At 45.1% G+C, this 57,671-nt stretch carries 52 protein-coding genes, 1 riboswitch and 1 other annotated feature (1 of these 54 running past the window's edge); of the genes, 31 read left to right on the top strand and 21 right to left on the bottom strand.

The window, feature by feature from the left end; all coding sequences use genetic code 11:
• A protein-coding gene (gene bioA, locus L9Q39_RS09075; RefSeq protein ID WP_237484765.1) for an adenosylmethionine--8-amino-7-oxononanoate transaminase crosses the window boundary here: on the bottom strand, positions 1-754 show its 5' portion. Its footprint begins 527 nt before the window's first position; only the first 754 of its 1,281 coding nucleotides appear in the window; its start codon is at positions 752-754; its stop codon lies beyond the left edge, outside the window.
• 123 nt (positions 755-877) lie between these two features.
• On the opposite strand from bioA, the gene bioB reads away from it, so the two are divergent.
• The 4 genes from bioB to bioD are packed head-to-tail and all read left to right on the top strand — an operon-like array spanning position 878 to position 4,542.
• Positions 878-1,930, top strand: a complete 1,053-nt coding sequence (gene bioB / locus L9Q39_RS09070) for a biotin synthase BioB (RefSeq protein WP_237484764.1) — start codon at positions 878-880, stop codon at positions 1,928-1,930.
• The gene (locus L9Q39_RS09065) at positions 1,914-3,068 is read left to right on the top strand and encodes an 8-amino-7-oxononanoate synthase (protein ID WP_237484763.1); all 1,155 of its coding nucleotides are present in this window, start codon (positions 1,914-1,916) and stop codon (positions 3,066-3,068) included. Before bioB ends, L9Q39_RS09065 begins: the two co-directional genes overlap by 17 nt.
• Positions 3,068-3,868: a malonyl-ACP O-methyltransferase BioC gene (gene bioC, locus L9Q39_RS09060; protein WP_237484762.1), complete on the top strand. Its 801-nt coding sequence runs from the start codon at positions 3,068-3,070 to the stop codon at positions 3,866-3,868. Before L9Q39_RS09065 ends, bioC begins: the two co-directional genes overlap by 1 nt.
• Positions 3,865-4,542 (top strand): dethiobiotin synthase, encoded by a 678-nt coding sequence (gene bioD, locus L9Q39_RS09055; protein WP_237484761.1) that lies wholly within the window; start codon positions 3,865-3,867, stop codon positions 4,540-4,542. The genes bioC and bioD overlap by 4 nt, the downstream gene beginning before the upstream one ends.
• A gap of 252 nt (positions 4,543-4,794) precedes the next feature.
• Here the strand turns inward: bioD and L9Q39_RS09050 are convergent, their stop codons facing one another.
• Positions 4,795-4,962, bottom strand: a complete 168-nt coding sequence (locus tag L9Q39_RS09050; protein ID WP_237484760.1) for a hypothetical protein — start codon at positions 4,960-4,962, stop codon at positions 4,795-4,797.
• A gap of 401 nt (positions 4,963-5,363) precedes the next feature.
• Between L9Q39_RS09050 and htpX the strand changes: the two genes are divergently transcribed.
• The 9 genes from htpX (at position 5,364) to L9Q39_RS09005 (ending at position 12,621) form a co-directional block, all read left to right on the top strand.
• Positions 5,364-6,239 carry a protease HtpX gene (gene htpX, locus L9Q39_RS09045; RefSeq protein WP_237484759.1) on the top strand — a complete coding sequence of 292 codons (876 nt, stop codon included), beginning with the start codon at positions 5,364-5,366 and terminating at the stop codon, positions 6,237-6,239.
• 170 nt (positions 6,240-6,409) lie between these two features.
• Complete coding sequence (locus tag L9Q39_RS09040) at positions 6,410-6,829, top strand: nuclear transport factor 2 family protein (protein WP_237484758.1); 420 nt, start codon at positions 6,410-6,412, stop codon at positions 6,827-6,829.
• The gene (locus tag L9Q39_RS09035; protein WP_237484757.1) at positions 6,826-7,566 is read left to right on the top strand and encodes an SDR family NAD(P)-dependent oxidoreductase; all 741 of its coding nucleotides are present in this window, start codon (positions 6,826-6,828) and stop codon (positions 7,564-7,566) included. The genes L9Q39_RS09040 and L9Q39_RS09035 overlap by 4 nt, the downstream gene beginning before the upstream one ends.
• Before the next feature lie 2 nt (positions 7,567-7,568).
• The gene (locus L9Q39_RS09030; RefSeq protein WP_237484756.1) at positions 7,569-8,858 is read left to right on the top strand and encodes an NAD(P)/FAD-dependent oxidoreductase; all 1,290 of its coding nucleotides are present in this window, start codon (positions 7,569-7,571) and stop codon (positions 8,856-8,858) included.
• Between the two features lie 47 nt (positions 8,859-8,905).
• The gene (locus tag L9Q39_RS09025; RefSeq protein WP_237485543.1) at positions 8,906-9,664 is read left to right on the top strand and encodes a DUF1365 domain-containing protein; all 759 of its coding nucleotides are present in this window, start codon (positions 8,906-8,908) and stop codon (positions 9,662-9,664) included.
• A 30-nt stretch (positions 9,665-9,694) separates the two neighbouring features.
• A complete protein-coding gene (locus L9Q39_RS09020) occupies positions 9,695-10,951 on the top strand; it encodes an SAM-dependent methyltransferase (RefSeq protein WP_237484755.1) in 1,257 nt (418 codons plus the stop codon).
• 11 nt (positions 10,952-10,962) lie between these two features.
• Positions 10,963-11,490, top strand: coding sequence for a DUF2878 domain-containing protein (locus L9Q39_RS09015; protein WP_237484754.1), 528 nt, complete (start codon positions 10,963-10,965; stop codon positions 11,488-11,490).
• On the top strand, positions 11,477-12,097 hold the full coding sequence (locus L9Q39_RS09010; RefSeq protein WP_237484753.1) for a chalcone isomerase family protein: 621 nt from the start codon (positions 11,477-11,479) through the stop codon (positions 12,095-12,097). Before L9Q39_RS09015 ends, L9Q39_RS09010 begins: the two co-directional genes overlap by 14 nt.
• Complete coding sequence (locus tag L9Q39_RS09005; protein ID WP_237484752.1) at positions 12,097-12,621, top strand: DUF3833 domain-containing protein; 525 nt, start codon at positions 12,097-12,099, stop codon at positions 12,619-12,621. Before L9Q39_RS09010 ends, L9Q39_RS09005 begins: the two co-directional genes overlap by 1 nt.
• Before the next feature lie 127 nt (positions 12,622-12,748).
• Here the strand turns inward: L9Q39_RS09005 and purB are convergent, their stop codons facing one another.
• The 3 genes from purB to mnmA all read right to left on the bottom strand — a co-directional run bounded on the left by purB (position 12,749) and on the right by mnmA (position 16,015).
• Positions 12,749-14,119, bottom strand: a complete 1,371-nt coding sequence (gene purB / locus L9Q39_RS09000) for an adenylosuccinate lyase (RefSeq protein ID WP_237484751.1) — start codon at positions 14,117-14,119, stop codon at positions 12,749-12,751.
• Positions 14,120-14,273: 154 nt separating this feature from the next.
• The gene (hflD, locus tag L9Q39_RS08995; protein ID WP_237484750.1) at positions 14,274-14,891 is read right to left on the bottom strand and encodes a high frequency lysogenization protein HflD; all 618 of its coding nucleotides are present in this window, start codon (positions 14,889-14,891) and stop codon (positions 14,274-14,276) included.
• 14 nt (positions 14,892-14,905) lie between these two features.
• Entirely contained in the window at positions 14,906-16,015 is a 1,110-nt protein-coding gene (mnmA, locus tag L9Q39_RS08990) for a tRNA 2-thiouridine(34) synthase MnmA (protein WP_237484749.1), read from the bottom strand.
• A gap of 301 nt (positions 16,016-16,316) precedes the next feature.
• Here mnmA and L9Q39_RS08985 point away from each other — a divergent pair, with 301 nt between their 5' ends.
• Complete coding sequence (locus tag L9Q39_RS08985) at positions 16,317-17,621, top strand: inosine/guanosine kinase (RefSeq protein WP_237484748.1); 1,305 nt, start codon at positions 16,317-16,319, stop codon at positions 17,619-17,621.
• Positions 17,622-17,680: 59 nt separating this feature from the next.
• On the opposite strand, the gene L9Q39_RS08980 is transcribed toward L9Q39_RS08985, so the two are convergent.
• Positions 17,681-18,088 carry an H-NS family histone-like protein gene (locus tag L9Q39_RS08980; RefSeq protein ID WP_237484747.1) on the bottom strand — a complete coding sequence of 136 codons (408 nt, stop codon included), beginning with the start codon at positions 18,086-18,088 and terminating at the stop codon, positions 17,681-17,683.
• A gap of 705 nt (positions 18,089-18,793) precedes the next feature.
• A riboswitch (Lysine riboswitch) is annotated at positions 18,794-18,976 on the top strand.
• Positions 18,977-19,090: 114 nt separating this feature from the next.
• On the opposite strand from L9Q39_RS08980, the gene L9Q39_RS08975 reads away from it, so the two are divergent.
• From L9Q39_RS08975 to L9Q39_RS08930, 10 genes are all read left to right on the top strand, one after another.
• The gene (locus tag L9Q39_RS08975; RefSeq protein WP_237484746.1) at positions 19,091-20,686 is read left to right on the top strand and encodes a Na+/H+ antiporter NhaC family protein; all 1,596 of its coding nucleotides are present in this window, start codon (positions 19,091-19,093) and stop codon (positions 20,684-20,686) included.
• Positions 20,687-20,965: 279 nt separating this feature from the next.
• Positions 20,966-21,099 (top strand) — a sequence feature (His leader region).
• Between the two features lie 46 nt (positions 21,100-21,145).
• Positions 21,146-22,042, top strand: a complete 897-nt coding sequence (hisG, locus tag L9Q39_RS08970; protein WP_237484745.1) for an ATP phosphoribosyltransferase — start codon at positions 21,146-21,148, stop codon at positions 22,040-22,042.
• 5 nt (positions 22,043-22,047) lie between these two features.
• Positions 22,048-23,343: a histidinol dehydrogenase gene (hisD, locus tag L9Q39_RS08965; RefSeq protein ID WP_237484744.1), complete on the top strand. Its 1,296-nt coding sequence runs from the start codon at positions 22,048-22,050 to the stop codon at positions 23,341-23,343.
• A complete protein-coding gene (gene hisC, locus L9Q39_RS08960) occupies positions 23,343-24,395 on the top strand; it encodes a histidinol-phosphate transaminase (RefSeq protein ID WP_237484743.1) in 1,053 nt (350 codons plus the stop codon). The genes hisD and hisC overlap by 1 nt, the downstream gene beginning before the upstream one ends.
• A gap of 35 nt (positions 24,396-24,430) precedes the next feature.
• A complete protein-coding gene (gene hisB, locus L9Q39_RS08955) occupies positions 24,431-25,507 on the top strand; it encodes a bifunctional histidinol-phosphatase/imidazoleglycerol-phosphate dehydratase HisB (protein ID WP_237484742.1) in 1,077 nt (358 codons plus the stop codon).
• On the top strand, positions 25,507-26,130 hold the full coding sequence (hisH, locus tag L9Q39_RS08950; RefSeq protein WP_237484741.1) for an imidazole glycerol phosphate synthase subunit HisH: 624 nt from the start codon (positions 25,507-25,509) through the stop codon (positions 26,128-26,130). Before hisB ends, hisH begins: the two co-directional genes overlap by 1 nt.
• A gap of 77 nt (positions 26,131-26,207) precedes the next feature.
• Positions 26,208-26,945 (top strand): 1-(5-phosphoribosyl)-5-[(5-phosphoribosylamino)methylideneamino]imidazole-4-carboxamide isomerase, encoded by a 738-nt coding sequence (hisA, locus tag L9Q39_RS08945; RefSeq protein WP_237484740.1) that lies wholly within the window; start codon positions 26,208-26,210, stop codon positions 26,943-26,945.
• Positions 26,927-27,700: an imidazole glycerol phosphate synthase subunit HisF gene (hisF, locus tag L9Q39_RS08940; protein WP_237484739.1), complete on the top strand. Its 774-nt coding sequence runs from the start codon at positions 26,927-26,929 to the stop codon at positions 27,698-27,700. The genes hisA and hisF overlap by 19 nt, the downstream gene beginning before the upstream one ends.
• Positions 27,697-28,323 (top strand): bifunctional phosphoribosyl-AMP cyclohydrolase/phosphoribosyl-ATP diphosphatase HisIE, encoded by a 627-nt coding sequence (gene hisIE, locus L9Q39_RS08935; protein ID WP_237484738.1) that lies wholly within the window; start codon positions 27,697-27,699, stop codon positions 28,321-28,323. Before hisF ends, hisIE begins: the two co-directional genes overlap by 4 nt.
• 29 nt (positions 28,324-28,352) lie before the next feature.
• Positions 28,353-28,835 carry a peptide-methionine (S)-S-oxide reductase gene (locus tag L9Q39_RS08930; protein ID WP_290369140.1) on the top strand — a complete coding sequence of 161 codons (483 nt, stop codon included), beginning with the start codon at positions 28,353-28,355 and terminating at the stop codon, positions 28,833-28,835.
• A 157-nt stretch (positions 28,836-28,992) separates the two neighbouring features.
• On the opposite strand, the gene L9Q39_RS08925 is transcribed toward L9Q39_RS08930, so the two are convergent.
• The 8 genes from L9Q39_RS08925 to L9Q39_RS08890 form a co-directional block, all read right to left on the bottom strand.
• Positions 28,993-30,525: a SpoVR family protein gene (locus L9Q39_RS08925; protein WP_237484737.1), complete on the bottom strand. Its 1,533-nt coding sequence runs from the start codon at positions 30,523-30,525 to the stop codon at positions 28,993-28,995.
• A gap of 12 nt (positions 30,526-30,537) precedes the next feature.
• The gene (locus L9Q39_RS08920; protein ID WP_237484736.1) at positions 30,538-31,809 is read right to left on the bottom strand and encodes a YeaH/YhbH family protein; all 1,272 of its coding nucleotides are present in this window, start codon (positions 31,807-31,809) and stop codon (positions 30,538-30,540) included.
• 73 nt (positions 31,810-31,882) lie between these two features.
• Positions 31,883-33,817, bottom strand: coding sequence for a PrkA family serine protein kinase (locus tag L9Q39_RS08915; protein WP_237484735.1), 1,935 nt, complete (start codon positions 33,815-33,817; stop codon positions 31,883-31,885).
• Positions 33,818-34,093: 276 nt separating this feature from the next.
• Complete coding sequence (locus tag L9Q39_RS08910; RefSeq protein ID WP_237484734.1) at positions 34,094-34,594, bottom strand: YfbU family protein; 501 nt, start codon at positions 34,592-34,594, stop codon at positions 34,094-34,096.
• Positions 34,595-34,857: 263 nt separating this feature from the next.
• Complete coding sequence (gene pflA, locus L9Q39_RS08905; protein ID WP_237484733.1) at positions 34,858-35,598, bottom strand: pyruvate formate lyase 1-activating protein; 741 nt, start codon at positions 35,596-35,598, stop codon at positions 34,858-34,860.
• A 177-nt stretch (positions 35,599-35,775) separates the two neighbouring features.
• Positions 35,776-36,777, bottom strand: a complete 1,002-nt coding sequence (locus tag L9Q39_RS08900; RefSeq protein ID WP_237484732.1) for a lipid A deacylase LpxR family protein — start codon at positions 36,775-36,777, stop codon at positions 35,776-35,778.
• A gap of 259 nt (positions 36,778-37,036) precedes the next feature.
• Positions 37,037-39,313, bottom strand: a complete 2,277-nt coding sequence (gene pflB / locus L9Q39_RS08895; protein WP_237484731.1) for a formate C-acetyltransferase — start codon at positions 39,311-39,313, stop codon at positions 37,037-37,039.
• Between the two features lie 273 nt (positions 39,314-39,586).
• Positions 39,587-41,134, bottom strand: a complete 1,548-nt coding sequence (locus tag L9Q39_RS08890; RefSeq protein ID WP_237484730.1) for a DUF3360 family protein — start codon at positions 41,132-41,134, stop codon at positions 39,587-39,589.
• A gap of 481 nt (positions 41,135-41,615) precedes the next feature.
• Between L9Q39_RS08890 and L9Q39_RS08885 the strand changes: the two genes are divergently transcribed.
• Positions 41,616-43,088, top strand: coding sequence for a hypothetical protein (locus L9Q39_RS08885; RefSeq protein WP_237484729.1), 1,473 nt, complete (start codon positions 41,616-41,618; stop codon positions 43,086-43,088).
• Between the two features lie 207 nt (positions 43,089-43,295).
• On the opposite strand, the gene L9Q39_RS08880 is transcribed toward L9Q39_RS08885, so the two are convergent.
• Positions 43,296-44,312, bottom strand: a complete 1,017-nt coding sequence (locus L9Q39_RS08880; RefSeq protein WP_237484728.1) for a porin — start codon at positions 44,310-44,312, stop codon at positions 43,296-43,298.
• 319 nt (positions 44,313-44,631) lie between these two features.
• Positions 44,632-45,681, bottom strand: a complete 1,050-nt coding sequence (locus L9Q39_RS08875) for a porin (protein ID WP_237484727.1) — start codon at positions 45,679-45,681, stop codon at positions 44,632-44,634.
• A 599-nt stretch (positions 45,682-46,280) separates the two neighbouring features.
• On the opposite strand from L9Q39_RS08875, the gene L9Q39_RS08870 reads away from it, so the two are divergent.
• From L9Q39_RS08870 to L9Q39_RS08850, 5 genes are all read left to right on the top strand, one after another.
• Positions 46,281-46,496 (top strand): hypothetical protein, encoded by a 216-nt coding sequence (locus tag L9Q39_RS08870; RefSeq protein ID WP_237484726.1) that lies wholly within the window; start codon positions 46,281-46,283, stop codon positions 46,494-46,496.
• Positions 46,497-47,210: 714 nt separating this feature from the next.
• Positions 47,211-47,981 (top strand): ABC transporter ATP-binding protein, encoded by a 771-nt coding sequence (locus L9Q39_RS08865; RefSeq protein WP_237484725.1) that lies wholly within the window; start codon positions 47,211-47,213, stop codon positions 47,979-47,981.
• Positions 47,982-48,241: 260 nt separating this feature from the next.
• A complete protein-coding gene (locus tag L9Q39_RS08860) occupies positions 48,242-49,009 on the top strand; it encodes an ABC transporter substrate-binding protein (protein WP_354004648.1) in 768 nt (255 codons plus the stop codon).
• Positions 49,010-49,148: 139 nt separating this feature from the next.
• A complete protein-coding gene (locus L9Q39_RS08855; protein WP_237484723.1) occupies positions 49,149-49,889 on the top strand; it encodes an ABC transporter permease in 741 nt (246 codons plus the stop codon).
• 2 nt (positions 49,890-49,891) lie between these two features.
• The gene (locus L9Q39_RS08850; protein ID WP_237484722.1) at positions 49,892-50,569 is read left to right on the top strand and encodes an ABC transporter permease; all 678 of its coding nucleotides are present in this window, start codon (positions 49,892-49,894) and stop codon (positions 50,567-50,569) included.
• Between the two features lie 123 nt (positions 50,570-50,692).
• On the opposite strand, the gene xthA is transcribed toward L9Q39_RS08850, so the two are convergent.
• On the bottom strand, positions 50,693-51,499 hold the full coding sequence (gene xthA / locus L9Q39_RS08845; RefSeq protein ID WP_237484721.1) for an exodeoxyribonuclease III: 807 nt from the start codon (positions 51,497-51,499) through the stop codon (positions 50,693-50,695).
• Positions 51,500-51,694: 195 nt separating this feature from the next.
• On the opposite strand from xthA, the gene L9Q39_RS08840 reads away from it, so the two are divergent.
• Positions 51,695-53,812, top strand: a complete 2,118-nt coding sequence (locus L9Q39_RS08840; protein WP_237484720.1) for a methyl-accepting chemotaxis protein — start codon at positions 51,695-51,697, stop codon at positions 53,810-53,812.
• Positions 53,813-53,846: 34 nt separating this feature from the next.
• On the opposite strand, the gene rsmS is transcribed toward L9Q39_RS08840, so the two are convergent.
• From rsmS to dinG, 4 genes are all read right to left on the bottom strand, one after another.
• On the bottom strand, positions 53,847-54,026 hold the full coding sequence (gene rsmS / locus L9Q39_RS08835; RefSeq protein ID WP_237484719.1) for a pleiotropic regulatory protein RsmS: 180 nt from the start codon (positions 54,024-54,026) through the stop codon (positions 53,847-53,849).
• Positions 54,004-54,534 (bottom strand): primosomal replication protein PriC, encoded by a 531-nt coding sequence (gene priC, locus L9Q39_RS08830; RefSeq protein WP_237484718.1) that lies wholly within the window; start codon positions 54,532-54,534, stop codon positions 54,004-54,006. Before priC ends, rsmS begins: the two co-directional genes overlap by 23 nt.
• Positions 54,535-55,308, bottom strand: coding sequence for a sulfite exporter TauE/SafE family protein (locus tag L9Q39_RS08825; protein WP_237484717.1), 774 nt, complete (start codon positions 55,306-55,308; stop codon positions 54,535-54,537).
• 69 nt (positions 55,309-55,377) lie between these two features.
• On the bottom strand, positions 55,378-57,450 hold the full coding sequence (dinG, locus tag L9Q39_RS08820) for an ATP-dependent DNA helicase DinG (RefSeq protein WP_237484716.1): 2,073 nt from the start codon (positions 57,448-57,450) through the stop codon (positions 55,378-55,380).
• Positions 57,451-57,671 lie beyond the last annotated feature (221 nt).

Here is a 57,671-nt window from a genome sequence, read left to right as displayed (position 1 = left end):
CCGTTCGTCCAAAGCCCGTGGCGATTTCATCTAAAATCAGCAGCACGCCATATTGATCGCAGAGAGTGCGAACTTGTTTTAGAAACTCAGAGTGATAGATGCGCATACCGCCCGCACCTTGCACGATAGGCTCTAGGATAACCGCGGCAATCTGCTGGTGATGTTGGCTAAGTTGCTGCTTAAAGCTATCAATCGCACTGGGATCCCATTCATCATGGAAGCCGACATTTGGTGAGTCAGCGAAGATATGTTCCGGCAGAAACCCTTTGTATAACGAATGCATGGAGTTATTGGGGTCGGTGACAGACATGGCGGCGAAGGTATCACCGTGATAGCCGTGGCGAAGGGTCAAGAACTTGGGTCGAGCTTCGCCTTTTGCATGCCAATACTGCAACGCCATTTTTAAACTCACTTCCACCGCGACAGAACCTGAATCGGCAAGAAAGATATGCGCCATATTTGAAGGCGCAAGGTTGAGTAATCGCTTGCAAACCGAGATCGCTGGATCGTGGGTCAAACCGCCAAACATAATATGAGAGACTTTGTTGGTTTGTTCAACCACAGCGCGATTCAAAGCAGGGTGGTTGTAACCATGAATCGTCGACCACCAGGACGACATACCATCGACTAAACATTCTCCACTCTCTAGCTGAATATGAACACCGTGAGCGGACTCTACCGGATAACAAGGCAGTGGGTTGATGGTGGAGGTGTAGGGGTGCCAGATGTGCTGGCGATCAAATTCTAAATCCATGAATAGTACGGTCTGTATAAAAATTAAACAAAGGTAAACTTTGCTGATGTGGTCGGTGTTGACAGTGTATCCTTGGTCTGTAGACTAGCCAAGAATAATTATTAACAAATAAAGGAAGCGTTTGTGGAGATCCGTCATAACTGGACCTTGGAGCAAGTCCAAGCTCTTTTGGATAAACCTTTTATGGACTTAGTGTTTTTAGCTCAGCAAGTCCATAGACAGCACCATCAACCGAATCAAGTTCAAGTCAGCACGTTATTGTCGATCAAAACCGGTGCTTGCCCGGAAGACTGTAAATACTGCCCACAGAGTGCCCGATATAAAACCGATGTTGAGGCAGAGCGCCTAATGGAAGTTGAGCGCGTTCTTGATGCGGCGCAGAAAGCAAAAGATGCAGGTTCTACTCGCTTTTGTATGGGGGCGGCATGGAAAAACCCTAAACAGCGCGATATGCCTCTGTTGACCGATATGATCCAAGGGGTCAAGGAAATGGGGTTAGAAACCTGCATGACTTTGGGGATGCTGACCCCAGATCAAGCCAATAGCTTAGCGGACGCCGGGTTGGACTACTACAACCATAATTTGGATACCTCACCTGAGTTTTACGGCAACATTATTACCACCCGCACCTACCAAGACCGATTAGATACCTTAAGCCATGTGCGTGACGCCGGAATGAAGATCTGCTCCGGTGGCATTATTGGGTTGGGTGAGAGCAGTAATGACCGAGCGGGCTTGTTAATGGAACTAGCGAATCTACCCGTTCATCCGGAAAGTGTTCCTATCAATATGCTGGTCAAAGTGAAGGGAACGCCGCTTGAAGAAGTGGAGGATGTGGATCCTTTCGACTTTATCCGTTTAATCGCTATTGCCCGTATCATGATGCCGGAGTCAGCGGTACGTCTTTCTGCGGGACGCGAGAATATGAATCAGCAGATGCAAACGCTTTGCTTTATGGCGGGGGCTAACTCGGTATTCTACGGTTGTAAACTGTTGACCACGCCAAATCCAGATGAAGACAAAGACTTACAGCTATTCAATAAGCTTGGCATCAACCGCCAGCAAACGTCCCAGAAACCCGATGAAATCACAGAGAATGAGCTACTCGATAAAGTCGTAGAGCGTGTTGCGGCGCGTCCTTCTGAGGGTGATCTGTTTTATGACGCCACAGTTTAATACCCGTATTGAGCAGCAGTTAGCCGAGAGAAAACAGGCTGGACTACTGCGTCAGACACAAGCAATAGAGCAGGGGCATCAGCCGGCGATGCTTGTTGGTGGGCAAGTGTTCACTAACTTTTCCTCTAACGACTACCTTGGATTAGCGAGCAGTGACGAGTTAAAACTCACTTATCAGCAAGCGATCAGTCAGTTTGGCGTCGGCAGTGGCGCTTCCCCTTTGGTGACGGGTTATTCAGCACAGCACCAAAGTTTGTCGGACGCGCTATGTGAATGGTTGGGCTATGAACGAGCGCTATTTTTCTCTTCAGGTTTTGCAGCGAATCAAGCGGCGCTGTTGGCCTTGCTGCAATCCGATGACTTGCTGATTCAAGATAAGTTAAATCACGCCTCTTTGATGGAGGCGGGGCTTCTCTCTCCGGCGCAAATGAAGCGTTATCGTCATAATGATATGCAACATTTTCAGCGCCAAATAGATGCAGAGAAAGCCACCTTAGCGGTGTCTGAAAGTGTATTTAGTATGGATGGCGATATCGCGCCAATCGACCAGTTCCTCGCGATTTGTAAGCAGAATCAGTGGTGTTCCATGGTGGATGATGCTCATGGTATCGGTGTGTTAGGAAAAGATGGATCAGGCTGCAAAAGTTTGAGCCCAGAGACACCGGATCTGTTAGTCGTTACCTTTGGTAAGGCGTTTGGGTTAAATGGCGCGGCAATCTTGTGTCGTCAATCTATGGCCGAGTATTTAACCCAGTTTGCTCGACATTATGTCTATTCCACGGCGTTTTCAGCTTCTCATGCGGTCGCTTTATTGAAAGCGGTGGAGATGATCCAGACGCAAGGTTGGCGCAGAGAAAAACTGTCCGAGCTTGGCGACGGTTTTGCTCACTACTTATCCGGCTTTGATGAGTTTGTGCAAACCAGTACGCCGATTAAACCTTGGATAGTGGGCAGTAGCCAGCAAACATTAAATGTATGCCAGCAACTTAAACAGCAGCAAATTTGGACGACCGCGATAAGAACGCCGACGGTTCCCAAAAATAGCGCTCGTTTAAGAATCACGCTGTCAGCCTCTCATTCGTTAGAGCAGGTTCGCCATTTATGTCGCGCGCTCACCCATGCGATGGAGGTGTGTTGATGTCTGAATTATGGGTACTCGATCAACATCAAGTGGACAAACAAGCGATCGCTCAGGCGTTTGGCCAGGCGGCGCGTGGCTATGATCAGCATGCGGAATTTCAGCGTCAGGTGGCGGATCGCTTATTGGCAAAACTTCCAAGCCAACTCAATGGCTTGAGGGTATTGGATCTTGGTTGTGGCACAGGTTATTGCAGCGACGTGCTTAAACAGCGTGGAGCGAGCGTCGTGTGTGCAGATATCTCGGTTGATATGTTATGTGCGGCAAGAGAGCGCTGTGGTGATGAGGGCATGAGCTATTTTGTCGCGGATGCAGAGCGCTTGCCCTTTTCGAATGATGAGTTTGATCTGGTGGTATCGAGCTTGGCATTGCAGTGGTGTCGGGATCTTTCTCTGGCTCTAAGTGAGATAAAACGCACCACCAAACCCGGTGGCAAGGTGATGTTTTCGACTCTACTTGACGGCTCATTACACGAGTTAAAAGCCTCTTGGAGCAAAATTGACGCATATCAACATGTGAATGACTTTATCTCGCTAAATCAGGTAAACATTGCGTTAGCGCAATCTGGCTGCATAAACCATCAACTAGACTTGCCGACAATGATTATGTGGTACCGAAGGGCGCTCGACCTGATGCGAGATCTAAAAGGTATAGGTGCAAACCATGTGGAAGGGCGTTCCCGTGGATTTACCAGCCGCGATAAATTTAAGCAGTTGGAACACCATTACCGAGAGTTCGCCAATCAAACAGAGCAACTTCCAGCGAGTTACCGTGTGTGTATAGGAACGATTTTACTATGATAAAAACACTATTTATTGCCGGTACGGATACTGAAGTAGGAAAGACGGTTGTTTCAAAAGCGATGCTAAGCGCCGTTGGAGCAAATGGCTATTCCACCATCGGCTATAAACCTGTCGCGGCAGGTTGTGAAAAAACAGACCAAGGCTGGCGCAACTCAGACGCGTTGCATTTGCAGCAAGCGGCTAACGTGGAGTCGGATTACGATCATGTTAATCCTTATGCGCTTTCGTTACCGGCTTCGCCGCATATTGCCGCGCAAGCGGATGGGGTGGACATTGACTTTGATACCCTATCGTCAGTGCTAGAGCAGCACAAGCAGAACGCCGATTTTGTTTTGGTGGAAGGCGCAGGCGGTTGGCATGTTCCGGTATCGAAGCAGGCATCGTTATCTACTTGGGTTAAGAAAGAGCGTCTACCCGTGGTTCTGGTGGTGGGGATTAAGCTTGGTTGTTTAAATCATGCCATTTTAACCGCTGAAGCGATTAAAGCGGACGGCTTGGAGTTAGTCGGTTGGGTCGCAAACCGAATTAACCCCGGTGTAGAACACTATGCCGAGATCATTGCCATGCTAGAGGATAAAATGGGCGCGCCGAAACTAGGGGAAATTCCTTATGTTCCGCATTGCAAGAAGCGAGACAACGGCAAGTTCATTAACGTTGAAGCGCTGTTTTAGCGCCTCAACGCCAAAATTTATTAGGTGCATAGATAATATGAAGTTGCATAGATAATATTAAATTGCCCAGATAAACACCGAGCTTCACACATAACAAAGCCCGCCAATCTTAACAGCAAGATTGGCGGGCTTTTTGTTCCGACCCTAATTTATTTCGAGCCTATTTTGTTCCGAAGCCAGTTTGTTCCGAAGCTAGTTTGTTTCGAAGTCAAACAGAAGCAAGTTCAAAAGAAGCAGGGTCAAAAATTCGGTCTATTTTTCTTCAGACATGCCTAGCATGGCAGCCTGCGTTTCCATTAGGTGTTTATCAATCTCGCTAGTCATTTGAATACCGAGTTGTTGCTTTGCTTCGTCCTCGCTAATGCCTAGGTGACAGCAAAGTAAGTCGATTGCCATTTGGAAATCCTTATTTTCTACCATGATACATCCCTCTCCCCAATGTAGTTTGCAGTAGGAAATGTAGCGTGTGGTGAGCCTTGCCACAATACGACCAAAGTCTAACAAGGCAAAAAAAGTGACTCGTGAATGAAATATTAATGGTTTGTTTCAATTTGCCCCAAGACCTTGTTTTTTTAATCTAAGACTCTATGTATAGTGAGTCATCCTGTTATAAATAGGCAAAAGTCAATTTAACGGGTAAGATATTGAGAAAGTTGGCGTCAGAATATAATGATGACAGCGATCTGTCTGACACACTAGTTTTGGTTGATATCGCTTTGATTAATATAGCGTTGATTAATATCGCTTTAATCGATGTCGCTTGATCAGAACAGCTTGGGTCGACGGGAAAAATTTTTGCTTCCTACTTCGGAGATACACAAATGAAGCGAGTTTTACTCTTTTTAGCCACTAACCTTGCGGTTGTTTTAGTACTGAGCGTGGTACTAAACATCGTTTATGCCGTCACAGGAATGCAACCGGGTAGTCTATCGGGTTTGTTGTTGATGGCCGCTATTTTTGGTTTTGGTGGCTCAATCATCTCTTTGATGATGTCAAAGAGTATGGCGTTACGTTCTGTTGGCGGTATGGTGATTGAAAGCCCTCGCAACGAAACGGAACATTGGCTACTAGAAACCGTGAGTCGCCAAGCTCAACAAGCGGGCATTGGTATGCCTACCGTGGCGATTTATGATTCTCCAGACATCAATGCATTCGCAACGGGTGCCAAACGAAATGATTCTTTAGTTGCCGTTTCAACAGGGTTATTGCACAACATGACGCGCGATGAAGCTGAAGCGGTGCTGGCGCATGAAGTTAGTCATATCTCTAACGGCGATATGGTGACCATGACGTTAATGCAAGGGGTGGTGAACACCTTTGTTATCTTCTTATCTCGTTTTATTGCCAATATCATTGCGTCAAATAGCAATAACAATGAAGAGGGCGGCGGTACGAACATGATGGTCTACTTTGGTGTGTCCATGGTGCTTGAATTAGTCCTCGGTTTCCTAGCGAGCTTTATTACTATGTGGTATAGCCGTCACCGTGAATTCCACGCTGATTCAGGTGCAGCCCAACTGGTTGGCAAGCAGAAAATGATTGCGGCTTTAGAGCGCTTAAAAATGGGTCAAGAGTCTCAGCTTGAAGGTTCTATGATGGCATTTGGTATTACGGGTAAGCGCTCACTCACTGAATTGTTAATGACACACCCTCCTCTAGATAAACGTATTCAAGCGCTGCGCAATAGCCAGTACTAATCGCTATCTCTCTAAAAAGCTTGGCCAATTTGCCAAGCTTTTTTTGATCCTTTCATTTATCGCTGCCGTAACACCTTAACAAAAAGTTATACAAACCAGAATTTGTATAACTCTCACGGTGTACTAAATTGTACATAATATAATCTTGTATAACTTTACCAAGGTTGAACATGGACATAGAAGCAGTAAGTGAAGTTTATCAAAAGCTCAACAAAGACAATTTGCACCTTTTAGAGCAGATTTACCATCAGGATGTGGTGTTTGAGGACTCTGCTCACCGCCTTGAAGGTTGGCAGGCGCTATCCGCCTATTTTGAATCGCTGTATAGCAATGTTATTCAATGTGATTTTGACATCACACACAGTCAACAAAATGGTGATTCAGGCTTTTTAACTTGGAATATGCGGTTGCAGCATCCTAAGTTAAATAGTGGCAAGCAGGTTCTCGTTAATGGTGTGAGTCACATACGTTTTAGTGAACATCGCGTGATTTACCATCGTGACTATTTTGATCTAGGTGAGATGCTCTACGAGAACATCCCGCTGCTTGGCTTTGTCATTAAGAACATTAAGCTGAGGCTAGGGCGATGATCTCTCACTCTACCGTTTTTATCACCGGAGCCACCTCTGGCATAGGCAAACAACTTGCACAAGACTATGCCGCGCAGGGCATAACCGTGTACGCATGTGGTCGTTGTCTACAGCGACTTGCCGAACTTGAAGCAACGTATCCCAGTATCATTCCTCTGAGCTTTGACGTCACCGATATTGAACAGGTGAAACATGCGGTGGCGTCGATGGATAACGTCCCAACATTGTGGGTCATCAATGCTGGCGATTGTGAGTATATCGACGATGGACTTATCGACGCGCAGTTGATACGCCGTGTTATTGAGGTCAACTTTGTCGGTGCCGTTAACGTCACCGAAGCCATTCAGCCGCATCTCAATCAAGATCATCAAGTGGTATTTGTGAGCTCAATCGCGGGTGAACTCGCACTGCCGAGATCCGAGGCTTACGGCGCATCAAAAGCGGCGCTCTCATACTTTGCCCGCACCCTGCAATTGGACTGGCAAAAGCGCGGTATCTCAGTGTCATGTGTCTATCCCGGTTTTGTTAGCACGCCCCTGACAGACAAAAATGATTTTGACATGCCGATGATTGTCTCATCTAACCAAGCGTCGGATGCCATTCGTCAAGGCATTGAGCAGGGGAAAGCGCATATCTATTTTCCCAAGCGCTTCACCGGATTTCTGAGGGTAATGGCTTTACTGCCGTATCGCTGGCAAACCGCCTTGGTCAGCAAGCTTCTAAATAAGGATAACTAACCATGAAAATAGCAATTATAGGGACCGGTATTTCTGGATTAACCTGTGGCCATTATTTGCATAAGCAACACGATGTCACCTTGTATGAAGCGAATGGCTATATTGGGGGTCACACGGCAACGGTGGACGTTGAGTTTCAAGGGCAACAATACGCGGTTGATACCGGTTTTATTGTCTACAACGATAGAACCTATCCCAATTTTATCGCGATGATGAATGAAATTGGGGTGAAAGGCATTGCCACTCAAATGAGCTTCAGCGTAAAAAATAGCGCCAGCAAGCTAGAGTATAACGGCCACACGGTATCGACACTGTTTGCTCAAAAACGCAATTGGTTAAATCCTAAATTTTATCGTTTTATTTTTGAAATTATCCGCTTTAACCGTTTGGCCAAGCAATATGTTCAGCAAGAGGGCATGGATGGCGAGCAGAGCCTAGGCGATTTTTTACAGCAACATCGATTCAATCAGTTCTTTTGTGACAACTATATCCTGCCGATGGGCGCGGCGATTTGGTCATCGACCTTAGCGGATATGCGTGCTTTTCCTATTGGTTTTTTCCTGAGGTTCTTTCTTAACCATGGCTTGCTAGATATTGTCAATCGACCGCAATGGCATGTGATTGAAGGTGGTTCGCGTAGTTATATAGAGCCATTAACTCAAGGCTTTGCTGACCAGATCCGCTTAAATAGCCCGGTGTCAAAAGTCGTCAGGCAAGGAGGCAAGGTGACGATTGAGTCAAATGGGCAAGCCGAAGTCTATGACCAAGTGATTTTTGCCTGTCACAGCGATCAAGCGTTAGCACTTATTGGAGACGTCTCAGAGCAAGAACAAGATATCTTGGGCAAGATGCAATACCAAAATAACCACGTAGTTTTGCACCATGACACACAATTGTTGCCACAGAGAAAGCAAGCTTGGGCGGCATGGAACTACGCCTTGGATGGTAGTGAAGAGGAGCAACGACGTCTGCCGACCCTAACCTACAACATGAATATACTGCAACACATACAAGCGCCTTGTACGTTCTGTGTCTCTCTTAATTCATCCGATACCATTCAAGCGGATAAGATTCTACGTGAATTTAATTACAGCCACCCGGTATTTACCACCGAAAGTATTCATGCTCAATCTCGCCGAGAAGAGTTGTGGGGGCGCAATAACACATGGTTCTGTGGAGCGTATTGGTATAACGGCTTCCACGAGGATGGGGTGAAAAGCGCGTTAGATGTGGTTCGAGGGATAGAGGCAAACGTTAGCGGCAACATGATTGATGTTCAGGGAGCAGCGTAGCGATGTATAGTCAACGAACGCATAGTCAACAGACGCAGAATGAACGGATGCAGAGCCAATTGATGGTGGGCAGCGTTGATCATAGACGCTACACCCCAACTGAGCATCACCTCAACTACCCACTGTTTATGCCTGCGATTGATCTCGACGAGCTAGAGCAATTGACGAATAAAGTATGGGGATTTGGTGAACGCTGGTGGCACTGGGCACGATTTCGTCGTCAAGACTATGTTGGCGGTGAAGGTGGCTTAAAACGGGCAGTACAGAAAAAGGTCGAGGAACTCACCGGTGAGCAGATCACAGGGCGAGTGGTGGCGGTGTGCCATTTGCGTTATTTGGGGATCTACTTTAGTCCAGTTAACTTTTATTACCTCTATGATGATAACGACCAATGGCGCTACCTTCTTGCTGAAGTGAGCAACACCCCTTGGAATGAGAGACACTACTATGCGATTTCGGCTCAGCAGGGTAATAACCATCAGAACTGGACTCACGATAAAGCATTTCATGTTTCTCCCTTTAATCCTCTGTCTCAGCAATACCAATGGCGGCTGAAACCTTTAACGCAACGCGTATTTGTCTATTTAGCCTGTCATCAAGAAGAAAAAGTGTTCGACGCCACGTTAGCGTTGAAGGCTAGGGCATTTACCTCGACAAATTTAGTCAAGCTACTGTTAGCCACGCCAGTGATGGCAGTCAAAGTGGTCGCGGGCATTTATTGGCACGCCTTGAAGCTTTGGCTGAAGAAAGTACCCATTTACGACCACCCGAAATACAAGACTCAAGACAAACCGTTGAGCAAGTAGGGATATTAAAAGCATTAGGGAGATACAAATATGATCAATTCCACATCATTACCAGCACCGACGTCTCTAAACGGTTTGCAAAAAACAGCAAAAGGCATTGCGTACCATTGTTTGTACAAACTGGAAATAGGCTGTTTAACGGTAATTGAAAGCTTTAGTCAAGACGGAAGCAACGGCAAGTCGGTGGGCGAACGCTTTGGTAAGCCGAATGGTGACGAACCGAATGCGGTGATTGAGGTGAAGCATCCGGAGTTTTATCGTCGCTTGTTGCAAGGCGGAAGTATTGCCGCGGGTGAGGCTTATATGGAGGGTTGGTGGGACAGTCCAGATTTGACGTCTTTGATGGAGTTGATGGCACTTAACCTGAATGCCCTCGATTCTATTGAAGAGCGTTCCGGCTTTTTGAAGAAGATCTTGTATAAGCTTGGTCACTGGGTCAATCGCAATACTGAGCAGCAATCAAAGCAGAACATTCACGCTCATTACGATCTAGGTAACGACTTGTATGAGACGTTCCTTGACACAAATATGCTTTATTCCTCGGCGCTGTTTCACTCACAAGTTGAGACGTTAGAGCAAGCTCAGATAAACAAAATGGACCGTCTTTGTCAGCAGCTAAAACTGACTCCAAGTGATCATGTGATGGAAATTGGTACCGGTTGGGGGGGAATGGCGATCTATATGGCGAAGCAGTACGGCTGTCGTGTAACCACCACCACGATTTCGGACGAGCAGTATGACTATGCCAAAGCTGAGGTTGAAAAGCAGGGATTATCACAGCAAATCACCTTGTTAAAACAAGACTATCGCAAACTGGAAGGGCAATTCGATAAATTGGTCTCTATCGAGATGATAGAAGCCGTAGGTAAAAGCTATCTTGTCTCTTATCTTAAAAAGTGCCAATCATTGTTAAAACCCAAGGGCTTGATGGCCATTCAGGCGATTACCATTGCTGACCAGCGATACGATTACTATTCAAACAGTGTCGACTTTATTCAGAAGTACATTTTTCCGGGGGGCTTTTTACCGTCAATCACTGCGTTAACTGGCAACTGTACCCGGCATACGGATTTAATTGTGCGGGATTTATATGATATCGGTCCTGATTACGCGTTGACACTGCAACACTGGCGCAAGCGTTTTGAGTCGGCGTTAGAACAGGTCAAAAGTCTGGGTTATGACGAGCGCTTTATCAGAATGTGGCGTTATTACTTCTGCTATTGCGAGGGCGGCTTTAAGGCAAAAAGCATCAGTACCGTGCATATGACGTTACAACGTACCACCTAAAGGTGATTAAGATGTCTGCGACGAAACAGCTCATTCTTGTCAGCACTTGGTTTCAAGTTTTCTGGTTTTTGGCGGTGCTGGGTCAAGCATCCTTAGCTTGGTTGAGCGTTGTTCTGGCGGTTGTCACGGTTTTAGTCACTTGCCAGCGTTTTCAACTGAGAGTGTCGCTATTGGCGGCAATTGCATTGATGGGCATGGTGATCGATGGTTTAAACCATCAGTTTGGGCTGTTGATATTTGACTTGCCTTTTATTCCCATTTGGCTGGGCGCGTTATGGGTGATGTTCGCTTGGTACGCGCTCTATCTATGCCGTGTGATTAGTCAATATCCCATCGTCATTGTGGCGGTTGCAGGGGGAATCGGTGGCTCTCTTAGTTATATTGCGGGCTATAAACTGTCTGCGGTGGAATTTGGGGTCACTATGACCACCGCCGCTGCCATTTTGTTTGTCGAGTGGTTTTTTATCGTGTTAGCAATCCTATCGCTCTATCGTTTCGTACAAAAACGGAAAGGGAGGATCAGTCATGGCGCGTTATAGTAAATACAGTATCGCTTTCGCATTGTTATTGGGAGTTGGCTTGCAAACGAGTGGCACACAAGCGAGTGACATGCAGACGAGTGACATCCAGACGAGTGACATCCAGACAAGTGAAAGACGAACCTTGCATCGTGAGGGTATGGAGTGGTCGCAGTGGCAAGTTGTCGGTGAGGCGCAGCTATCATGGTTATTTTTTGATATTTATCGCTCACAATTGCTCGCCCCTGATGGGCGATATCGACAGGACGATGATGTCACGCCGCACCCTATTGCCTTGAAAATTACTTATCAAAGAAGTATCAGTCGTCAGCAGTTGCTCGATGCCACTTTGGATCAGTGGCAAGAGATGGGCTTCGATAAAGAAACGCGCCACCGTTGGATAGCGACTCTCTATGATATTTTTCCCGATGTGGACGAAGACCATCAGTTAATTTATGTGACGGATGGTAGTACAGGTACGTTTTATTCACTCGTTCCCAAACAGCCAATGAAAGCGGTCGGTCATATCGAAGATGAAATGCTAAACGATGGGTTTTTATCTATTTGGCTCGGTCGTAACAGCCAATTCCCCGATTTAAGATCGCAATTGATAGGAATGAATCGATAATGAAAAGATTGCACCCGTTCTGGTTGTTGCTACTGACACTCTTTGTTTCAGCTTGCAGTAGCGATATTGATGATTATCAACAGACACAACCGAGCTTTGACCTGTTTGGCTACTTTGAAGGAAAGACACTAGCTTGGGGGATGGTTCAAGACTATACCGACCAACAAACGCGCCGTTTTACGGTGTCGATCATTGGAACGATAGAGGGCGATACACTTGTCCTTGAGGAAGATTTTGTTTTCGATGATGGCGAACTCGACCGAAGAGTATGGGTGATCAGTCGCTTAGACAATGGACGTTATGTTGGTGAAGCGGATGATATCGTGGGGACAGCGGAAGGGATTGAGGTCGGTAATGCTCTGCATTGGAAATATGATTTCAATCTTGAGGTGGACGACTCAAGTCATACGGTCACGTTTGATGATTGGCTGTACAGACAAGATGAAAAGCACCTGTTTAATTTAACCAGTATAAAAAAATGGGGCGTGGAGGTGGGGCGTATTACGCTGTTTTTCCAAAAATGACCCAAATAATGCGGTACAAGATAAATAAGGTTCGAGAAAAATACGGTAAAAAATAAATACGTTGCAAGAAAAAGCCGCTAAGGAGTGACTCCAAAGCGGCTGATATTTTTTAGCAGGCTATAGACAATTACAGCTTGTCAGTCAGTTCAATAGCTTGACCGATGTAGTTCGCTGGTGTCATCAGTTTTAAACGTGCTTTTTCATCTTCTGGTAGCTCAAGACCGTCGATAAAGTTACGCATTGCTTCACCGTCAACACGTTTACCACGAGTTAGCTCTTTTAGCTTCTCGTATGGCTTCTCGATACCGTAGCGACGCATTACCGTTTGCACTGGTTCAGCAAGCACTTCCCAGTTTTTGTCGAGTTCTGCCAGTAACGCATCACGATTCACTTCTAGCTTACTAATGCCTTTTAGCGTTGAAGTATAAGCAATGATGGCGTAGCCACAGCCAACACCAAGGTTACGAAGAACCGTTGAGTCAGTCAGATCACGCTGCCAGCGTGAAACAGGTAATTTTTGCGCAAGGTGAGCAAATACTGCATTCGCTAAACCAAGGTTACCTTCTGAGTTTTCGAAGTCGATTGGGTTAACTTTGTGTGGCATGGTTGAAGAACCGATTTCGCCCTCGATGGTCTTCTGTTTGAAGTGACCCAGTGCGATGTAACCCCATACATCACGATCAAAATCGATAAGAATTGTATTGAAGCGTGCAATCGCATCAAACAGTTCAGCAATATAATCGTGTGGTTCAATCTGAGTCGTGAACGGGTTCCAAGTGACACCTAGCGACTCAGTGATGAAGTCTTCACTGAATTTGTGCCAATCAAGCTCAGGATATGCAGATAGGTGAGCGTTGTAGTTACCCACAGCGCCATTAATCTTACCTAAAATTTCCACCGCTTCGATTTGCTTATATTGACGCTCCATGCGGTAAGCCACGTTCGCCATCTCTTTACCCATTGTGGTTGGAGACGCGGGTTGACCGTGCGTGCGTGAAAGCAGGGGAATATCGCGATACTCTTCAGCCAGTTTGCTGATGGCATCAATGATGTTGCGGATCTCAGGAAGAATAACCGTCTCACGCGCTTCTTTAAGCATAAGAGCATGAGAGGTGTTGTTAATATCTTCAGAAGTACAAGCGAAGTGAATAAATTCATTCACAGCGTGTAGTTCAGGGAACTCTGCCACTTTTTCTTTTAGAAAATACTCAACCGCTTTAACATCATGGTTTGTCGTGCGCTCAATCTCTTTGATTCGTGCCGCATCTTCTTCGTTGAAGTTGGCTGCAAGGTTATCTAAGAATTGATTCGCTTCGGCGCTAAATGCAGGGACTTCTTTGATTGCATCAGTGGCTGCAAGTTTTTGTAGCCAACGAATTTCAACGATAGAGCGGTACTTTAGCAGACCGAATTCACTGAAAATGCTGCGAAGTGCGATTGTCTTACTACCGTAACGGCCGTCTACTGGTGAAACAGCAGTCAATGCTGACAGTTCCATGTTGTTCTCCTGGATTGAGTTTCTAAATTTTGTGAGCTTTATACCAATAACTGTGGCAATTGTCACGAATATTACGCAAACGTTTGCGCTCGATGGTTATTTGGCTAAAGGTTGTCCGAAAAAAAACAGCTCGCAATCGATGCGAGCTGAGGAATTACATTCTTGCTAACAGGATTTTCGCCTGATCGATCATCTTCTTGCGACCGAATATCAAGTGTCGGCGTCCACCGCCCACTTGACGCCATAGAACCGCACTACGAATACCAGAGAGCAAAAGCGCGCGCACTTTTTGCTGAACCCCAGTTTGTTGTAAAACTGCCGGAGTCCCAGTCACTTGGATTCTTGGACCGATTGGGCTAATGACATCGAGATAGATGCTGGCAAGGTTGCTGACCATCTGTTCATCTAACAGCTCATAATGATCAAGTTGACGAGAGACGGTTTGTAAACGGTCACCAAGTTGCGACATGGCGTCGTTGCGGCTGTTGAGTTTACGCTCTAGTGCCAACAGGCTAATCATATAACGAGTAATCTCACTACCTTTCGGCGTGCTGTCGATACCATTAACCAGACACTCAAGACCGATCTTAAGGTCAGCTTCACGACCGAAGACACCCAGAGTGTTTGCTGGGTTTAGGTTAGAAATTGCCTTTAATTGGGTTTCAAACGCGTCTGAATCACAATAACCGTCTCTCGCGACTTGTTGAACAAGAGCCACTGCTTGGCATATTCCAGCAAAAGCGATAGTACGGTCATAAAGTGTGTTAGCCACGTAATTCTCCTCTATTAAATTCTTTGTTCGATGATGCCGCCGCCTAGGCAGACGTCGTCAAGATAGAACACCGCAGATTGTCCCGGTGTTACTGCCACTTGTGGTTCATCAAAGATCACCTTGATGTTGTTATCATCTATGGGAATGATAGTACAAGGAATATCTTGTTGACGGTAACGAGTTTTAACCGAACATTGCAGCGGTTCAGTGATTACGCCACGATCTACCCAGTGAAGTTGCGACGCAACGAGTCCGTTAGATTTTAGCAACGGATGGTCTGCCCCTTGCACGGCGATAAGCACATTGCGTTTTAGGTCTTTTTCCGCCACATACCAAGGGTCTTCATTACCACCGCCGCCTTTTTGGCCGCCAATGTGTAGACCCTTACGTTGACCAAGTGTGTGATACATCAAGCCTTGGTGTTCGCCAATCTCTTTACCTTCAGGGGTTTCGATTTTACCCGGTTGTGCGGGTAAATAGCGAGATAAGAAATCAGTAAATTTGCGTTCACCGATAAAACAGATACCGGTCGAATCTTTTTTCTTGGCGGTGATCAAATCTTGCTCTTCGGCAATACGGCGAACTTCTGGTTTTTCTAAATCGCCGACCGGGAATAGGCTTCGCGCTACTTGATCGTGGCTCAATGTATATAAGAAGTAGCTTTGGTCTTTATTACCGTCTAGACCACGTAACATCTGTGGTTTTTCACCATTTTCTGGGAATGAGCGACGGACATAATGACCCATAGCGATATAGTCTGCCTCGAGAACTTCGTCAGCAAACTCTAAAAACGCCTTAAATTTGATCTCTTTATTACAAAGAATATCGGGGTTTGGTGTGCGACCCGCTTTATATTCAGCAAGAAAATACTCAAACACATTATCCCAGTATTCCGCAGCGAAATTGATGGTATGTAGGTGGATACCTAGCTTATCACAAACTGCTTGAGCGTCAGCGAGGTCTTCTGCGGCCGTGCAGTATTCTTCGTTATCATCTTCTTCCCAGTTCTTCATGAACAGGCCTTCAACTTGGTAGCCTTGCTGCTTCAAAAGATAAGCTGAAACAGAAGAGTCTACGCCGCCGGACATACCGACAATGACTTTCTTTTGGCTGTTATCAGACATAGTTAAATATTCACCTAAATCAATTGGACGCCGATTCTAACAGAAAGCGAATCAGCAATACAGTTGCGCGATACAAATCACGTTTTGTCACGATTTCTTGCTCGATTCGAGCCAAAGGATAAGTGCAAATCCCGTGCTCGAACTCAGTGCTCAGCATACGAAAATGGGTCTTTAACAGCGAAAAAACAAGGTCATTTAAAATAATTATTATGCGTAAACGTTTGCGGCTGTTGCTCAATTTGCTCCCATCATCTATACAGAGTTAGAATCACCCGCAAATTTTTATAGTGAAAGAAAATCAATGAAATTTCCTGGCCAAAGAAAATCAAAGCACTATTTCCCTGTACATGCTCGTGACCCTCTGGTGACACCGGCAACCAATAATAAAAAAATGGCGAAAACTCATATCATCGGCATTGACCAAACTCTAGTCGATATCGAAGCAAAGGTTGATAGTGAGTTCATTGAGAGATTCGGTTTAAGCAAAGGTCACTCATTAGTTATTGATGACGCGACTGCTGAGACGCTTTATAACGAGCTAAAACAAAAAGAATTGATCTCCAATGAGTTTGCGGGTGGAACAGTCGGTAATACGTTACACAATTTCTCGGTGTTAGCGGATGATAAATCGGTATTACTGGGAGTAATGAGTCAGGATATTAAAATCGGTGGTTATGGATATCGTTATCTCTGTAACACTTCGAGCCGCATGGATCTCAATTACTTGCAAGCCGTCGATGGCGCGATAGGTCGTTGTTTTACATTAATAACGGAAGATGGTGAGCGTACTTTTGCTATTAGCGAAGGGCAAATGAACCAACTTCGACCAGAGAGCATTCCGGAAAAAGTATTTAAAAATGCGTCGGCGTTAGTATTAACTTCTTATTTAGTCCGCTGTAAACCGGGTGACCCAATGCCTGAAGCGACGATGCAGGCAATTGAATATGCAAAAAAACACAATGTTCCTGTGGTATTAACATTAGGCACTCGTTTTGTTATTCAAGAAGATCCCGAGTATTGGCAACAGTTTTTAAAGCAGCACGTGACTGTTGTAGCGATGAATGAAGATGAAGCCGAAGCATTAACGGGCGATAGTGATCCATTATCCGCCGCTGACAAAGTATTGCAGTGGGTGGATTTAGTGCTGTGTACCGCAGGTCCCGTTGGACTATTTATGGCAGGTTACACAGAAGATAGTGCTAAACGAGAAACGTCGTTGCCATTACTTCCGGGTAATATTGCCGAGTTCAACCGTTTTGAATTTAGTCGCCCGGCATTAAGAGCAGAGTGTGAAGAACCACTAAAGGTTTATTCACATATTGCGCCTTATATGGGTGGACCGGAAAAAATTAAAAATACCAATGGTGCAGGGGATGCAGCATTGTCGGCACTGTTGCATGATATGGCGGCGAACAAATACCACAGAGGTAATGTGCCTAATTCAAGCAAACATCAACATTCGTTCATTACTTACTCATCATTTTCTCAAGTCTGCAAATATGCCAACCGAGCGAGTTATGAAGTTTTGGTTCAGCATTCCCCTCGTTTATCTCGCGGATTACCAGAGAGAGAAGACAGCCTTGAAGAGGCTTATTGGGAAAGATAAAAATTGCAAAGATAAAAAAAGCGCCGAAAGGCGCTTTTTTTTCACTTGTAAAAGTGAGATTAGATCTCGAACTCTTCTAAAGACTTACCTGCATCAAGCTGAGTTTGAATTGCAGAAGGTGTACGACCTTGACCCGTCCAAGTTTTTTCTTCGCCGTTTGCATCAATATATTTATATTTAGCAGGACGAGGAGCGCGCTTAGATTTACCTTTAGATTTGCTTTCGCCAGCAAGCGCCGCAATAAGGTCTTCAACATCAATACCATCTTTAGCGATCATTTGCGCGTATTCGCTTAATTTAGCTTCGCGTTCTTCTTTAGCTGCACGTTCTTCCGCTTCAGATTCTTGTCTTTCGCTAACAACAATCGTTAACTTCTCAAGAGCTTCTTCTAATTGCTCAAGAGTCAGTTCACGAGAAAAAGCACGAAGGCTACGGATATTTAGTAGAGTTTTAGTTAATTCAGACATGTGAATTCCCATCTTTAATATTAGGTTATTGGTTAATAATAAACTCGAAGTTTAGCTATGACAATATTTATTGCTTAATTATATGCGAATTTCTAATTATTGGTTACAAATTGGAGATCAAAACAGTCTCATTAATGATAACGGTGTTTTATAGGAAGACAATCTTAGTATTAATTAGTTCCAATGATGAGTAATAGCGATTAAAAAATTTTCAACAGAATGTGTTTGCCGTTGCATATACAGTTAAGTGGCAATGAGGATTATCTGAACGAGATGTCATTTCAAAGGAAGTATGCGGCCAACATTGAGCTATTAACATAAATAGGATTAATGGAACGTAGGGTATAAATAGTCGCCATAATCACATGCAACGGTTATAGAGAAATGATTGAAATATTTAGTTACATCTAAATGACCAGCTAATGTCATGGCAGGGTCAGGAATTAGTCAACTTTATTTAATGTACTGACAATTATAAATTAATTTGCATAAGGGAATAGGTGACCGTTTTCTTATTTTTTGCTGATAAACGCATTTTATCTACTTAATTGTTAACGGAAACGATTAAAACTCATCACAACATTCACAAAATTCCATCAATTTTTGTGTTGCAATTGACTTTTCGGTAAGTAGAATAACGCCCACCTAGTGCAAAGGTGAGATTTTTCTATCGTCATTTTGTTTTAATGTAGTGAAAAATCTTGCTTTTGATGTAGAGGTGCGATTGTGAAAAGTCCTTGTCGTTGGGGTGATGCCAATGAACGACAACAAAAGGCTCAGTCGCCGAAGTGAGAATTGTCCATCAAACATTCTTGCTGGGGTTGTATCCGAAAGGAGCAACACTGCCATAGTCTATTATTTGTTAAACTATGGAGCGCTACTGTAGGGTTGGGTGAAGTGTTCACTTCCCTTTCGCTTAGTTCAACATTTGTGTACTGACTTTGATGGTACACATGTCTGCAGTAGATCTCTAACCAACCTGAAAACTGGTTTTTGAAGATCATGAATTTAATCGATTTTGCTACCTCCCCAATGTCATTGCTACCTCCGATCGTAGCTCTTGGCCTTGCTATTATCACTCGCCGCGTTCTGCTTTCTTTGGGCGTGGGTATCCTACTTGGTGCACTTTTACTCCAAGACTTTTCGTTCGCTAACTCAGCTCAGTACATTTTTAATACCGTCTCGGGCGTTATCGTTGAAGATGGCGGTCTAAACATGTGGAATATGAGCATCGTAGGCTTCCTATTATTGCTTGGTATGATGACTGCGCTGTTAACTTTATCTGGCGGCACCAAGGCGTTTGCTGAATGGGCTCAGGCTCGTGTTAAGAGCAAGCGAGGCTCAAAGTTGCTTGCGGCATTCTTAGGCGTATTTATTTTCGTCGACGATTACTTTAATAGCTTGGCAGTCGGTGCGATTTCTCGCCCTGTGACGGATCGCTTTTATGTTTCTCGCGCCAAACTTGCTTATATCTTAGATTCCACCGCAGCACCAATGTGTGTTCTGATGCCTGCTTCGAGTTGGGGCGCCTACATCATGACGATTGTCAGCGGTATCCTAGTGGCGCATGGCATTACTGAGTATTCGGCGATTGGTGCCTACGTGCGTATCATTCCGATGAACTTCTATGCGGTGTTTGCGTTGCTGATGGTGTTTGCGGTTGCGTGGTTCCAACTTGATGTGGGTCCAATGCGTAAGCACGAGCTTCAAGCCAAGAAAGGTCACGGTTTTGATAATGATAAAGAAACCGATACTCAAGAAGCCCATGAATTGAACGAAGAGTTGGATATTAAAGAGAGTGATTTTGGCTCGGTATCCGATCTTATTCTGCCTATTTTGGTTCTGATTGGCGCGATGATTGTTGCTATGCTGTTCACTGGCGGTCAAGCGTTAGCAGCGGATGGCATTGCCTTCAATCTTCTGGGTGCTTTTGAGAACACCGATGTTGGTACTTCCCTCATTTATGGTGGTAGCGCAGGTTTGCTTACCGCTGTTGCGACCGTGGTTAGACAAAAACTGGCATTGAAAGATGTTGCCATGACGATGTGGATTGGTGCGCGTTCAATGTTTGGCGCCATCTTGATTCTGTTCTTTGCTTGGTCAATTGGCTCTGTTATTGGCGATATGAAGACTGGTGCTTACCTATCTTCAACCGTTCAAGGTAACATCGACATTCATTGGCTGCCTGTGATTCTATTCTTGTTGTCGGGCTTTATGGCATTCGCAACCGGCACTTCGTGGGGTACGTTTGGTATCATGCTGCCGATTGCTGGCGATATGGCCGGGGCGACGGATATTGCCATGATGCTACCGATGTTAAGTGCAGTATTAGCGGGTTCGGTATTTGGTGACCACTGTTCGCCGATTTCTGATACCACTATCTTGTCATCGACGGGTGCGCGCTGTAATCATATTGACCACGTTTCGACGCAGTTGCCTTATGCGCTATCGGTCGCGTTGGTGTCTTGTATTGGTTTTATCACGTTAGGTATGACGACTTCAGTTGCTATCTCTTTTGCGGCAACGAGTGCTGCTTTTGTTGTTGTGTGTCTGATACTCAACTCAGTGTCTAAATCACGTATGGTGAAAGAAGCGTAAAGACGTTTCCAAATCTGAAAATGAGCCAATTATTGGCTCATTTTTTTTGCCTTGTTTTTGCTAACAAAAGAGAATGGCAAGCAACGCTTGTCTGATTTGACCCTTGATAAGGGCGGATATTGTGACTGTATACCGGGTACAAAAAGTGCCCTTAGATCGGAACAACAAAAAAATGGTCAAAAGTTGAAATTAGTGGTTGAAAAAGCCATTAACCTTAGTTAGTGTGGAGTTACAAGATTAAAGGAACCAAATAAGTATGCGTAATTTAGGTATGAACATTCATCACCATCATCACCCAGTCTAGACTTTCGGGAGATGAGCGCATACCCGAGAGTCAGTAAAACTCTCGGAGGTTGGATTCTAAATGACCAAATTTGACCCTCGGGAGCCCAAACTCTCGAGGGTTTTTTATTTGTATCTTAATTATTTAAAATCAACCTCTTGCACAGGGATACAGCAATGCAAACACAACGCCTACGAATAGCAATACAGAAAAAAGGCCGCCTAAGTAGAGAGAGCCAAGACCTACTGAAAAAGTGTGGGGTAAAATTTAATGTCATGGGTGAGCAACTTGTCGTTCACTCACTAAATATGCCAATCGATCTACTACTGGTTCGCGATGACGATATCCCGGGCTTGATTATGGATGGTGTAGTCGATCTCGGTTTTATCGGTGAAAATGAACTGGAAGAAGTTCGCCTAGACAGAAAAGCACTCGGTGAGCCAAATGATTTTGTCGCGCTGCGTCGTTTAGATTTTGGTGGCTGCCGTCTCTCTATTGCTATTAACAAAGATGAAACCTACAACGGTCCTCAAGATCTTGCGGGCAAGCGCATTGCTACCACTTACCCGCAATTACTAAAAGCTTATATGGATACCCAAGGGGTCGACTTTAGCACCTGTATGTTAACTGGCTCGGTTGAGGTTGCTCCTCGTGCGGGTCTAGCGGATGCCATTGCGGATCTTGTTTCGACGGGTGCGACACTGGAAGCGAACGGTCTTAAAGAAGCGGAAGTGATCTTCAAATCGAAAGCGACGCTGATTCAAAGAGTCGGTGAGTTTGATGCAGATAAAACCGCCTTGATTGAGAAACTATTGACTCGCATGCAAGGGGTTCAGCAAGCAAAAGAATCGAAATACATCATGTTGCACGCACCCGTGGCTCAACTTGAGCAGATTAAAGCGCTGCTTCCCGGTGCTGAAGACCCAACGGTTTTACCTCTTTCAACCGATAAAGAGCGTGTTGCGATCCACTTGGTTAGTACCGAAAACTTGTTCTGGGAAACCATGGAGCAACTGAAAGAGTTGGGCGCTAGCTCAATACTGGTACTACCGATTGAAAAAATGATGGGGTAAGTAAGATGAGAACCGTAGTTTGGCAATCTTTAAGTCAGTCTCAGCAAGAGTCTATCTTGGAGAGACCTGCTATCGCCGCTGGTGCCAATATTAGCGCTACCGTGGCTGCAGTGATCGATCAAGTAAAAACGGGTGGTGACCAAGCGTTACTCGACTTGACTGAGAAATTTGACCGAGTCCGTCCAGAGTCACTGCGTGTGTCAGATGCGGAAATTGAACAAGCGAGCGCTCGTCTTTCGGATAAGATGAAACAAGCCCTTGAACAAGCTTACGCCAACATTGCTAAGTTTCACAAAGCACAACGTCCGCAGCCACTTCAGGTCGAAACACAGCCGGGCGTTATGTGTGAACAGGTCACACGCCCAATCAATAAAGTGGGTTTATATATTCCCGGTGGCAGTGCGCCGCTGCCATCGACGGTATTGATGCTGGGTGTTCCGGCACAAATCGCCGGCTGTCGTAAAGTGGTACTGTGTTCACCCCCACCGATCGCCGATGAAATTCTGTATGTGGCGAAACTTTGCAATATTGATGAAGTGTATAATGTCGGCGGCGGTCAAGCGGTTGCCGCGATGGCTTACGGTACAGAGACGGTTTCTAAGGTCGATAAAATCTTCGGTCCAGGCAATGCCTATGTAACCGAAGCCAAACGTCAGGTGAGCAATGATTTCCGTGGCGCGGCGATTGATATGCCAGCGGGACCGTCAGAAGTGCTAGTGATTGCCAATGACAGTGCCGACCCAGATTTTATTGCTGCCGACCTATTGAGTCAGGCTGAACACGGTCCAGATTCTCAGGTGGTGTTAGTCACCCCGTCAGCGGTGATTGCAGACCAAGTTATGGATGCGGTTAATCGCCAATTAAAGCAACTATCTCGTGCTGATATTGCTGAGCAAGCTTTAGGCTCAAGCTTGATTATCATTGCAGAGTCTTTAACCCAGTGTATCTCAATCTCAAATTTCTATGGTCCTGAGCACCTGATTGTTCAAACTAAAAATCCAAGAGAACTGCTGCCGCTGCTCGATAACGCAGGGTCTATTTTCTTGGGTGATTGGTCTCCAGAGTCAGCGGGAGATTATGCGTCTGGTACTAACCACGTTCTACCGACTTACGGCTATACGCGTACCTATTCCAGCCTTGGCTTAGCAGACTTTTCTAAGCGTATGACAGTGCAAGAATTATCCGCAGAAGGGCTAAAGAACCTAGCGCCGACTGTCGTCACGATGGCGGAAGCTGAAGGCTTAGATGCCCATAAGCGAGCGGTGACGATTCGTGTCGAGAAGTTGCAAGGAGGCAAATAATGGAAAAGCTAGCTCGTCAACAAGTGCAAGCGTTAACGCCTTATCTGTCCGCTCGCCGTATCGGTGGCTCGGGTGATGTTTGGCTGAATGCGAACGAATCACCGTTCAATAATGAATATCAGCTGACATTGAATAACCTTAACCGCTATAGTGAATGTCAGCCAAAAGCGTTAATTGAAGCGTATTCCGCCTATGCAGGGGTTAAACCAGAGCAGACGCTGACATCACGCGGTGCGGATGAGGGCATTGAGCTTTTAATTCGCGCTTTCTGTGAGGCGGGGCAAGACAGTATTCTTTATTGTCCGCCGACTTATGGTATGTACTCGATCAGTGCTGAAACCATAGGTGTAGAGCGTAAAATTGTCCCGTTGACCTCAGATTGGCAATTAGATCTGCCAAACATCGAAGCCAACTTAGAGTCGGTTAAATTGGTGTTTGTATGCAGCCCAAATAATCCAACGGGTAACTTGGTTAAGCGCGAAGATATTTTAACTCTGCTTGAAATGACCAAAGACAAAGCCATTGTGGTGATGGATGAAGCTTACATTGACTTCTGCCCAGAGGCATCGACGGTGGATTTGTTGGCGCAATACCCCAATCTCGCGATTTTGCGCACCCTGTCTAAAGCCTTCGCTCTTGCTGGACTACGCTGTGGTTTTACCCTTGCCAATGAAGAGTTGATTAACGTACTGCTTAAGGTTATTGCGCCTTATCCGGTTCCTGTACCGGTGACAGAGATTGCCGTCCAAACGCTTTCTGAGCAAGGTTTAGTGCGAGCGAAGCAGCAAGTAGCTGAATTGAATCAGAACCGCGCCTATTTAGCACAAGGATTAGCGGCACTTGAGGGTGTAACGGTTTATCCAGGCTGGGGCAACTATATTCTGGTTCAGTTTATTGATGGTGACCAAGTATTTAAATCAGCATGGGATAACGGCATTATTTTGCGTAATTCTCCGATTGAAAATTGTGTACGCATTAGTGTGGGTAATCAGCAAGAGTGTGAGAAAACCCTCGCCTTTATCCAATCAGCACTAGAAGCCACAGCGGCATAGACGCTTACCATCAGAATATAAAAGGATGTAAAAAAGTGAGCAAGCAACAGAAGATTTTATTTATAGACCGTGATGGTACTTTGATTGTCGAGCCTCCTGTGGATTTTCAGGTTGACCGTTTAGACAAGCTCAAACTTGAGCCTTATGTCATTCCTTGTCTTTTGGCTCTACAAGAAGCGGGTTACCGTTTAGTGATGGTGACCAACCAAGATGGATTGGGCACAGACAGCTACCCACAAGCCGATTTTGACGCGCCACACGATATGATGATGGAGATTTTTCAATCTCAGGGTGTCCAGTTTGATGATGTGCTTATTTGCCCTCACTTCGAGGAAGATAACTGCACCTGCCGTAAACCGAAGCTAGGAATGGTCAAAGACTACTTACAGGGCGGCAAGGTGGACTTTACCTCATCGGTGGTGATTGGTGATCGTGCGACGGACTTGCAACTCGCAGAAAATATGGCGATTCGCGGTATTCAATACCATCCAGAAACCATGGGTTGGCGCGAGATCCTAAAAGACCTCACGGCAGTCAAAGCGCGCAGTGCGGAGGTGATTCGTACCACCAAAGAGACCGATATCCAAGTTTACGTCAATCTAGACCAAACCAGTGGTAACGAGATCGCAACCGGAATGGGCTTTTTTGACCATATGCTGGATCAAATCGCGACGCACGGCGGCTTCCAAATGAAACTCAAAGTGGATGGCGATCTGCACATTGACGATCACCACACCATTGAAGATACCGCATTAGCGCTAGGGCAAGCGCTTAAAGAGGCGCTAGGCGACAAACGTGGCATTGGTCGATTTGGTTTTAGTCTGCCGATGGATGAGTGTCTAGCGCAGTGTGGTCTTGACCTGTCGGGTCGTCCTTACCTTAAGTTTGACGCGGAGTTTTCCCGTGAGCAGGTTGGGGATTTATCGACCGAGATGGTGGTTCACTTCTTCCGCTCGCTGACCGACACCTTGGCGTGTACGCTGCACCTTTCTTCTAACGGCGATAATGATCACCACATCATTGAGAGCTTGTTTAAAGCCTTTGGTCGTACGCTGCGTCAAGCGATTAAAGTGGAAGGAACAGAACTGCCAAGCAGTAAAGGAGTATTGTAATGGCAAATCGTGAGCAAAAGGTGGTGATCATTGACACCGGCTGTGCCAACGTATCCTCAGTCAAGTTTGCGATTCAACGTCTTGGTTACGACGTCACTATTTCCAAACAGCCAGAGGTGGTGCTTGGGGCGGACAAGCTATTTTTACCCGGTGTCGGCACCGCCAGTGAAGCGATGAAAAACCTTGAACAGCGCAATCTGATTGACTTGGTTAAGCAGGTAGAAAAGCCGATGCTAGGCATCTGTTTAGGGATGCAACTGTTGGGCAAACTGTCCCAAGAAAAAGGTCAGAAAGCCAATGAGACGGTGGAGTGCCTTGGACTCTGTAATGGCGAAGTGAAGTTGCTCGAAACCGGTGATTTACCGCTGCCACACATGGGTTGGAATACCGTTGCAGCGCAAGCAAATCACCCGCTGTTTAAAGATATTGAAGCCGGCGAGTATTTCTACTTTGTGCATAGTTTTGCGATGCCAGTGGGCGATTACACCATTGCAGAGTGTGACTACGGTTCGCCATTCAGTGCTGCGATTCAAAGTGGTAACTACTATGGCGTGCAATTTCACCCAGAGCGCTCATCAAAGGCAGGTTCAAAGCTGATTCAAAACTTTTTAGAATTGGTTTAACTTAGAATTGGTTTAACGGTTAACAAGCGATTTATTACAAGCTCGAACATGGCAGTTTGAGTCAAAAGGAAAGTAGTGTGATTATTCCAGCATTAGATTTGATAGAAGGGCAAGTTGTCCGTCTATATCAAGGCGACTATGGTCAGGTAACTGAATATAAGGTTGATCCCGCCCAGCAGTTTAACCTTTATCACCAAGCAGGCGCGAACTGGCTCCACTTAGTGGATCTTACTGGCGCGAAAGATACCAGCGCGAGACAGCTAGACTTGATTGCTAAGCTACTCGCTAGCACCCCCGCGAATATTCAAATCGGTGGCGGTGTGCGCAGTGAGCAGGATGTGGTCGATCTGCTTGAAGCGGGCGCACAGCGTGTGGTTGTGGGTTCAACTGCCGTGAAACAGCCTGAGTTAGTTAAGGGTTGGATGGAAAAATACGGCGCTGAAAAGATTGTTTTAGCCTTGGATATTAATATCGACCCAGCGGGTGTCCGTAAGGTGGCGATTTCAGGTTGGCAAGAAGATTCCGGCGTGACGATTGAAGCATTGATTGATGACTATCTGACGGTTGGACTTAAGCATGTGTTGTGTACCGATATCTCACGCGATGGCACTTTAGCGGGCAGTAACGTTGAGCTATATCGTGATTTATGCCAGCAGTACCCACAAGTTCAGTTCCAATCATCGGGTGGTATCGGCAGCCTTGCAGATATTGAAGCCCTTAAAGGCAGCGGTGTGGCTGGCGTAATTGTGGGTCGCGCGCTGTTAGACGGCAAATTCACCGCAGAGGAGGCATTCCAATGTTGGCAAAGCGAATAATTCCATGTTTGGATGTCCGTGATGGGCAAGTGGTCAAAGGTGTTCAGTTCCGCAATCATGAAATTATCGGTGACATTGTGCCATTGGCTGCTCGTTATGCAGAAGAGGGCGCAGATGAGCTGGTGTTTTACGATATTACCGCTTCCAGTGATGGTCGAGTTGTCGATAAAAGCTGGGTAGCACGCGTAGCGGAAGTGATTGATATCCCTTTCTGTGTCGCTGGTGGCATTAAGTCCGCAGACGATGCGGCGCGTATTTTAGAGTTCGGTGCAGATAAAGTGTCCATCAACTCTCCAGCCTTGGCAAACCCAGAGCTGATCACCGATCTTGCTGATAAGTTTGGTGTGCAGTGTATCGTTGTCGGTATCGACTCCTATTTTGATAAAGAGACCGGTAAGTATCAGGTCTATCAGTTTACCGGCGACGAGGCACGCACGAAAGCGACGCAATGGGAAACACGTGATTGGGTACAAGAGGTCCAAAAACGCGGCGCGGGCGAAATTGTACTGAATATGATGAACCAAGATGGCGTCCGTAACGGCTACGATCTTGAACAACTGAATAGGGTGCGTGAGGTGTGTCATGTACCGCTTATCGCCTCTGGCGGTGCGGGTACTATGGCGCATTTTGCTGACGCATATAAATTGTCTAACGTCGATGGTGCGTTAGCCGCGTCAGTATTCCACAAACAGATCATCAATATTGGTGAACTCAAGCAGTATTTAAAACAACAAGACATAGAGATTCGACTATGAGCGATACAACAGCCGCGTTAATTGAACGCATCGACTGGGAAAAGGTCAGCGGTATGGTGCCAGCTATCATTCAAGACTTCCAATCAAGCCAAGTGCTAATGATGGGTTATATGAATGTAGCGGCGCTGGAAAAAACCTTAGATACCGAGCAGGTGACCTTTTATTCTCGCACTAAGTCTCGCTTATGGACTAAGGGAGAGACATCGGGCAACGTACTGCAACTCAAGAACATCTCTCTGGATTGTGACAACGATACCCTGTTGGTTAAAGTGAACCCTATCGGTCCCACTTGCCATCTGGGGACCACGACCTGTTTTGATGGAGACCCGCAAGAAGAGTCGCAAATGGTGTGGCTTCATCAGCTTGAGCAACTACTTGCCGCTAGAAAGGATGCAGATCCTGAATCTTCTTATACCGCCAGTCTCTATGCCCGTGGCACCAAGCGTATATCGCAGAAAGTGGGCGAAGAGGGGGTTGAAGTTGCGCTTGCGGCAACGTCGGGTGACAAGGCGGAGCTAGTGTGTGAATCGGCAGACCTTATCTATCATCTGTTGGTGTTGCTACAAGACCAAGGGTTGTCGATGGATGATGTTGTGAATAAGTTGAAGGAAAGGCATAAATAGGGTGCTAGGTGCGGTAAGGGGATTTTGTGGTGAGTGAGACGATCTATTTTGCTGGTGGGTGTTTGTGGGGAGTGCAGGAGTTTATGCGCCATCTTCCGGGGGTTGTTGAGACTCAAGCTGGGAGAGCCAATGGCACTAATCCGGATACTGCGGGTGAATACGATGGTTATGCTGAGTGTGTGAAGACAGAGTTTGATCCCAACCAAGTGACGGTTGAGCAGTTAATGGGGTATTTGTTTGAGATAATTGATCCCTATAGCGTCAACAAGCAGGGTCAAGATGTCGGTCTCAAGTATCGCACTGGCGTCTATTCTCGCGACGCAAAGCACTTACAGCAAGCGGCGGCTTTTATTCAATCTCGCCAAGATGCAGACAAAATCGTGGTGGAAGTGTTGCCATTAAGCCATTATGTGCCGAGTGATGATGAGCACCAAGATCGACTGACGCATTTCCCGAATGACTATTGCCATATTCCCATCGATCTATTGACTAAGTATCGGCAGCAAGCTTGATAAAGGGTTCAATAAGGCAACAATCGAAAAAGTTAAGGGGCTCGGTCTATTAAGGGCTCAGTCTATTAAGAGCTCAGTCTATTAAGAGCACGATATATTAAGGGGCACAATATAATGTGCCCCTTTTGTTTGATTTAACGGTTCCAGAAATAATGGATTAAATGCTGGAGTTGTACTGTTCACGCTTTGGACAGGTGCCGAGAATTTCCCGTCTGCCGGTCTCTTTGACTTCTTCCAGAATGACATCAAAGCCCCATAAGCGATAAAGGTGCTTCAATACCTGATCGTAGCCCTTATCTAATGGTATACGGTTATGAGGGACGTGCTGTAACGTCAGTGAGCGGTCACCTCTGACATCGACGTTAAATACTTGGATATTAGGTTCAAGGTTACTGAGGTTATATTGTGCCGCCAGTTTTTCTCTTATCTGTTTATAGCCCAGTTCATCATGAATCGCTGAAACCTCGATAAAATTCTTACGGTCATCATCCATAATGGAGAACAGTTTGAATTCGCGAATGATGGTTGGCGATAGGTATTGGCTAATAAAACTCTCGTCTTTGAAGTTATGCATCGCAAAATGCACCGCTTCCAACCAATCACTGCCGGCTAATTCAGGGAACCACTCTTTATCTTCGTCGGTGGGGTGTTCACAGATGCGCTTGATATCTCTAAACATGGCAAAGCCTAACGCATAAGGGTTAATGCCACTAAAATAGGGGCTATTATAGGCAGGTTGTGCCACGACGCTGGTATGGCTATGCAAGAACTCAAGAATAAACTTATCTGATACCAAACCTTCATCGTAAAGGTGATTGAGAATGGTGTAGTGCCAGAACGTTGCCCAGCCTTCATTCATAACCTGCGTCTGTTTTTGCGGATAGAAGTACTGACTTATCTTACGCACAATACGCACCATCTCTCGCTGCCAAGGCTCAAGTAGGGGGGCATTTTTTTCGATAAAATACAGAATGTTTTCCTGAGGTTCACTGGGAAAACGCACTTTTTGGTCTTCTTCTTTAGTTCGTGCTTTCGGCACGGTGCGCCATAATTCGTTCACTTGCGATTGCAGATAGGCTTCACGCTGTTCTTGTCGCGCCTTTTCTTCGTCTATGGAGATTTTTTCAGGACGCTTATAACGGTCAACGCCATAGTTCATCAGGGCATGACAGGAATCGAGGATCTTCTCGACCTCCTCTTCACCATATTTCTGCTCGCACTCGGCGATGTAGTTTTTGGCGAACAGCAGATAGTCGATAATAGAGTTGGCATCGGTCCAGGTCTGAAACAGATAATTGCCTTTAAAGAAGGAGTTGTGTCCATAGCAAGCATGAGCCATAACAAGGGCTTGCATGGTGATCGAATTCTCTTCCATTAAATAGGCAATACAGGGATCGGAGTTGATCACAATCTCATAGGCAAGCCCCATCTGCCCATGCTTGTACCCTTGTTCTGTTTGAATGAACTTTTTACCAAACGACCAGTGGTTGTAGTTAATCGGCATGCCGATACTGGAATAGGCATCCATCATCTGCTCAGAGGTGATGACCTCAATCTGATTCGGGTAAGTGTCGAGGCGATAATGCTCTGCGACACGTTTTATTTCCTTGTGATAGCGCTCGAGCATATCAAAGGTCCAATCGGGTCCATCAGGTAGTAGGGTGGATTTTGTTGTTGTGTCTACTGTCATCGTCGCGTCTCCCTATGCTGTCTCTTTATGGAACAGCTCCCTAAACACAGGGAATATGTCTTCCACTGAACGTATGTTCTTCATGGCGAAATTTTCAAACTGGCTTTCGATCTTTTCATACTCGTGCCATAAGGTCTGGTGAGTACGGCGAGTGATCTCAATATAGGAGTAGTACTGACACTGTGGCAGCAGTTTATTAACGAGCAAATCTTTACAGCGCGGTGAATCGTCCGCCCAGTTATCGCCATCTGACGCTTGTGCCGCGTAGATGTTCCACTCATTCACAGGGAAGCGTTCATCGACGATTTCTTGCATCAGTTTGAGTGCGCTCGATACGATGGTGCCGCCGGTTTCTTGGGAATAGAAGAACTCATGTTCATCCACTTCTTTGGCTTGGGTATGGTGACGGATAAACACCACCTCAACGTTTTCATAAGTGCGAGTCAAAAATAGGTAGAGCAGCACATAGAAACGTTTAGCGATATCTTTGGTTGCTTGATCCATCGAGCCAGAGACGTCCATCAAACAGAACATCACTGCTTGGCTAGACGGCACAGGACGTTTCTCGTAGTTTTTAAAACGCAGATCGAAAGTATCAATAAAAGGGACGCTGTCGATCTTTTTTCTCAGCTCACTGATCTCTTGCTTCAGCTGTTTCTCTTTAATCGGCTGAGCGGGTTCGTTGTCGAGTATTTGGTCGAGTTGCTCGGTTAATTCGTTCAGCATACGACGCTTACCCGCCGTCATTGCCGTTCGGCGTGCGAGCGACTGCTGCAATGAGCGAACGATGGCAATATTGGAGGGCATGCCTGCGGTCTGATAACCGGCTCTATGGGTCTTCCACTCTTTGATTTTATTAATCTGATTCTTTTTAAGATTCGGCAACGCGAGGTCTTCAAATAAAATATCGAGATATTCATCTTTAGAGATCTGAAAAATAAATTCGTCTTGCCCTTCACCGTCTGGGCTGGCTTCTCCCTCTCCGGAGCCACCACCTTGTCCTCCATTCGGTGGACGCTCAATTTTGTCGCCGCTGATAAACTGGTCGTTGCCAGGGTGGACGCGTTCGCGCACGCCACCTTGTCCTTGGTGGAAGATGGGTTCACTGATGTCTTTGTGTGGAATGGAGACATCTTCACCGCTCTCGGTATTGGTGATGGAGCGATGGTTGACTGCGTCGGTAACGGACTCTTTTATTTTTTGTTTATGGCGGCGAATAAATCGTTGTCTATTCACGGCACTCTTGTTCTTACCATTTAGGCGTCGGTCGATAAACTGTGCCATACGTCACTCCCTGTATCTTTATCAACAAGCAGCACCGGAAACTCCGGTGCTACCCCCACGGAGTTGGGTGTTGTTATGACGACTTTCTCACTCTTAAGTACCATTCCGATAGCAAGCGGACTTGTTTCTCGGTGTAGCCTTTCTCCATCATTCGCGCCACAAAGTCATCATGTTTGCGCTGATCGTCGGAGGACGTTTTCGCATTGAATGAGATAACAGGCAGCAACTCTTCGGTATTCGAGAACATCTTTTTCTCGATCACAGTGCGGAGTTTTTCATAACTGGTCCAGACGGGGTTTGAACCGTTATTATTGGCGCGTGCCCGCAGTACAAAGTTAACGATCTCGTTACGGAAGTCTTTTGGATTACTGATTCCAGCGGTTTTCTCGATTTTTTCCAGCTCTTCATTCAGAGAAGAACGGTCAAATAGCTGTCCAGTTTCTGGGTCACGGTATTCTTGATCTTGGATCCAGAAGTCGGCATAGGTGACATAGCGGTCGAAGATATTTTGACCATACTCAGAATAGGATTCTAGATAGGCAGTTTGAATTTCTTTACCAATAAACTCGACATATCTTGGCACTAGGAAGCCTTTCAAGAATTCGAGATATTTCTCACCCACTTCCTGCGGGAACTGCTCGCGTTCTATCTGCTGCTCGATGACATAGAATAGATGAACGGGGTTAGCGGCGACTTCGGATTGATCGAAGTTGAAGACTCGTGACAAGATCTTGAAAGCAAAACGAGTCGAAAGCCCAGACATGCCTTCGTCAACCCCAGCGTAATCACGGTACTCTTGATAGCTTTTGGCTTTAGGGTCGGTATCTTTCAATGTTTCACCATCGTAGACACGCATCTTAGAAAACAGCGATGAGTTTTCAGGATCTTTCAAGCGTGACAGTACACTGAATTGCGCCAGTAGTTGAAGGGTACTGGGTGAGCAAGGGGCTTTGGATAACTCACTGTGCTCAAGCAGTTTTTTGTAGATTCTGACTTCTTCTGAGACTCGTAAGCAGTACGGTACTTTAACGATGTAAACACGGTCTAAGAACGCTTCGTTATTTTTGTTGTTGCGGAAAGTTTGCCACTCGGACTCGTTTGAGTGCGCTAATATCATACCGTCAAAAGGCAGTGCGGAAAGCCCTTCTGTACCGTTGTAGTTGCCTTCTTGGGTTGCTGTCAGTAGTGGGTGAAGTACCTTGATAGGGGCTTTAAACATCTCGACGAACTCCATCACACCTTGGTTCGCTCGGCATAAAGCACCGGAGTAGCTGTAGGCATCAGGATCGTCTTGTGAGAAGTGTTCAAGCTGACGGATATCGACTTTACCCACCAGTGAAGAGATATCTTGGTTGTTTTCGTCACCGGGTTCGGTCTTGGCGATAGCGACTTGATCAAGAATCGACGGACGTACCTTCACCACCTTAAATTTGGTAATGTCGCCACCAAATTCGTGCAGACGTTTTGCTGCCCACGGTGACATGATTGAGCGCAGGTAACGTTTTTCAATGCCGTACTCGCTCTTCAGTACGTTACCATCTTCAGCCACATCAAATAGACAGAAAGGGTGGTCGTTCACTGGGCTGCGTTCTCCGTTTGCCGATAGTACATAGATCGGCATTTTTTGCATCAGCGCTTTGAGTTTTTCAGCCAGAGAGGACTTACCGCCACCGACGGGACCCAGTAGATAGAGGATCTGTTTACGCTCTTCCAAGCCTTGCGCAGCATGTTTGAGATAGGAGACGATCTGTTCAATCGCTTCCTCCATACCGTAAAAATCTTCAAAGGTTTTATAGCGAGAGATAATACGGTTAGAAAAAATGCGACTTAACTGTGGATCCTGGGCTGTGTCGATGATTTCTGGCTCACCGATAGCCAGCAATAAGCGTTCCGCTGCGTTGGCGTAGGCACTTTTGTCGTCTTTACAAAGCGTCAAAAATTCTTGGATTGATAGTTCTTCATCTTTTGCTGCTTCATAGCGCGATTGGTAATGATCGAAAATACTCATAGCTGACTCCCCTTAAACCTGCAAAGCTGACAATTAACAGATAGATCATGTATTTCCATGTCACTGTTAAGACTAGTAGGCTTTTACTAATTTCGCTTATCAATTATGTGTTTATTTGTAAGTGGTAGCCAAATTACGCCACTTTATTTCTGTGTTCTCACAATTAATACGATAGGTAATCAAACAGGGGATCAGTAGGATATTTAGCAACAAAAACGCCTGTCTTGGTGTTTGACAGGCGTTTATTGTTGAATTTGATAATGCAGAGCGTTTAAATTACGCGTTGAAAATCTGTCTAAATTCAGACGCTGATAGGTGATATTGACGCGGGCAGTTTCTCCATGTCACTAGCATACGGCGGTATTTGTCTAGCATTGGAGTCTGGCTGTTAAAGTGATGATCCGCTTTGTCGAATTGGGTGTACAGACCTTCAGAATCCACCAAGAAACGAACGTAATGGACCCGTTGCGCTTCGGTTGCGATATCAAAACCTAGGAATTGTAGGCGGCGTTGGTCAACGTCTTTGCGATCGGTTTCAGACAGCATTTTGTTAGACTCTTGCATTGCGTGGTACATCTCCATGATGTCGATGATTTCACGACACTCATCTTCTACCAAGCAGCCAAACTCTTTGTTCATTTCGCGCATTTGCAGCTCGTAACCACGCTCTACAATGGTTTGTAGACGTTCGTACTTTGCTGCATTTTCTGGCGTTAGTTTCGCCATCAAATAGTATTGGTTCGAAAGGATAAGACGTTGAGCGTTAGTCATTTCCATGTTTGGTTAGCCTCACTAAATATCAATTATTTTAATTTAAACTTAACTTGTTGCACCAATGACCGTGACTCTAGTAGCAATTTATTGTTTTAGCCTAGAGCGGTTGGGTGGGTGGATTTACAGCGCAGTGCTTACTCACCAAGATGGGCAACAGATTAACAGTTTTTGTATGACAAGTAACTTGATCTCAATACAGATTTGATACAAAAAACGCACATCTCTGTGCGTTTTGTTAATGTTTGCAGTGGTTTAGCATCAAAAGGTTAATATTTAACCGTATCGGTGTATTGCAGCAAGATAGACTTGATGTTTTCCATCACCTCTTTTGACGGTGGATTAACCCCTTCTAATGGGTAGTCAAAGCCCAGCGCTTCCCATTTATGTGCGCCGAGTTTGTGATAGGGCAAGAGTTCCACTTTCTCGATGTTGTCCATATCTTTGATAAATTCGCCCAGCATATGTGCTGCTTCCGGCTCATCGGTATAGCCAGGAACGACGACGTATCGAATCCAGGTTTTTTGACCGATTTTGTGCAGGTAGCGAGCGAAATCAAGCACGCGACGGTTAGAAACGCCGATGAAATCTTGGTGGATTTCATCTTTCATATGTTTTAGATCGAGCATGACCAGATCGGTGGCTTCAAGGACTTCATCAACAACATCCGTGTGTTTACGAATGTAGCCATTGGTGTCCAAACACGTGTGGATGCCTTCGGCTTGTGCGGCGCGGAAGAAGTCACGTACAAACTCAGGTTGCAGCATCGCTTCACCGCCGGAACAAGTCACACCGCCGCCTGATGCGTTCATAAAGTGACGGTAGGATTTTGCTTCGGTGATGAGCTCTTCAACGGTGATCTCTTTGCCGTCATGAGTGTCCCATGTGTCGCGGTTGTGGCAGTATTTGCAACGCATTAAACAGCCTTGCATAAACACAATAAAGCGAATACCAGGACCGTCTACAGTACCGCAGGACTCGAAAGAATGGATGCGACCAGTTATCGACATATGCTTTCTCTTATAGTTTTTAAGTCTGTGCGTATTCTATTACAGAATAGACGATTTAAGTAGTGGCACACGGGCATTTGCAACGGGAAAGCGTGAATTAATACGTCGATCATTGTCAATGATTTCTGCTCTGCGAGATGAACCTTCCTATCGCGAGTTGCGCTAGTGCTTCAAGCGCTAGAAACGGTAAAAAATAGCCATCGAGGCATTGGCAGCGAAGCTGTCTTGGCTCTGTTGGTAATCATTGGTCTTAACGGCAAAAGAGAAACTCCCGCCCCACGATTGGTTATACTTTGCTATCCCCACAACGACAGTGGCTTGCCAAGTTTCCAGCGTAACGGCGGGTAAGTCCTTTGGTCTGTCGCCATCAATGGTGATATCGTTAAATCGCACTCGTGCTTCTAAGCCTGAGAATAGGAACAGACCGGAACTGTTGCCATTCAACATTCTTGCATCAAAGGGCATTTCGTTGTTGATGCTGGCAGAGCCAAAGCTATTGCTGAGATCATTGCCCCAACGCCACAATATACCGGACGCAAGTTCACTACGATAATTGCCTGCGACAATGCGACTGCTGTTACTGATCTCGTGTTGTGCGGTGCGGGTTGCTTGTTCGCTGCGATACAACTTGTAGTCACCCTTGTAGCTGAAAGCAAATACCCACTTATCTTCAATCTGCGTATCCCAGCCTTTTGAGTTGACTGAATCAAATAGCTTATGAAAGTGGATTTGGGTGTTTTCTGCGTAGGAGCGCTCACCCGTTGTTCCGAATAGCATCGAATAACTATGTGCGATTTTAGGCGTTGATTCAGTCAATGAAAAATCAACATAGAGCAGACCGGCATAAGGGCGTTCGTTTTTTAAAGTGGTGGCGGCCCCCAGCGTTTTTGGAGTCCACATTTTTTGTCCGATTTCCACGCCCCATTTAAGAGCATGACTGTTAGGTTCGCTCCAAAACCGGTGGGGGAGCGCAGACCTAATAGGATGATCATTGTCTATGTTTTGCCCATAACGGATAGCAAAGCCGTTGGTGTAGTCTTCATCGGTGCCGGTGACCCAGTCGTTATCCATGTTGATTGAGATGGCGCTTTTAGCGTGGCTTGGCGTCGCTCCCAAGATAGCTAAGCTGGTGAACAAAGTCGTGATGAAGGCTGTTCGATATTTTACGATCCGCTGCATACTTCATACCTCTTTAATACGGCGAGAGACATTGAAAGTATCTCTAATAAAGATTATGGACACGCAAAGTAAGAAAGCGAATATTGTTATCGGAAGGTTAATGAATTTTTACTAATAGCCACTTCGCTTTACCTATCAGACGAAGTTTTAAACAGCTGAGGATAGAATCCAGAAAACAAAAAAGGATGACCGAAGCCATCCTTTTATATCAACCTAGTACCTAGTACCTAGTACCTAGTACCTAACACTATTAAATCTATTATAAAGATTCAGTGAACGTACGTGCGATTACGTCAGCTTGTTGCTCTGCAGTTAGAGAGTTAAAGCGAACAGCGTAACCAGATACACGGATTGTTAGCTGAGGGTATTTCTCAGGGTGCTTAACTGCGTCTTCTAGAGTTTCGCGGTTAAGAACGTTCACGTTTAGGTGTTGACCACCTTCAACGCCAGTTTCATGGTGGAAGTAACCATCCATTAGACCCGCTAGGTTAGCGCGTTGGTTATCTTCTTCTTTACCTAGTGCGTTTGGAACGATAGAGAAAGTATAAGAGATACCATCTTTAGCGTGTGCAAACGGTAGTTTACCTACAGAAGTCAAAGACGCAACTGCACCTTTTTCGTCACGACCGTGCATTGGGTTTGCACCTGGTGCGAATGGAGCGCCAGCGCGACGACCGTCAGGTGTGTTACCTGTCTTCTTACCGTATACCACGTTTGAAGTGATAGTAAGGATAGACTGAGTAGGAACCGCATCACGGTAAGTCTTAAGCTGACGGATCTTGTTCATGAACACTTCAACAAGTTCACAAGCGATGTCATCTACGCGTGCATCGTTGTTACCGAATTTCGGATAGTCACCTTCGATTTCGAAGTCAACGGCAACACCGTCTTCGTCACGAACTGGTTTAACTGTTGCGTACTTGATTGCAGATAGAGAGTCAGCTGCAACAGATAGACCTGCGATACCACAAGCCATTGTACGACGAACGTCACGATCGTGTAGAGCCATTAGCGCAGCTTCATAGCTGTACTTGTCGTGCATGAAGTGGATGCTGTTTAGCGCAGTCACATACTGCTTAGCTAGCCAATCCATGAAGTGATCTAGCTTGCCCCAAACGTCATCGAAGTCTAGAGTTTCATCTAGGATCTTAGGCATTTGTGGACCAACTTGGATCTTCAGTTTCTCATCCACACCACCGTTGATTACATAAAGTAGTGTTTTAGCAAGGTTTGCACGAGCGCCGAAGAATTGCATGTGTTTACCAATGATCATTGGCGATACACAACATGCGATTGCATAGTCATCAGACTCGAAGTCTGGACGCATTAGATCATCGTTTTCGTACTGGATAGAAGAAGTATCGATAGATACTTTTGCACAGAAACGCTTGAAGCCGTCAGGTAGCTGCTCAGACCAAAGTACAGTGATGTTTGGCTCTGGAGAAGGACCCATAGTGTATAGAGAGTTAAGGAAACGGAAGTTAGAACGCGTAACTAGCGTACGTCCGTCAAGACCCATACCACCCATAGATTCTGTTGCCCAGATTGGGTCGCCAGAGAATAGGTCATCGTACTCAGGAGTACGTAGGAAACGAACCATACGTAGCTTCATTACGAAGTGGTCGATCATTTCCTGAGCGTCAACTTCAGTGATCTTACCTGCTGCGATATCACGTTCGATATACACGTCTAGGAAAGTAGAAGTACGACCCAGAGACATAGCGGCGCCGTTTTGAGACTTAACTGCTGCTAGGTAACCGAAGTAAGTCCACTGAATTGCTTCTTGCGCAGTTTCAGCAGGACGAGAAATGTCGTAACCGTAAGACTCTGCCATTTTCTTCATTTGGCCAAGTGCACGGTGTTGCTCTGCAATTTCTTCACGAAGTTGCATTGTCATTTGAAGATCTTCGCCATTCTCAAAACGTGCTTGTAGCGACGTGAATTGAGCAAGCTTGTCCTTCATTAGGAAGTCGATACCGTATAGTGCAACACGACGGTAGTCACCGATGATACGACCACGACCGTATGCATCAGGAAGACCAGTTAGAACACCAGACTTACGGCACGCTAGGATATCAGGCGTGTAGATGTCGAAAACACCAGCATTGTGCGTTTTACGGTATTCTGAGTAGATCTTTTTAACTTGAGGATCAAGTTCACGATCGTACGCTTTGCAAGAACCTTCAACCATACGGATACCACCGTTTGGAATTAGGGCACGCTTAAGAGGAGCGTCAGTCTGTAGACCAACGATAGTCTCTAGATCTTTTTCGATATAGCCAGCATCATGAGAAGTGATGGTAGAAATAACAGAAGTATCGAAATCAACAGGAGCATGAGTAGAGTTCTCTTGCTTGATACCTTCCATTACTTTCGCCCAAAGCTTGTTAGTCGCTTCAGTACCTTCAGAAACTAGGAAAGATTCGTCGCCCTCATAAGGAGCATAGTTTTTCTGGATGAAATCACGAACGTTAACTTCGTTTTGCCACTCACCTGCAGCAAAACCTTCCCACGCTTTAGCAAATTGCTCTGCCATGACATACCTACCTTTTTAGTAGAAAAAACACGCACTGTTCATACGGATGATTAGATGTTGCATCCACTAGAAGCAGTACAATTGAATAAAAATATCAATAACCCATAATTCAATAACATTTATGGCTGGCTATAGATATTGCCACTCTCTAGTTGAATTTCAAGACTACACTAAAAAAAAATTGTAAAACTTAAACTAAATCAACAAAACTTAAAATAAATAATAAAAAAGGGGTAGTGATAAGCTTACCACTACCCAATTTTGTTTGCTTTATTATAGGAAAGCTGGGATGCCGTATTGGCCTTCTAGCATACCTACTGCAAGCATTGCTACCAGACAGATGATAAACACGCCGACTGGGATGATAATCTTATCTACAAAAGATAGACGAGAAGCACGCTCTTTGTCACCAATCAGACCATTATTATCTAGGAACATGGTTAGTGCCCATGCTAGAACAGGGTTTGTTACGATTGAAGCGAAGATACAGATCCCTGCTGCTTGTGAATCTTTGCTGTCTCTCACCATCTGCATACCAGCTTCAAGTAGCGGCAGCGATACACCAACAAGTAGCGCAACACGCATTACTGGTGGCCATACAGCAACATCCATTGGGAAACCAAGGATCGCAACGATGATACAGAGCGAACCAAGCAAAATCGCACCCGCTGGAATTGGACGCTTAGCGATTGCCGCTGGGATCATATAAGTACCCCAAGAAGACGTGATGTTACCACCACCTACTGCTGTACCAACCATTTGACGTACAGAACACATAGTCATCGTGTCATCTACGTCCATAAGCACTTTTTCAGTCTTACGTGGGTAGTTTAGCTCTTGGAAGATACGGTGACCAAGGAAGTCAGGTGACCACATAGCAACAGCAAGAATCGCGAATGGTAAAGAAGCGATGAAGTGTTCAACGTTTGGTAGACCAAGCATCCAACCTTCTTCTGTGCTACCCCACCAGTAAACTGGGTTTAGGTTTGGAATCCCCATTTCTGTTTCGAATTTGATGTCGAAACCAGCACCAAGTACTAACGCCAGCGCGAGACCGGTAAATGCACAAACTGGGATTGCCAACCAACGCATGTTTACTTTTGCAAGGAAAGCGTAGATACCAACAGTCACACCAAGTACAAGAAGACCGACATAACCCATGCTACCCGCAGCAACATCAGCAGACTGTAGACCAACCGCCCAATCTTGAATTGAGCCGATCTGGCTCATCGTTCCCGTCAAGCCAAGGAAGATAAGTAATCCCCCCGCAGTACCTTCCGAGGTAAGGTTGACCAGTTTGGAACCCCCTTTAAGGAAACTTAGGATCAGACCGAAAACACCGATCAAAATTGCAAGGGCAAGAGGGTGAGCACCGGCAAGGGCGATAGTACCGATAAGAGGAATCATCGGACCGTGGTTACCGGCTAAGTTAGCTTTAGGGTTAATAAAGCCAGAAGCAAGAATACAGAAAAGAAGAGCAGGGATAAGCATTTCAACTCGAGCAACCTCGATAGCGAAATCCTTACCTAATTCGACGTGAGGCCAAGCGGCGGTTAGACCTTCTGCCCAAGACATCATTACCGCTGAGTACATCGCGATAATACCAATAGTACCGGCAAGTGCTGGAACTAGATCTTCCAATTCAAAACGGAAATCACGACCCGGTAGGTTTAAACCGTAACGGCGTGGTTTCATGATTTGAAGTTCATGGTCTAGGTATTCAGAACGGCTGGCAAACTCAGATGTTGGACGGTGTAGCTCATTATAGCTCTTAGTCTCGATATCCGAATCAGAGTGCGCTTTGTTAACTGCGTCTGACATAGATTCCTCGTATAAAAATTTTATGGTTGAAGTCGTTTGGCTGATATAACGGTATTTTGCACTTAAAACAAATGTCGACACTAGCACGTAGGTTGCGTGTTTAAGCATAGACAAAAATGAACCCGTTTAGGCGAAATATTCGTGCTATATCATTGGTGGCAAAGAGTCTAGCAAGCTAACGTAATAGCTTGATTGATCTCGATCACTTTACGAAAAAATGTGAAAGAAAACTACATCAGATGTTTGAAATAGCGCACTTCATTAACAAATGTTGTAAATAGCTTTCAGTAATATTTATTTACACCAGTTTGAATTTTGTTACCTACGTCACAGGCAAAGACCGTCAACCCTTCATTCGTCACCAGTGACATAAAACTGGCACAAAGCTTGCGATACCCTGTCTATAGCGCATTAAATATGTTTATTAACGCATTTAAGTGGCAAAGCTTTGCCGCATTGAGAATTCAATTAGGAAAATAGCATGAAAAAAGCAGTAATTTTGCCACTTGTTGCGGCGATTTCTGGGGTGTTAGTCGGCTGTAATAGCAGTAGTGGTGGCAGTAGTGGTGGTTCAACAACGAAGTTTACTCTTAGCTTCGCTACGCCAAACTACGTAACAGACAGTTCAACCAGCTGCACGATTTACAAGCAAAGCAGTGATGCGAATGGCAATGAACAATACTTAACTTACAATTCAGCATCAAACGATGTTGCTAGCCAGTATATCGTCGGTTATATCTCCGATGCAGACGGTGTGCGTCAAGGGGAATATCTTGTTCCATCATCCGCCAGCCTTAGCTTTACCCTAGAATCTATTCCAGAGGATGGCAGCTTTACCTTGCAAGAGTTTAGATATGGAAACAAAGATATTCTAGCGACTACCTTTAGTAAGTCGTTCCTAGAAGATGAGTCACTTCGTAGTGTGACTTTCGGTATGGATAAAGATGCGGGTACTGGTAGCTGCATTGCAGGTAACAATTACCAAGAAGTGAGTTTAACGGATCTTAAATATACCAATGGCACTTCTTCCACTGGTAACTACTTCTTTGTTTCTCAGGTCGATGAGCTTGAAAGCTATAATAGTGAACTTGAATCGACGGCGCCTTTGGCGGCAGTCAGTGGGGAACCCACGGTAATTCTACAATACAACACAGATGGCGATATCAACCAGTTTGGTGTCGGTAGTTGGGGTTCGTCGTCGATCCTTATGGAACAAGCAAGCACTACCACTTTCATTAATAATTACTCAACCAACACTTATAGTCATCTCGATCTGTTGCTGCACAGTGATGGCTACGCTTATACCGCTAATAGTTATGACAATTCAGTCACCCAAACGACAATGCCGAATGATACACGCGGTTCAGAAACTTGGGCTTATTCAGTGGATCTTGATGATGTGAATGGATGGTCATTGCAGTACGGTAACGCATTAGTGTTAGGTGATGATATGGCGATTCGTGTGGATGAATTGTTTGATACGACTAATTTACCGTTAGAAAGCGAACTGCCAACGGTGACCTCTAATGGTGATACTGTTGATATTGCAGTCAATCTTGACGTAGATGATGAATTAGGCTTCCAACGTATCGCGTATAAAACAAGCTATACAGAGGGCGTAAACAGCTATACGGTGACGCATAAACTTTACAGTGACGTTGACAGTAGTGTCACTGTTCCTGTGTTGTACTATGGCAGCACTATTTCAGATAGTGTTGCAGCAAACCTATTACCGTCAACGGCATCATCGTTCAATCGCGCTATTTATATCCAAGAAGACGAAACAACCTTGATTGACGCCAGTGTCTTTATGGCACAATTTGCGCACGGTGATTCCATCGATACCGAGCTTGCGCTGGATATCGACGGTCTACTGGCTAGCCAAATTGAGCAAGATTCTAATGCGATCACTATCAGCGAGCAGCACCATATCCAAGTGCAGCGCTTTGATTAAGCAAAGTGAACTGTTTTGACAACAAAGCCTCTCTACTGAGAGGCTTTGTTGTTTTATAACCTTGCTGTTTTGATGTTTTTTTATATCTACTAATTTGATTTTAATGACTTAATTAAAGTCATTGTCTGAATAAGCTAGGTTAGTAGATATAAAAAAGAGGACCACACAGGTCCTCTTTTACAAATAACAATAACCACTAGCTAGTGATTACCAGTATACGCGGTAACCAACAGCGTACATAGTTTGACTGTCTACAGTCTTTGGTTCAATAGATACACCAGAGTCTTTGTTAGTATAGCCAAGAGTTGTACCGTCACCGTAACCGAATTCAACGTAGATACGAGACCAGTCGTTGAAGTGGTAGTCAGTACCTACATAGATAAGTGTACCGTCGTCTTCACCACCCGTTAGCTTAGCTGCATTGTTCTTAACGTACTCGAAACCAGCATAAGCGGTTGCGTTGTCTTGCCAATCATAAGTTGCCGCAAGAGCAAATGCGTCTTCAGTGACTTTTGTCTTTGAAAGAGCGTTAGAGAAATCCATCTCAGCACGGTAGTAAGTACCTTGTAGGTAAACTTTGTCGAAAGTATAGCCAAGAGACGTAGTATAAGCAGTTGTCTCAAGCTCCGAGACTAAGCCTTGTGCTTGTTCGCCAGCCAAACCTAAAACTACATCGAAGTCACCAAATACAGCAGTACCAAACAATTCAAACAGTTCAGGTTGAGAATTGTCTTCGTCAAGACCGTAAGAAGCATGGAAAGAGTAAGTATCAGCAGTGTAGTCATATTTAACTAGGCTGCTGTGCTTAGAGTCGCTGATTGGAGTATAACGAATTGCTGTACCACCGAAGAAGTATGAAAAATCTGCGCCGTACATGTCTTCTTGAAGTGTCCATTGTTGACCAAGAGAGACTTTACCCCAGTCACCGCCGAAACCAGCATAGTGTAGACGACTAGTTAGTGATTCACCCCACCCGTCGCCTTCGAGACCAAACTCATAAAGACCGTGAACGTAGAAATCTTCGTTTACGTCGTATTGTGCTTTAACACCTGCACGTGAAGAACCAGCGCCAAGAGTGACATCTTTGTCTTCAGCTTTTTCAATTTCCGTACGTAGTTGACCATAAAAATCAACCACACCATCTTTTGTTTTGTAGATCTCTAGTGCTTGTGCATTCGCAACTAGAAGACAAGGTACAATCACTGCTAAAAGTTTTTTGTTCATATAACGCATCCAATTCTTTTTTGATTATGTCGTGTTCCCATAACACGGTCTGCCTGATTTGGCAGACGGATTGGATGCTAACAATGACTGTTTGACAGACCTACAAAATGATAAATATTAAATGTTTCAGCGATCAGGTTTTTTTAGGTTTTTATAGGTAACTTTATGATTGTGAGGTGTTAATTTTAATTATGTGCAAATAGCCGATATTTAGGTGGCGGCAGAGGTAAATGTGTGAGGAGGGAATAAATGAAAGCAATAAAAAAGAGGGTCGCAGTGGGACCCTCTTTTAGAAATGAGATTTACGAGCGTCTGGTGATTACCAGTATACGCGGTAACCTACAGCGTAGAAGCTTTCGCCATCAGCTGTTTCGATGCCAACAGAGTTTTCAGAGTCTTTGTTGGTGTAACCAAGCGTCTCGCCGTCTGCATAACCGTATTCAACATATAGACGTGACCAATCATTTAGGTGGTAGTCCGTACCAACGTAGATGATCGTGCTGTCGAATTCATCAAGAGTCTCAACATCGTACGTTACATATTCGTAACCAGCGTAAGCTGTTGCGTTGTCTGCCCATGCGTAAGTTGCTGCAACACCGAATGCGTTTTCAGAGATATCTAGACCACCTAGGTCAATATCTGAATAGTAGTAAGTACCTTGCAGATACACTTTGTCCATTGTGTAACCAACAGACGCTGTATAAGCCATAGTATCAAGACCAAGCGTGAAACTCTCTACAGAATTGTCATCATCTTCATCGTAATCAGGGTTATCGACTGAAGTGAAACCAGATTCTGATGCTACACCAGCAATGAAGTCAAAGTTACCCGCAGTGGCAGTTGCGAATAGTTCAAATAGTTCTGGAGCCGAGTCGTTTTCATCTAGGCCGTATGATGCAGCGATAGAAAATGCGTCTGCGTCGTAGTTATACTTGATTAAGTTGCTGTGTACACCGCCACTGATTGGAGTGTAACGAATAACAGAACCGCCGTAGAAGTATGACCAATCTGCGCCGTAGAAGTCATCTTGAAGTGTCCATTGTTGACCAAGAGAAACCTTACCCCAGCTACCGCCGAAACCAGCAATATGTAGACGACCAGTTAGTGACTCACCGTACTCGCCACCTGGAGTGCCGAACTCGTACTTACCGTGTACGTAAAGGTCTTCGTTCACATCATACTTAGCAGAAACTCCAGCACGAGAAGAACCCGCGCCTAGAGTTGCGTCAGCGTCTTCTGATTTTTTAAGTTCTGTACGTAGTTGACCGTAAAAATCAACTGAACCTGCATCTGTCTTATAAAGTTCAACTGCTTGAGCAGAAGTTGCGAATAGGGCTGGAATAGCCACCGCTAAAAGTGTTTTTTTCATAATAGTCCTAGTTTTATATTAAAACATTAAATCCTTGTTTTATATTTTTACCTAGTGATAAACACTAAGTTGCAAGAATCCTATCAATAGAAATAAACGTTCGCAATAGGAAAATTTAGGTGTTTGATAAATATTAACCTCAACACAAAAGCTTTGATATTCACCTGTTTGATATTGTTTTAGTTGTGAGTGGTTAATAAATAAACAATAACGAGAGCGTTAACAATGTCCCAATGAGATTTTATTAATGAAATTATTAATTGGATGGGTAGTTTTTGAAACATTGTATTTAATAATGTTTATTTTACGAAGCTTTGTCCTGTTACGGGTCTCTGCACCAGCGTTGGGTGTTGTATGGTAACTAATGGGGCATTGGCAGGTAATTGCGATCAAAGTCTCAAAATTAAAATTTGGCGTAAAATGTTATAGTTTTGTATAAAAAAGTAGCGATTTAGACTTTTTTAGTGAAACGTCTGGTCCGATAACTGGGGTTTAAAGGTGGGGTGTTTGTGATCTATCTCTAATTTGTGGACGTAACAATGGGGACCGACTACTTTAAAAGTGAACTTTGTTGAGTAGTCCAAACTAGGAGGTCTGCTATGAAAAAGGTACTTGTTACCCTTGGAACGGTGTTCGCAATGACTGTTATCAACGCACCGGTGCTTGCACAATCAGGACATGCAACTCAAGACGTTGCTTCAAACAGTTCTAAATCACTACAAATAAGCGTTAGTGGTGATAGCAATGACAGGCAACAATGTATGCTCAAGAAAAGAAGAGGACAAGCGTTGCCCGCTTACTGCTCTTTATATTAACGGAACTTACTTGAGCAGCAATATAAATTCTAGGATAGAAATATTGATAGGTATGCATATTAATGCGTACCTTTTTTTTGTTTTCGCATTAGTCTCTGGACGTTATACGGCTACAAAAAACGATGATGTATAAATATCGCACACCAAATATTGGATGGTTATTTAATCAACATTATGTTTTCAGCGGCAATGGCACGAGTGGAGTATTTCGTATAGCAAACGGTTACGGTTTGGACTAAAGCAGAATAACGTGAAGGTAGCAGGATGACGTAAAGGTAGATTGACGATTTTTTGGTCTAACAACGCATCATCTCGGCTACTTTGTGATCAAATGTAAAGCCTCACTAGATGTACAAATGATTAATTAGTCTGACTTATGGAGTATAAGTAACATTAATTGCCATCTGACCGCCTCTCATCGACAGAAATCACTGTAATTTGCCATGTTTTTGCAACAATATCTTCGACTGTCTGTTATGTTTACATACAACAGGTTACGTGATACTTATGCATAAAAAGTTATATTAATTGCGAAAAATCTAGCTGATGCGCTTTGTGTGTGCATAAAAAAACGAAATTTAATTCTACTTAATGTGGTTTTGCTAGGTTAAAGGTATGTTGCAAGCTTCAGTTTCTAATGCTAGCGTTTGTGTTTGCATTGATGCTGGCAGGAAGCCAAATCGCAATAAAATCAGTCTCAAGGAGTAGCAGCGCATGAGTGATGTACCCGCGCTAGACATAAAAAATCTGCACAAAACGTTCGGACAGAACGAGGTACTAAAAGGGATCTCACTAGAAGCACACAAAGGAGATGTGGTCTCCATCATTGGTTCTTCTGGTTCTGGGAAAAGCACTTTTCTACGCTGTATCAACTTACTAGAAACCCCAACGTCTGGAGAAATCTGGGTCAATGGCGAACTTATTCAGATGAAGAATAACCGCTTGGGTGAAGCCATTCCTGCCAATGAGAAACAAGTCCAACGTATTCGTTCGCGCCTCGCCATGGTATTTCAAGGTTTCAATCTCTGGTCTCATTTAACCGTGTTACAAAATGTCATTGAAGCACCGGTACACGTTTTGGGCGTTCCCAAGGCACAAGCGATAGAAAATGCGGAACTGCTGCTAAAGAAAGTCGGTCTTTACGAGCGCAAAGATTATTACCCGGGACACCTCTCCGGAGGACAACAGCAACGCGCTGCAATCGCTCGTGCACTTGCCGTTGACCCAGAGGTTATGCTGTTCGATGAACCCACTTCTGCTTTAGATCCTGAATTAGTCGGTGAAGTGTTAGGGGTGATGCGTGATTTGGCGGAAGAGGGGCGCACCATGCTCGTTGTGACTCATGAAATGGCATTTGCACGAGACGTCTCTAACCATGTGATGTTTTTACATCAAGGATTGGTTGAAGAGCAAGGTGACCCAGCTCAGTTATTCACTAACCCTGAGTCCGAACGTCTACAGCAATTTATCTCTTCAATTTATTAACACAGCAAATTTTTAACGCCGTTGCTAACTTAAAGCAATGACTGAGTTAAGGCAGTGGTTGAGTTGAAGCATAGTTAAGCTGACGCATAGCTAAGTTGAAACATAGTTAAGTTGAAACATAGCTAAGTTCAAGCATTCGTGAACCCAACGCAGTAGCATGTTGGTATGACAAAAAATTTATTTTGCCAAGGATTCTCTTTGGCAGTTAACAACTAGGGCTAACACCTAGACATTAGATACACAATCACAGGAGTATGGAAATGAAAAAGTGGTTATTAGTAGCAGCACTTGCCGCGACCTCGGTAACAGGGATGGCTCAAGCAAAAGAGTGGAAAACGGTTCGTTTCGGTATTGAAGGTGCCTACCCTCCATTTAGCTGGACTGAAGCTGATGGTTCGCTTAAAGGCTTTGATGTCGACATGGCAAACGCTTTGTGTGAAGAGCTAAAAGCCAAATGCGTGATCGTTCCTCAAGATTGGGATGGCATTATTCCTTCACTATTGGCACGTAAATATGACGCTATCATTGCGGCAATGTCGATTACAGAAGAGCGTAAGAAGCGTGTTGATTTTACCGGCAAATATGCACAAATCCCGAACAAATTTATCGCTAAGAAAGATGCAGGCTTAGATTTTGCGAACCTTGATGGTGTGAAGATCGGTGTTCAGCGCGCAACAACGCACGACAAGTATCTTTCAGACAACTATAAGAATGTAGAGATCGTTCGTTACGGCTCATTCGATGAAGCGTATCTTGACCTTGCTAACGGACGTGTTGCAGCAGTATTAGGTGATGCGTCAGCCCTAGAAGAGGGTGTACTGAATAAAGCGGGCGGTGAAGCGTATGAATTTGCAGGTCCTTCACTGACGGATCCAAAGTGGTTTGGTGACGGTATGGGTATTGCGGTTCGCAAGCAAGATAAAGACCTCACGAAGCAACTTGACGCGGCGATCAAATCACTCCGTGAGTCTGGTAAATACCAAGAGATTGCGGCTAAGTACTTTAACTACGACGTATACGGCAACTAATCATGCGCCGTTAACGGGAGAGGGCAGAGGCGCTCTCCCGTTATTACTTTTTGCACAGTTTCTTTTTATACAGTTACTTTTTATATCGTTACTTTGATAGCACGATGTTTACGCTATCTTGTCAGCAATCGGACCTCCTATGCTAGATCTGCAAGGCTATGAAGCCTCAATTGTTAAAGGTGCAGTTGTCACGATAGAGGTGGCGCTGCTGTCACTATTATTGGCGATGATTTTAGGCATGCTGGGTGCTTTAGCAAAACTGGCACCGTATCGTTTCCCAAGAGCCATAGCCACGCTTTACACCACGATCATCCGCGGTATCCCGGATCTGGTGTTGATGATGTTAATCTTCTTCGGCGGACAGATTTTGTTGAACAACAGTCTGTATGCCACCAACGAATGGCTCAATGAGTGGTTTACGCAAAGCGATCCCAACCATGAGTGGACGGCTTACCTTCCCGATTATATTGATGTGTCTCCCTTTATCGCCGGTGTTCTTACCATAGGCTTTATTTTCGGTGCTTATATGGCGGAAACATTCCGTGGCGCCATTATGGCCGTCGACCAAGGTGAGCTAGAAGCAGCAAAAGCTTACGGCATGAGCTCAACACTCGCGTTCAGACGTATTTTATTACCTCAGATGATACGCCACGCCTTACCAGGTTTTGGTAACAACTGGTTAGTGTTACTCAAAACAACGGCTTTGGTTTCTATCATTGGTCTTGAGGATATGGTTCGCGTGAGTTCTTTGGCGGCGGGTTCAACCAAGATGCCATTTACGTTTTACATGGCGGTATCCTTGATCTTCCTATTTTTTACTGCGGTCTCAACTGGTGTGCTAAAGCTGGTTGAACGCAAATTCAGTATTCATGTGAGGTAGAGATGGACTTTTCTCTGGTTATCGAAAGTTTGCCTATCTACCTAGATGGTTTGTGGACAACCGTCTGGCTGGTGACTGTTTCTTTGATCATCGGTCTGACATTGGCGATCCCGATGGCCATCGCAAGGAACAGCAAAAATTACTTGTTGATGGTCCCGACATGGTCATTCATCTACTTCTTTCGAGGCACACCATTATTGGTGCAGTTATTTTTGATTTACTACGGAATGGATCAGTTCTTTCCGGTCAAAGATACCCTTTGGGAGCACGCATGGTTCTGTGCATTGGTTGCTTTTGTATTTAATACATCGGCGTACACGGCAGAGATCATACGCGGAGCGATCAATGGATTACCGCAAGGGGAAGTCGAAGCAGCCAAAGCCTATGGGATGAGCCCATTTATGACCTATCGACGTATCATTTTACCGAGTGCACTACGCAGAGCGCTGCCAGCTTACAGTAATGAAGTCATCTTTATGCTGCATGGTTCAGCGGTGGCGGGTATTGTCACCATCATGGATTTGACCGGCGCAGCACGTTTAGTGAACTCGCGATACTATGCGCCATTTGAGTCCTTTTTGACGGCGGGTTTGTTCTACATGGCGTTGACCTTCATTATTTTATGGCTGTTTAAAAGGGCAGAAAAACGCTTTCTTGCCCATCTTAAGCCGCAAAGTTAGTTAACCGCAAAGTTAAGCTACCGCATAGTTAGTTAACCGCATAGTTAGTTACCGAGGTCTTTAAAATCAAAAGCGCAGTCAAACGACTGCGCTTTTTACTCTCTGGTACTTCACCTTTTGAGCTTACTTGAAGCTTGACCAAATTGGCGCATGGTCGGAAGGTTTTTCGATACCACGCAACTCATAGTCGATGCCAGCTTCAACACAATTAGCGGCGAGAGTCGGTGTGGCTAAAACCACGTCAATGCGCAGACCACGGTTATCATCAAAACCACGCGATCGATAGTCAAACCATGAAAATTGATCGTTCACATCAGGGTGCAATTGGCGGAAAGTGTCAACGAATCCCCAATCTAACAAAGTCGCTAGCCACTCACGTTCTTCTGGTTGGAATGAGCACTTACCCGTTTTAAGCCAGCGTTTTCTGTTGATTTCGCCAATGCCAATATCTAAATCAATTGGGCTGATGTTGATATCGCCCATCACGATCAGTTTTTCATCTTTCGAGTGGTGATCATTGAGATACTGCATCAGATCGGTATAGAACTGGCGTTTGTAAGGGAATTTGGTTTCGTGGCTAACGTTGTCGCCTTGTGGGAAATAACCATTCAGTACAGTCACGCTATCACCATGTTCATCTTTGAAAGTCGCCATGATCATGCGTTTTTGATGTTCTTCGTTATCGGTAGGGAAGCCCTTTTGAATTTTTTCAGGTTCCTGTTTACACAACATGGCGACACCGTAGTGCGCTTTTTGACCGTGGAAGTAAACCTTGTATCCCATGGCTTCTACCGCTTCTATCGGAAAAGCCTCGTCATGAACCTTGATCTCTTGCAAACCAATGACATCAGGTTGATGTTTATCAATGATAGCTTGTAGTTGATGCAGCCTTGCTCTTAATCCATTGATATTAAAGCTGATTACTTTCATGTGTTGAGACCTTTTCAAGTTTTATATTGTGATTTTGAGATATTAACACCACCAAACAGCATGGTATAGATTAAAGTGTTGAGCGACTGGTATAAAAGTGTTATTAATAATAATTATCAAAGCACTTTATTCGAGTCTTTGAGAAAAATTTAGATTTTAACAATAATTAAACAACGTTTGCTAAAGGGATGTAGTATGCGAACACTTTCCGTGCGATGGAAAATCACGGTATTGGCAGGTTGCTGTCTGCTGTTTACCTCACTCGCTCTAATCGGCTTTTCATTATACAACGCCATCAATAGTCAGAACTCCATTCGACAACTCAGTTCACAATCCGTGATTGAAAAGTCTCAAAACCTTCTTGAGGCAAGAGCTGAAATTAATGCCCGTGATGTCAAAGATTACTTCGATGAAGCGATTTATCGAGCCGAGATGCTGGTGGCTAACTCATTGTTCCAAAAGTCCAACACTGAAGAAAACTTTGGTTCTAGTGAAGAGTTGCGTTCAGCACTTGATCAAATGATTCATAAGGCAGTCCTTGAATTTCCTTCGATACAGGGCGCTTATTTGGTGTTTCAACCTGACCAGCTCGACGGTGAAGATACCAACTATATCGGCGCAGATTATGTTGGTTCTAATGATGTTGGGCAGTTTGCGACGTATTGGCGTATTGGTGATGACAGCGATGATGTCGAGCAGTTTATCTTATCAAAAGCAGAGCTGGATGATTCAGCCAGTGCCGAGAAGTTTTTCTGCCCACTAGTCAATAAAGAAGCGTGCGTCAGTACGCCGAAGTTCTATTTAGTAGATGGTGAACAGCAGTTAATGTCTTCACTAACGCTGCCCATTATCTCTGAGGGTGAGGCGATCGGTGTATTGGGTTTAGATCTACGTTTGACCGATCTGAGTACCACAGTGGCAGAGTCGGACGCGAACTTATTTAATGGTCGTGGTTACGTCAATATTATTAGTTTAGATGAAACGGTGATTGCTTCTGATGATGTTACCGTCACTGCGGGTAGTCGCTTCGTTAGCCCGGTATTAGACCAATCAACCATTACCGACCTTATGTTTGGCGGTAAACCTCAAGCGCATTGGAGCAGTGACGAACAGTGGTTGAGCGTGTTCAGTCCCGTGACGATTGCCAACCAAACTTGGGGTGTTTTCTTTGATATGCCAAGACAGGCGGTGTTAAAGGATGCGACGACCCTAGACAATATTATTTCTGAACAATTACGCCAAGGAACCAAGGTAGAAGTCTTTACCGGTGCAGGTTTTGTCCTTGCCGGACTTCTGGTCATTGCCTTTATGTCTGCACGTATTGTTAAACCGATTCAGTTGGTCGTCACTCGTCTTAAAGATATCGCGTCTGGTGAAGGGGATCTCACTCAGCGCCTAGAAGTTCGCTCACAAGATGAAATTGGTCAGTTGGCTGAACAATTCAATGCCTTCTTGTCTAAGCTACAGCATACCATTCAACAGGTCGTTGATAGTACGGCACAGATTGCGGCAACCGCGACGGAATCGAGTGCCAATGCCGTCAATACTCGAGAGAGCAGCGAGGCCCAGTTTAAAGAAGTGGATATGGTCGCTACTGCGTCGGAAGAGATGACTCAGACCGCAGCGCTTGTGGTACAAAATGCAGAAGTTGCGGTTCAAGCAGCGGATCAAGCCAACCACTCAGCGTCAAAAGGACAAGAGGTGGTTGAACTGTCCGCGTCAGAGATGGTGACATTGGTCAGTCAGATGAAATCCGCGGTGCCCGTGGTTGAAGAACTCGCGAAGAATAACAGCAATATCACCGAGATTTTGAGTGTTATTGAAGGCATTTCTGAACAAACCAATCTACTGGCACTGAATGCGGCGATTGAAGCTGCCCGAGCGGGTGAGCAAGGTCGTGGATTTGCCGTCGTGGCAGATGAAGTTAGAAAGTTAGCCAGCCGAACCCATGAATCAGTGGGCGAAATCCAGTTGGTGATTGAGCAGGTGGAGAAAGGCACACGAGATGTGGTTCATGCTATTCAGCACAGCTCAGAGCTTGCAGACTCTACTGCGACTCATGTCCAAGAAGCCGTGTTGTCATTGAGTAAGGTATTTGAATCTATTGCGTCGATTAATGACATGAATATGCAGATCGTAAAGGCTGCTCAGGAACAGCAATCTGTTTCATCTGAGGTTAACCAGAATGTGGCCAACATTCGTGAACTCAGCGGTGCTATTTTAGATAAAGCCGCCGATGCGGAGCGAATGGGCAAAGATATCGATCATTACTCAGTGCAACAACAAGAGTTGATGCGTCAGTTTAAAGTGTAAGCTCGTCACTGGTGCCAATGAAAAAGCTGAACCTTTAGGGGTTCAGCTTTTTTTCTAGGTCTTGCCTTACAATCGCGAGTGCTTTCAATGCAATGCTTGGCTCGATCTCATTAGTTTCTAACAGGTAGATAAGATCGACGGCGAGTTTGATCTCCTCTGGCGCATTGTCTAGCCCTGCTGAGTGAGCGTCTTTACTGGTATTTTTGTTGTCCACGGACAAACCCTTCCTGTTGTGCAATGGTTTCTTCAAGTTGATAGATGGCGTTACGGCAGCGATTGAGTCTTTGCTGAGCGATGACAACTTCATTGGCGCTTTCAAGATGTTGTTGATTTTGACTAGCGAGGTTCTCTTTATTGCGCACTAACTCACACAGTTTACGTTCCCACTCTCTATGTTGGGCAAGAGACTCTCTGAGTTCCAGCAGAGATTGGGTCGGCGAGGATGGCTGAGTATGCTCCCTGCTCGCGAGAAAGCGTTCTAATGCTTGGAGTTGGTTGACAAAGCGCTCCGCAAAGTAATCATTGCGCTCACTATTGGCAGAATGACCCAACTGTTGAAAATTGTCGTTGAGTTCTTTGACGTAGGGCAGCAGTTTTTCACTACGAGTAAAAAATAGCTGTTCGTCAAAGGGCAGAGCCGCGGGCTTAGCCGAACGATCGTATCGCTCCGCATTGGCGTGTAATGTTGATAGTTTCGCTTGCAGCTGAGCTCGATTCATCATCTAAAACCAGGCATCGAAGGCCAGTTTGATCGCAAGGACACTCACTACGCTAACAAAAATAGGTCGGATGAATTTAGCACCAAACCTTATCGCAGAGTGTGCGCCGATATAAGCGCCCGCCATCAAACAGACACCCATCGTTAGACCAAGAACCCAGTTGATATGACCCAGTAAGGCAAATGTCACTAAAGAGGTAAAGTTACTGGTGAAGTTCATCGCTTTGGCAAGACCGGAAGCGAGCAGAATATTCACCTTGTACAACGCCATTGAACTAACGGTCCAAAACGCGCCAGTTCCTGGACCTGCAACACCGTCATAAAAGCCAAGGGTAAAACCTTGTACGGACTGTTTTTTATTGAAATTCGGCATGCTTGAATTGATATCATGATTGGCATCGTTATGAGGGGAACGATGCCAGATGGTATAAATAGCGGTTGCTAAGATAATCAAAGGCAGTACTTTTTCCAGCCAGTCGGTGCTGATCATATCGACGACGAGCGTGCCGAATGTTGCCCCCAATAGTGTGGCAAGAAAAGCACGAAGCCAAAACTTTGGTTGAAATAAGCGTTTGCGGTAATAAGTTAACGCCGCGGTTGATGAAGCAAAAGTGGCCGCGAGTTTGTTGGTACCTAACGCGATATGAGGGGGTAATCCGAGAGAGAGAAGAGCCGGCACTGTTAACATGCCACCGCCGCCGGCGACTGCGTCGATAAATCCTGCAACAAAGGCGACAAGTGCCAATACCACTAACATGCCTGGTTCAATAAATTCCATCAATTCTCGCTTACTTTTCGCTGATCGTTTTGTTTTATTTGTTATTCTAATTTATAGATAATGACCATTTTAAATAATGGTTATCTTAAATGGCGGCAGGGAATCGAGCAGGGACTTACCATACCTTTTGGTGACGATTCGCCGATCGAGAATGTAGAGCTTCCCTGAGTCCTGTTCTTTCCGAAGTAAGCGACCTGCTGATTGTATCAGCTTTTTACTTGCCTCTGGAACCGTAATTTGCATAAAGGCATTGCCCCCCTTGCTTTCCACATACTCAGCATGGGCTTGTTCAATCGGAGAGGTCGGCACAGCAAATGGGATTTTGGTGATGATCAAATTCTCTAGCAACGCGCCGGGCAAATCGAGACCTTCCGAGAAGCTACCCGTTCCAAATAGAATACTGGTTTTACCGCATTGGGTGAGCGTCTTGTGCTTGTTAAGGATCTCGCTACGGGACGTTTCCCCTTGTACTTGCAAATGCCAACCTTTGAGGGCGAACTTACCTTTAAGGTTGTCCGCGACTTTGTTCATCTGCCAATAGGAGGCAAAGAGCACTAGGTTGCTCTTACCCTCTGCGATGAAATCGAGCATTTTTTCACACAATTCGTCGGTAAACTGCGGTGCTTGCGGTTCGTTGTTCATTTTAGGCACGATGAGTTCTCCCTGCGTTTGATAATCAAACGGAGAAGCAAGGGCTAGAAATTGCACCCCATCTTGTTCTTTTTGACTGATCCCTGCTTGGTGGCAGAAAAAAGAGAAAGAATTCAATGCTCGCATCGTAGCGGAAACTAATATCGCACCGACACAGCGTGACCAGAGTTGTTGGTCAAGCTGCCAACCGACCTCAAGAGGCGCGACGCTAACCACATGATCGTCCTCTCTTTCTGGGCTTTTTTCTATCCAACGGGCGAGTGGTGCGCCTTTGTCTTTCTGCACTACCGCCATTAAACGCCAGACAGCCGCTAAGTTATCGAAGCGTTGAATGTAAAAGCCTAATTCTGCTAATGCCGGCTCGGCTAAACGTGCGGCAATTTCTCCATCTTTCAGTCTTTCGGAGATTAGATCGGCGATTTTACCCGCAGCTTGTGCCCCTTTTTGTGATAATTGCTTCAGCGTCTTGGCTTGTAACTCTAACCACTCTGGCAGATCGCCATGTTCAAATCGACACACTTTTTCTTCAAAGGGTAGGCTAGAACAATACGTATTGACCTCAGAAAGAAGGGGAATTAATTGTTGAATTGCATCTTGTAATTCATTGCGAAAACGACCGACCCGCTTTTCATCAGCAAGCCCAGAAAGTTTACTTGCGGCTTGGTTAAGACGCTCAAGCCAAGCGGTCACACCTTTAAGACTTGCCGCTGCCGAGGCGTGATCTCTCGCCACTTGCGGAAGATGATGCGCTTCATCAAAAATAAACAGGGTGTTTTCCGGTTCAGGCAGAATAACGCCACCACCTAATTCGGCGTCCGCCATCACCAAGCTGTGGTTGGCAATGATGACATCGTTTTTATCTAGCTCCGAACGGGCTTTGGCAAAGGGGCACTGTCTATGTGCTGGTAAGCTGCTGTTACAGCTATGTTTTTCACTGACAACAGACTGCCAAATAGCATCGTCAATCGGCGTTGACCAAGAGTCTCTATCGCCACTCCATTTTCCAGAAGCAAGACTTCGATACATTTTATCTAATTGCTCGATGTCAGATTTTTTAGGTTTGCTTTCAAACATTGCCATCTGACCACCATCGGCACCACAGGCGACGGCAAGTTTTTCAGCACAGCAGTATCGTTGTCGACCTTTGGCGATAACGAAAGAAAAATTTTGGTCGGTAATCCGACGATAGAGCGGCAGATCTTTGTGAAGCAACTGTTCTTGAAGTGCAACCGTAGCGGTTGAAATAACGATCTTACGGTTGTTCTGAACGGCGACAGGGATGCTTGCCATTAGGTAAGAGAGGCTTTTGCCTATGCCGGTTCCGGCTTCCGCAACCATCATGCGCGTCGATTTATGATATTGCCCACATAAGGTTTTGGCAATTTCCGCGACTAAGTAGTTTTGCGCGCGACGGGGAACAAAGTTGTCCAACTGGTGCTGGAGGTTTTGGTAGCTGTGACGAATCGATTTTTGAATGTTAGTGGTAAGCATATAAGACCCTGATATCTGCGGTGGGCATGTTATCACATAAGGTATCTGACACGCATTTCTAATCACTTATCACTTTTAGTGTGTAAATTTGAACAACATCACAAAAATAAAATGAACTTAAATTTGCCCACCCTCTTAATAGGTATGCAGTGTGATAAATAACCGTAAACCTCTATTTATTTGGTTGTTTGTGTTTCAATCGGCATCTATGAAGTTAATGT

This window comes from Vibrio hippocampi (assembly GCF_921292975.1).
GTDB classification, from domain to species: Bacteria; Pseudomonadota; Gammaproteobacteria; order Enterobacterales; family Vibrionaceae; genus Vibrio; species Vibrio hippocampi.
Note: the sequence above shows the minus strand (reverse complement) of the source record. Positions and strands in the feature narration are given on the sequence as shown.

Excerpts from the sequence above, each read along its gene's own strand:
- htpX (WP_237484759.1), top strand. The coding sequence starts at position 5,364 with ATGAAGCGAGTTTTACTCTTTTTAGCCACTAACCTTGCGGTTGTTTTA.
- L9Q39_RS09010 (WP_237484753.1), top strand. The coding sequence starts at position 11,477 with ATGGCGCGTTATAGTAAATACAGTATCGCTTTCGCATTGTTATTGGGA.
- L9Q39_RS08975 (WP_237484746.1), top strand. The coding sequence starts at position 19,091 with ATGAATTTAATCGATTTTGCTACCTCCCCAATGTCATTGCTACCTCCG.
- purB (WP_237484751.1), bottom strand. The coding sequence starts at position 14,119 with ATGGAACTGTCAGCATTGACTGCTGTTTCACCAGTAGACGGCCGTTAC.
- L9Q39_RS08985 (WP_237484748.1), top strand. The coding sequence starts at position 16,317 with ATGAAATTTCCTGGCCAAAGAAAATCAAAGCACTATTTCCCTGTACAT.
- L9Q39_RS09005 (WP_237484752.1), top strand. The coding sequence starts at position 12,097 with ATGAAAAGATTGCACCCGTTCTGGTTGTTGCTACTGACACTCTTTGTT.
- L9Q39_RS08920 (WP_237484736.1), bottom strand. The coding sequence starts at position 31,809 with ATGGCACAGTTTATCGACCGACGCCTAAATGGTAAGAACAAGAGTGCC.
- hisIE (WP_237484738.1), top strand. The coding sequence starts at position 27,697 with ATGAGCGATACAACAGCCGCGTTAATTGAACGCATCGACTGGGAAAAG.
- dinG (WP_237484716.1), bottom strand. The coding sequence starts at position 57,450 with ATGCTTACCACTAACATTCAAAAATCGATTCGTCACAGCTACCAAAAC.
- L9Q39_RS08855 (WP_237484723.1), top strand. The coding sequence starts at position 49,149 with ATGCTAGATCTGCAAGGCTATGAAGCCTCAATTGTTAAAGGTGCAGTT.
- L9Q39_RS08860 (WP_354004648.1), top strand. The coding sequence starts at position 48,242 with ATGAAAAAGTGGTTATTAGTAGCAGCACTTGCCGCGACCTCGGTAACA.
- bioC (WP_237484762.1), top strand. The coding sequence starts at position 3,068 with ATGTCTGAATTATGGGTACTCGATCAACATCAAGTGGACAAACAAGCG.
- hisC (WP_237484743.1), top strand. The coding sequence starts at position 23,343 with ATGGAAAAGCTAGCTCGTCAACAAGTGCAAGCGTTAACGCCTTATCTG.
- L9Q39_RS09025 (WP_237485543.1), top strand. The coding sequence starts at position 8,906 with ATGCAGAGCCAATTGATGGTGGGCAGCGTTGATCATAGACGCTACACC.
- L9Q39_RS08900 (WP_237484732.1), bottom strand. The coding sequence starts at position 36,777 with ATGCAGCGGATCGTAAAATATCGAACAGCCTTCATCACGACTTTGTTC.
- L9Q39_RS08980 (WP_237484747.1), bottom strand. The coding sequence starts at position 18,088 with ATGTCTGAATTAACTAAAACTCTACTAAATATCCGTAGCCTTCGTGCT.
- L9Q39_RS08865 (WP_237484725.1), top strand. The coding sequence starts at position 47,211 with ATGAGTGATGTACCCGCGCTAGACATAAAAAATCTGCACAAAACGTTC.
- hisF (WP_237484739.1), top strand. The coding sequence starts at position 26,927 with ATGTTGGCAAAGCGAATAATTCCATGTTTGGATGTCCGTGATGGGCAA.
- mnmA (WP_237484749.1), bottom strand. The coding sequence starts at position 16,015 with ATGTCTGATAACAGCCAAAAGAAAGTCATTGTCGGTATGTCCGGCGGC.
- priC (WP_237484718.1), bottom strand. The coding sequence starts at position 54,534 with ATGATGAATCGAGCTCAGCTGCAAGCGAAACTATCAACATTACACGCC.
- L9Q39_RS08910 (WP_237484734.1), bottom strand. The coding sequence starts at position 34,594 with ATGGAAATGACTAACGCTCAACGTCTTATCCTTTCGAACCAATACTAT.
- L9Q39_RS08890 (WP_237484730.1), bottom strand. The coding sequence starts at position 41,134 with ATGTCAGACGCAGTTAACAAAGCGCACTCTGATTCGGATATCGAGACT.
- L9Q39_RS08870 (WP_237484726.1), top strand. The coding sequence starts at position 46,281 with ATGAAAAAGGTACTTGTTACCCTTGGAACGGTGTTCGCAATGACTGTT.
- pflA (WP_237484733.1), bottom strand. The coding sequence starts at position 35,598 with ATGTCGATAACTGGTCGCATCCATTCTTTCGAGTCCTGCGGTACTGTA.
- L9Q39_RS08915 (WP_237484735.1), bottom strand. The coding sequence starts at position 33,817 with ATGAGTATTTTCGATCATTACCAATCGCGCTATGAAGCAGCAAAAGAT.
- L9Q39_RS08840 (WP_237484720.1), top strand. The coding sequence starts at position 51,695 with ATGCGAACACTTTCCGTGCGATGGAAAATCACGGTATTGGCAGGTTGC.
- bioD (WP_237484761.1), top strand. The coding sequence starts at position 3,865 with ATGATAAAAACACTATTTATTGCCGGTACGGATACTGAAGTAGGAAAG.
- hisG (WP_237484745.1), top strand. The coding sequence starts at position 21,146 with ATGCAAACACAACGCCTACGAATAGCAATACAGAAAAAAGGCCGCCTA.
- L9Q39_RS09040 (WP_237484758.1), top strand. The coding sequence starts at position 6,410 with ATGGACATAGAAGCAGTAAGTGAAGTTTATCAAAAGCTCAACAAAGAC.
- L9Q39_RS09050 (WP_237484760.1), bottom strand. The coding sequence starts at position 4,962 with ATGGTAGAAAATAAGGATTTCCAAATGGCAATCGACTTACTTTGCTGT.
- L9Q39_RS09015 (WP_237484754.1), top strand. The coding sequence starts at position 10,963 with ATGTCTGCGACGAAACAGCTCATTCTTGTCAGCACTTGGTTTCAAGTT.
- hisH (WP_237484741.1), top strand. The coding sequence starts at position 25,507 with ATGGCAAATCGTGAGCAAAAGGTGGTGATCATTGACACCGGCTGTGCC.
- hisD (WP_237484744.1), top strand. The coding sequence starts at position 22,048 with ATGAGAACCGTAGTTTGGCAATCTTTAAGTCAGTCTCAGCAAGAGTCT.
- L9Q39_RS08925 (WP_237484737.1), bottom strand. The coding sequence starts at position 30,525 with ATGACAGTAGACACAACAACAAAATCCACCCTACTACCTGATGGACCC.
- pflB (WP_237484731.1), bottom strand. The coding sequence starts at position 39,313 with ATGGCAGAGCAATTTGCTAAAGCGTGGGAAGGTTTTGCTGCAGGTGAG.
- L9Q39_RS09030 (WP_237484756.1), top strand. The coding sequence starts at position 7,569 with ATGAAAATAGCAATTATAGGGACCGGTATTTCTGGATTAACCTGTGGC.
- L9Q39_RS08880 (WP_237484728.1), bottom strand. The coding sequence starts at position 44,312 with ATGAACAAAAAACTTTTAGCAGTGATTGTACCTTGTCTTCTAGTTGCG.
- L9Q39_RS09035 (WP_237484757.1), top strand. The coding sequence starts at position 6,826 with ATGATCTCTCACTCTACCGTTTTTATCACCGGAGCCACCTCTGGCATA.
- L9Q39_RS08825 (WP_237484717.1), bottom strand. The coding sequence starts at position 55,308 with ATGGAATTTATTGAACCAGGCATGTTAGTGGTATTGGCACTTGTCGCC.
- L9Q39_RS08885 (WP_237484729.1), top strand. The coding sequence starts at position 41,616 with ATGAAAAAAGCAGTAATTTTGCCACTTGTTGCGGCGATTTCTGGGGTG.
- L9Q39_RS08875 (WP_237484727.1), bottom strand. The coding sequence starts at position 45,681 with ATGAAAAAAACACTTTTAGCGGTGGCTATTCCAGCCCTATTCGCAACT.
- xthA (WP_237484721.1), bottom strand. The coding sequence starts at position 51,499 with ATGAAAGTAATCAGCTTTAATATCAATGGATTAAGAGCAAGGCTGCAT.
- L9Q39_RS09020 (WP_237484755.1), top strand. The coding sequence starts at position 9,695 with ATGATCAATTCCACATCATTACCAGCACCGACGTCTCTAAACGGTTTG.
- L9Q39_RS08850 (WP_237484722.1), top strand. The coding sequence starts at position 49,892 with ATGGACTTTTCTCTGGTTATCGAAAGTTTGCCTATCTACCTAGATGGT.
- L9Q39_RS09065 (WP_237484763.1), top strand. The coding sequence starts at position 1,914 with ATGACGCCACAGTTTAATACCCGTATTGAGCAGCAGTTAGCCGAGAGA.